The organism is Bacillus sp. 3255, assembly GCF_031456485.1.
GTDB lineage: Bacteria > Bacillota > Bacilli > Paenibacillales > NBRC-103111 > Paenibacillus_E.
The window spans coordinates 171,686-229,356 of sequence record NZ_JAVDUS010000010.1 but is presented as its reverse complement, the minus strand read 5'-3'; the positions used below and the strand labels follow the sequence as shown (position 1 = coordinate 229,356).

The window sequence follows — 57,671 nt, the reverse complement described above, 5'->3', positions numbered from 1 at the left end:
CAGAGAATAGCCGTTGTGACTGATTTTGACGGTACGCTGATGGAACAGGATGTCGGAGACGAAATTATGGATCGGCTCGCCATCACATCGCATCCTCAGGTGGTGGAAGCGTCGCGGCTTTTCCGCGAGAAGAAGGCTGGTTCCCTAGCCTGGATCGAGGCGGCTTATCCGCTTCTGGACGGCAGGCAGGAACAGGTGGACCGCATTCTGGAGAGCGTGCATTTGCGCGAGGGGGCGCGGGCTTTTGTAGATTTCTGCATAGCCAAGGGCTCGCCGGTTACCGTGCTCAGTGACGGGATGCAGTACTATATTGAGCAAATTTTGCGCCGCGAACAGCTCAGCGTCAGCACGGTCATCGCGAACCCGATTCGCTATGAATCGGACGGAAGCTTTCAGTTCGGGGTGCAGAATAAGAATGAAGCGTGCTCATGGTGCGGTTGCTGCAAAGCCAGTGTCGTGAAGCAATTGAAGGAAGATGGCTATCTGGTCATCTATATTGGAGACGGCAGCAGCGATTATTACGGTTCGGGCTTTGCCGATTGGATTTTTGCGCGGGGCAGTCTGGCCCGGTACTTGGCAGGGGAAAATACGGCGTATTATCCGTTCGAAACTTTTCACGATATTATGCAAATCATAGCACCGAATTGGGAATCCTATGTAGATGGAACAGCGGCCCGCCGTTTGCAGGGGAGGTTTCCTGCGGCTTGCGTCTTTCCTTGAATCCTGCTGATGTATGGCCAAGGGATGCAATCCTGGATGCAGTCCCTTAGCCGATTGGGTATGAAGGGTTCATTACGGGTCGTACGTTAAGGGTTAAGGGAGATGCTCTTTAAGCGTTTCGACGAGTTCATTCTGAATGCCGGCTTCGCTGTGCTGCCATATAATTTCGAAAAGCACGCCCAATCCGGGCAAAACGCGTTCCTCACCGCCGATGGAATCTTCAATAATTTCTTGAAGCTCGTCATTGGATTTATTCTGGACTCGCTGAACGATAGCCTGTCTTAACGTAATATTCATGCATGGACCTCGCTTCCGTATCGGTATCGATACTAATATGCGCAAGTTGCTCATCCTTCATCCTCTCTTGCGCGCAGGCCTTAATTTGCCACCGTGTAAGCTTATGTGGGGATAGTATGCTATAATTTATGCATAACATTGGGAATATGGAGGAAGCGTCAGCCGATGAGAAAACAATTTGCTATTATTGGAATGGGAAGATTCGGATCCAGCATTGCCAAAACCTTGTCGCAGCTTGGCTTTGAGGTCATGGCGATCGATTTCCGGGAAGAAACGGTGCAAGACATCTCCTCGATCGTTACGCACGCCGTGCAAGCGGACTCAACGGATGAGGAAGCGCTCCGTGCGCTGGGCATCCGCAATTTCGACGTTGTCGTTGTCGCCATCGGCGAGGACATCCAAGCCAGTATTTTGACAACATTAATTTTGAAAGAAATGGGCATACCTACGGTAGTTGTGAAAGCGGTCAACGATCTTCACGGCAAGGTGTTGAAGAAAATCGGCGCCGACAAGGTCGTGTATCCGGAACGGGATATGGGGCAGCGCGTCGCTCACCATCTGATCTCCTCCAATATCGTGGATTACATAGAGCTGTCCTCGGATTACAGTATCGTGGAGATTCAAGCCTCCCGCCAAATGATCGGGAAAAATTTAAAAGAACTCGATATTCGCGCCAAATACGGGTGCAACGTGATTGCAATTAAGCAAAACGATAAGCTGATCATTCCGCCAAGTGCGGATGAAACGCTCCGGGCCCAAGATATTCTGGTCATTGTGGGTAAAAATTCGAATCTTCAACATTTTGAAGTGACTTTTGCAGAGTAGGTTGTTGTGGAAATGAATCCAATAGAAATCATGTCGGTACAGAACGCCCGCGTCAAAGAATGGGCGCAGCTCCTGGAGCGCAAGGGCAGAGACAAGCAAGGGAAATATATTATTGAAGGCTACCATCTCGTTGAGGAGGCGCTGCATGCAGGGGCTTCCGTGGAAACGATTCTATACAGCGTGGACAAAGGGGCACCGGCCGGCCTAAGCGCCTTGGCGCCGGCTGCTGTGGAATGGGTCGGCGTCTCGCAGGCCGTCCTGGAGAAATGCTCGGACACGCAGACGCCGCAGGGCGTGCTGGGGATCGTCGCTCGGTCGCGGCTCGGCATGGATGAGCTGCTCGCGGGCGAGCACGATCTAGTTGTGGTCCTGGACGGCGTTCAGGACCCCGGCAATCTCGGCACCATCATCCGCAGCGCGGATGCGGTCGGTGCCCGTGCGGTTGTGCTCGGCCGGGGCACGGTCGATCTGTACAATCCCAAGACGATCCGGTCGACGATGGGATCGATGTATCATCTGCCGATCGTGGAGGCGGATCTGGCGGTGCTGCTGCCGCGCGCGCGTGAGCGCGGCGTGCGGCTCGTGACCACGAGCCTGCAGGCGCAGCGCTCGTGCTACGACACAGACCTGCGGCAGCCGGCTTGGCTGATTTTCGGCAACGAGGGCCGGGGCGTGTCGCCGGAGGTGGCTGCACAGTCGGATGTGCAGGTGATCATTCCGATGCAGGGCAAGGCCGAATCGCTGAATGTGGCGATGGCGGCGACGGTGCTGCTGTTTGAGGCTTCGCGGCAGCGGCTGGGCGCGGATGTGTAGGGGTCGATGCTTGCTAAATTGTTTAATAAACCCAAGGGCCACAACTCAAATGTTGTGGCCCTTAATGTATTGGATCCACGCCTTCGCGGATGTCGTGAAATGCACAGTTGAATGTCGTCAAAACGGTAGTGTGGATTTGCGAAGTTTGGTATGATTCAGAAACCGCAAAGAAACCGACAATAGGAAGATGGATAAGACTGTCGAGCCCCGCTCGGCAGTCTTTTAACGAAGATCAATGGGAGGGAGTCAGATTGAAGTTCCCGCATATTTCCTGGAATTCGATTCGTTTCAAGCTGGTCGTGGGGCTGCTGCTTGTGACCGTCCCGCTCATTACATTACTTCTGTACAATAACTTTTATAGTATTCGAGTCGTACACAACCAAGTGGCGTTATCCAATAAAAATTTAATTTCTTTATACATGGGGCAAATTGACACGCAGTTAAGAGATGCGGAGCGCAATCTGATTGGGTTAATGACTTCCGATTATGACATTCAATCCATGAACATCCCCAATTCCGAGGACGAATATCAGTTGGCCAAGCATCATGTATCCATTAAACTTTCAAGCGATATTCTTCTTTATAAATCGATTGACGCGTTCTTCGTCTACTCCGACTCTCGAAGCGATTTGCTGGACGTGTTCAAATTGAACATCGAATTTGCCGAACGGGATCAGGTAGAGCAAGAGCTGCATCGAATTCTGGGCAGTCATCCCAGCCTGAAGGAGAACGGAAGCCGGTGGTTCGTTAGGAAAATCGGACAAGACTTTTATGCATTGCGTGTTCTTCGATCAGGGGATCTCTATATCGGAGCTTGGGTGAATGCGAAAACTTTGCTGGTTCCGCTCAACTTGATCGATTTAGGCAAGGAAGGGAGCGCTCTGCTCGTCAGCAAAGCGGGGGAGCTCATGATCAGCACCAATACACTGCCGGACGGGCAGATCGATTTGACGAAAGGATTCGAGCATTTCTATATGTCCGGCAGCAAGAACAGTTTGCTAATCGTCGGAGAGCCTTCACAGGAAGGGAATTTTAGCCTGGCTGCAGTCATACCGGACCGGCAAATTTTGCAGAACCTGCCGAATTTATCGCGCCTAACGCTGTTTATTTCGATCATCTCCATTGCCTTATTACCACTAAGCCTGTTCCTTCTTCGTCATGTCTTACTTGTCCCTTTAAAGCGTTTGATTACAGTGATGAAGAGGATTAATGACGGCAATGTAAATGTGCGGATCGAATCCTACAAGGCTTCGGATGAAATTCAGCTGGTGAATCGGACGTTCAATCATATGATGGCGCAAATTGAGGAACTGAAGATCCATGTCTATGAAGAACGGCTGAGTAAACAGAAAGCGGAACTTCAACATTTGCAGCTTCAGATCAACCCGCATTTTTTCATGAATTCGCTAAACATTCTGTTTAACCTGGCTCAAGTGAGAAACTACGAGTTGATTCAGGAGATGACGTTATGCTTGGTTCGCTACTTCCGTTTTATGTTTCAAAGCAATTTAACGTTCGTCTCCTTGCGGGAGGAGCTTCAGCACGTGCGGAATTACGTTCGCATTCAGGAGCTCCGTTTTCCGGATAGCCTTACTTGTTCGATTGACGTACCGGATTTTCTGGAGAACATACCGATCCCTCCGCTGGTGATTCAGTCGTTTCTGGAAAACTCGATTAAGCACAGTGTAACCCTGGAAGAACCGATTCATATCTCCGTTTCGATCGATCTGAAGGAAACAGGCTTGGAGCCTTACATCGAGATTATCGTTCGCGATACGGGAAAAGGATTCTCTGAACATGTATTAGCCATGATTCGCTCAGGGAACACGGTGATAGATGAACAAGGAGAACATATCGGCATATGGAATGTCCGTAAGCGGCTGGAGCTTTTATACGGGGGAAAAGCTTCGATTTCGTGTTATAACGGTTTTCCTCAAGGTGCAGTCGTGGAAATTAAGCTGCCCTATGAAACGAAACTTTAGGAAAGGGGTTAGAGATCATGCTTCAGCTCCTCATTGTGGATGATGAAATTCATGCCGTAGAAGGAATCCGGTCTGGCGTCAATTGGGAAAAGCTTGGGATATCGTCCGTATTCTCAGCCTTTACGGTGAAACAAGCCAAGGAAGTATTCGAGAGCGAGCGGATTGATATTATGCTGTGCGATATCGAGATGCCGCAAGCGAACGGGCTCGAGCTGGCGGAGTGGGTTAGTGAGAAGTACCCGCTGACTTTGACCATTTTCCTAACCTGCCATGCGGATTTTAAATATGCCAAACTAGCTCTCCAGCTCGGGAGTATCGACTATATTCTTAAACCGATTCCATTTATTGAGCTGGAGAAGACGATCCAGAAAGCGATTGGCAAAATTCATAAGGATTCGGAATTGGCTCAGTTCAGTCAATATGGCCAATTCTGGTTCCAGCACCAGCCGATGCTGATCGAACGCTTCTGGATGGACCTTATCCATCAAGCGATTCCGCCTGCGGCGGAGGCGGTTCGGAATGCCGCCGCGGAACGGAACATTCCTTATGATGAAGCGATGACTTTTGTCCCCGTGCTCCTCAGTGTTCAAAGATGGCATAAGGGTCTGACTTTGCGTGAAGAGAAAATCATGGAGTATGCCCTTAAGAATGCCGCAGAAGAGTTGATTGTCGGGAACAAACAGAACGGACAAGTGATAGCGCTCGACGGCGGCAGGCTGCTTGCTATTCTACCGGCTGAAGGCAATGCCGATCCAGAATTGCTTCTGAAGCATAAGTGTGAAAGCTATATAACGGCATGCGGGCAGTACTTTTATTGCGATCTCTCCTGTTATATCGGCTCACCCGTGCACGGACATGACATATACAGCATGGTCAATCGCCTTCGTGATGTTGAGAAAAACAATGTTGCATACAACAATAAGGTTTTCCTGGTCTCCAGTTATCCCTTACAATCCTCCCTTCATGCGCTGCCGGATATGGGATTATGGGCCGTTATGATGAAGGAAGGAGAGTTCGATAAAGTTCTTCAAGATGCCATCGCATACGTGGAACGAATGGTGCAACAAGATCGGTTGGATGCCAAGCTGCTTCAACAATTTTATCAAGATTTTCAGCAAATGATGTATGTTGCTCTGCAAACGAAAGGCATTCAGGCTCATCAATTGTTTGGTGATAACGTTTCATTGAATTTCTCCGAAAATGCGACCCGTTCCGTAACGAATTTAGTCTCATGGATGAATCATGCCGTTGGCAGGGCCATGGAATACGCTGACACCGTCGGGCAATCCGAAAGTGTGGTTAACCGGGTCATCAGTTACATTAAACGTCATATCGCAGAGGATTTGTCGCGTGAAGATATTGCCAATCACGTGTTTCTCAATCCTGATTATTTGACCCGCATATTTAAGAAGGAGACCGGGATGGCTATCTCCGACTATCTCTTTCAAGAGAGGCTTAAGCTTGCTCAAGAGCTGCTTGTGAAGACCGATATGCCCATAAGCGCAGTCGCTTCCCATATCGGGTATGCTAATTTCTCACATTTCTCCCGCATGTTTAAGAAACACACCGATATGAATCCTAACGAGTACCGTCAACTGCATCAACAATCAGAGCTAACAGGTGGTCGGCAAATGCATAATGAAAAGTCGTGAACGGGGCAGAGCCGGGTTCGGGGTAAAGATACAATATAAATATCTTCACTGCTGGATCCGCATGATCGGAACCGGTTTCAACAGATGAAAACATTTGCAAATGGGGGAGTACAATGAAGAAGAGATTAACAGCAACAAGCACGCTCGTAATAGGGGCCATGCTCTTCTTATCCGCTTGCGGCGGTAATAACACCGGCACGGCTTCGCATGAAGGGGATACCGCTGCGAAGGCGCCGGAAAAAACGGTTGAACTGAACGTTGCCTATCCGATTTTCGGTTCGGTGCCGAAGGACTTGCCGGTTGTGCAGGTTGCCATTAATAAAATTGCTCAGCAGAAGATCAATGCTACGGTGAAATTGACACCGATCAGCTTCGGGAACTGGGAGCAGCAGGTTAACTTGATGCTTAGCAGTAACGAAAAGCTGGATCTCATGGTTGTGACAAGCAACCTGTATAGCGGCTTAGCGGCGAAGGGACAGATTGTCGCGTTGGATAAGCTGCTGGAATCCCACGGTCAAGGCATTCAAAAGTCCATGGATTCGGCCTATTTGAATGCAGCCCGAATCGGGGGTTCCACCTACGCGGTTCCTACAATTCGGGATTTTGCCGCTAGCCAAGGCTTGACGATGCGGAAGGACCTGGTTGACAAGTACCAAATTGATGTCAGCAAAATACGCTCATTGGATGACGTAGAAGCCATATTGAAATCGATGAAAGAGAAGGAACCGAATCTAACCCCGCTCGTCCCGGGAAATATCGGCCGAACGATGCTTGATTCGTATCGTTGGTTCGATACCCTTGGCGACTCGATTGGCGTTCTGCCGAATTACGACAATAACCTGAAAGTCGTGAATCTATACGAAAGCCAAGAATACGCAGATTTTCTCAAAAAAATGCGCAGCTGGTACTCATCCGGGCTGATTCTGAAAGACGCTGCGACGAATAAAACGTCCCAATTCGATTTGTTGAAGTCGAACCGCGGCTTCGCCTACTTCTCGAATATGAAGCCGGGCTTCGAGCAGCAGGAATCGAAGAGCAGCGGTGTACAGGTCGTGACAGCAAATTTAGTTCAACCGGTTTCTACAACAACGAACGTCACCAATATCATGTGGAGCGTTCCAATTAACTCCAAGACACCGGAGAAAGCTATGGACTTCCTTAATTTGATGTATACCGATAAAGAGATCGTCAATCTGTTCGATTGGGGCGTGGAGGGCAAGCATTACGTTGTTAAATCGGATCATGTGATCGATTATCCGCAAGGCGTAGATGCGAAAACCTCGGGCTACAGCTTGAATATGGGCTACCTGTTCGGTAATCAGTTCCTCTCTAACGTGTTTAACGGCGAGGACCCGAAGATCTGGGAGAAGATGGACCAGTTCAACAAATCGGCGATTAAATCAAAAGCTCTTGGCTTTACATTCGATGCAACAGCCGTGAAGGCCGAGTATGCGGCAGTGTCCAATGTGATTACGCAGTATAAGCTTCCGCTTGAAACAGGCAGCGTTGACCCGGAGAAGACGCTTCCGGAGTTCATCTCCAAGCTGAAATCCGCCGGAATCGATAAAATTATTGCGGAGAAGCAAAAACAGCTGGATGCCTGGGCCAAAAGCAGTAAATAAGGAACTGGCTGCACCGATGCCCGCCAACCCGCAGGTTGAGCGGGCATTGCTACGCGCAAACCTACTCTAAAGAAAAGAGGATATACCGATGCTGCATACGATTCCGTTAAATGATGGCTGGATGTTCACCAAAGCAAACGATCCGTCTTACGCGAGCGAGTACATGAAGGAATGGCAAGGGGTTACGCTGCCGCATACTTGGAACGATAGGGATGGTCAAGGCGGGAACGAGCCGTATGACCGAGGGGCTTACTGGTACCAAAGAAAGCTGGAGATTGCCGCGGAGGATATTGGCAAACGTCACTATTTGGAAATTGGGGCTGCCGGCAATATCGGCCATGTGTATGTCAACGGTCATCTCGCGGCGGAGAGCCGCTGCGGCTATGCGATGTTCCGCGTACCCTTGGATCCTTATTCGAGAGTGGGGGACAACCTGATTTCGATTCAGGTAGACAACAGTTACGACAATGAAGTGTACCCGCTCTTAGCGGATTTTACGTTCTTCGGCGGCCTTTATCGAGAAGTGAAGCTGCTGGTTATGGACGATATTCACTTTGACGTGATGGACAAAGGACGCGACGGCGTCTATCTGACTCAGAGCCCTCAGGGTGACGGGAGCTTTCAATTGGACGTCCAGGGTCGTGTTGTGAATGAATCCTCCAGTACTGCACAGGGCTATGTGGAGGTCCGGCTTACGGACCAAGAGGGAAGCGCAATATGGGAGGACAACATGGAGCTAGCTCTGACGGGCGAAGCCGGGTTTGCGTTCAAAGGGCGGATCAGCAGTCCGGTACTCTGGGACGGCGTTGAGCAGCCTTATTTATACACAGCCATGATTACCGTGAGTGTGCAAGGACAAATCCTGGATTCGCGTCAAATTCCGATCGGATTTCGAACGGTTGAGCTTTCTTCCGATCGAGGTGTGATTTTGAACGGTAAGCCCATTCCCATCAACGGTGTGTGCCGGCATCAGGATTTCGGAGGCGTAGGCAATGCCATTACGAAGGAACATATGGACCTGGACATGGACATCATCAGGGAGGTAGGCGCCAACAGCATCCGGCTCGCGCACTATCAGCATGACGATTATTTCTACAGCCTCTGCGACCGGTACGGGCTCTTGGTATGGGCCGAAATCCCGTACATTAGCATACCGTCCACGAAGGATCCGGAAAGCCGCAACGCCTTCGAGCAACTCGAGCGCCTGATCAAACAAGCGTATAATCACAGCTCCATCTATTGCTGGGGCGTTCAAAACGAAATCACAATCGCCGTGGAGACGGAGAATACGTACCGAACGATCCAAAGGCTGGTCGATGCTGCAAGGCAGTTGGATCGCAGCCGATTCGTTGCTCAGGCGAATATTAACGGAGTGGCGGATGACAGTGTCATTAACGGCTTTACCGATCTAGTCGGCTATAATCTGTACTATGGCTGGTATTATGGCGAGATCAAAGATCTTGGAACGAGACTCGACGAGTTTCACCAGGCAAGACCGGATGTTCCTGTGCTGGTATCGGAATACGGAGTCGACACGAACCCGAACTATCACTCATACACCCCGAAAGTCCAGGATTACACAGAAGAATATCAGTTGATGTTTCATCATAACGCGCTGGAAACGTTCCGGGAACGGCCTTTTGTGCTCGGCGGCTATGTGTGGAACATGTTTGATTTCGGAAGCGCGAACCGCAATGAAGGCGGGGAGAAAGGGAAGAATCTGAAAGGGCTTGTGACCATCGATCGAACCTTGCGAAAGGATTCCTTCTATCTGTGCAAGGCTTATTGGTCCAAGGAGCCTTTCGTACACCTGGCAGGACGCCGCTTCGTCCACAGACACCAGGAACGGAACGACATTGTTATTTTATCAAATATGGACCATATTCGTGTTTATCACAATGATGTGCTGCTTGCGGACATGAGCGGCAGTCAACGCGTGTTCCAAGTGAAAGACGTTGCGTTGGTACAAGGAATTAATCGTATTCGTGTCGAGGCTATGCAAGAAGATGGCATGGTTCATACGGATGAAATGCTTTTAACCTTTGTTGCGGAAGCGGATCAGAGCTATATCCATGTGAAAGAAGAGAAAACAAAGCATGTCGTCAATTGGTTTGAGAACTTCGACCTGTCCGGGGGCGGGCAGATCGAACTGAAGGATGGATACTACTCCATCTATGATACCATCGAAGACCTCTACAGCCATGCGGATGCGAAAGCGGTATTTCTCAAATATTTTGGGCATACGACAAACAATCCGTTCTTTGAAGTGACCAAAGGGGTCATGTCCATTGAGAAAATGTCCCAGCTCGCTTTTTACGAAATCCCTGCGGAATTATTGCCGGTTATACAAAAGGAATTGAACATCATCCCGAAATAACGATGATATGGCCTCGCCCGGTCCACTTGACCGGCGGGGCTTTTTGACTGTCAATCATCCGATAGTCGGCAAAGTGCAATTCGGAAGTCGTGGGAACGGTAGTGAGGGGATCGGGCGATCGATTACTATGAGATTACGAAAAGAAACCTACATCTAGCCGAAACTGAAAGGGGAATTCAGGAATGAAAAAGAGCACGCAGAGCCTGGCGGCGAAGAGAATATGGAAATACAGCCCGCTCTATCTCATGATGCTGCCCGGCATTGCTTATTTGTTAATCAATAACTATTTGCCAATGTTCGGACTCGTCATTGCCTTCAAAGACATTAACTTCGCGAAGGGCATATGGGGGAGTGACTGGGTCGGATTTCAGAACTTTAAGTTCCTGTTCCAAACGTCGGATGCGTATGTGATTACGCGAAATACGATTTTATACAATGCGGCCTTTATCGTAATCGGTCTTGTCGTTGCCGTAGCTTTCGCGATTCTGCTGAACGAAATTAAAAGCAAGTTCGCATCGCGAATGTATCAAAGCCTTATTATTTTACCGTTTTTGATTTCCATGGTTTTGGTTAGTTATTTGGTATTTTCCATGCTTAGCATAGAGAGCGGATTTATGAACAAGACGGTCTTGCCGCTGTTTGGCATTGACCCGGTATCCTGGTACAACGAACCGAAATATTGGCCGGTCATTCTGACACTTGTCCATACCTGGAAAGGAGCCGGTTACGCCTGTATTATCTATCTCGCGGCAATCATCGGCATTGACCCGGAATATTACGAAGCCGCAACCCTGGACGGGGCATCCAAATGGCATCAGATACGTCTGATCACCATTCCGCTGATCACTCCCGTCATCATCATGCTGACGCTCCTGCAGATCGGCCGTATTTTCTACTCCGATTTCGGTCTCTTCTATCAAGTGCCGATGAACGCAGGCGCCTTATTCGATACGACGAACGTGATTGACACGTACGTATTCCGGGGCCTGCTGCAGCTGGGCAATATCGGGATGTCATCGGCGGCAGGCTTCTACCAGTCACTCGTCGGATTCGTGTTGGTGATTGTGTCCAACTATGTTGTACGAAAAATTAATAAAGAAAACGCTTTGTTCTAAGGGGGATCACCATGAATCAAGAAAATAAAGCTTGGCAGTGGGCAGCCCACACAGTGATGATCTTATTTTCGCTAACGTGCTTGCTTCCGTTTGTACTGCTCGTCATGTCCTCGATCACGGACGAGACAACGATCCTGCAAACCGGCTATTCCTTTTTTCCCAAACAGTTCAGTTTATCTGCCTATGCATACTTGTGGGAGCAATCGTCGCTTATTTTTAACGCATATGGCATTACCATTCTCATCACGGTTGTCGGAACCGTTGCCAGCTTAGCCATCACGTCGATGCTTGCTTATCCGTTGTCGCGCCGGGATTTGCCGGGGGGGACGTTCTTCGCTTTCGTCTTGTTCTTCACCTTGTTATTTAATGGGGGTCTTGTTCCGACCTACTTGGTCTATACCCAGCTGCTGGATATGAAAAATACGCTCTGGGCGCTCATCGTTCCCGGACTGCTCATGAACGGCTTCAATGTCCTGTTGATGCGGACCTTCTTCATGACCACGATCCCCGTGCCGGTTCTCGAATCGGCTAGTATCGACGGGGCAACGGAATTCAAGATGTATTATAAAATCGTACTGCCCTTGTCGCTGCCGATTCTGGCTACGGTCGGTTTATTTCAAGGGCTGGCATATTGGAACGATTGGAATAACGGATTGATCTATGTAACGGATCCGAAGCTGTTCAGCCTGCAAAATGTGCTCAATCGCATTATGAGCGATATTCAGTTCCTAGCCAGCAATGGCGATCTAAGTGCGAGCGCAGGGGAAAAGGTCGCCCAATTGCCAAGTGAAACGTTCCGTATGGCGATCGCGGTCATTGCCGTAATCCCGATCCTCATGGCTTACCCGTTTTTCCAAAAGTATTTCGTGAAGGGCATGACGATCGGAGCTGTGAAAGGCTAACAAGATGAAGTGGATTACAGAGAGGAGAATGACGATGAAACGCGATTTGAAACGTATCATCTCGGAAATGACATTAGAAGAGAAGGCCGGACTTTGCTCCGGTCTGGACTTCTGGAACACCAAAGGAATGGAGAGACTGGGCATTCCCTCGGTCATGATGACGGATGGGCCGCACGGGCTGCGCAAGCAGCGCGCCTCGGCCGACCATCTGGGTCTCTTCGACAGTGTGCCGGCCACTTGCTTCCCATCTGCAGCGGGGCTGGCGACTTCCTGGGACAGAGAATTATTGCGCAAAGTAGGCGTTGCGCTCGGAGAGGAATGTCAGGCAGAGGAAGTCGCCGTACTGCTCGGTCCCGGCGCCAACATCAAAAGATCGCCGCTATGCGGGCGAAACTTTGAATATTTCTCGGAGGATCCGTACTTGTCCTCCGAGATGGCGGCGGCGCACATCCAAGGCGTTCAAAGCCAAGGCGTGGGGACGTCCTTGAAGCATTTTGCCGCGAATAATCAAGAACACCGCCGAATGTCAACCAACGCGGTTGTCGATGAACGAACGCTCCGGGAGATCTATTTGGCAAGCTTCGAGGGAGCCGTCAAACAAGGACAGCCTTGGACTGTGATGTGCGCCTATAACAAGCTTAACGGGGAGTTCTGCGCGGAGAACGAACGGCTGCTGACCGATATTCTGAAGGAGGAGTGGGGCCACGAGGGCTTCGTCGTATCCGACTGGGGCGCGGTGAACGAGAGGGCTGACGGCCTTGGGGCCGGACTTGAGCTGGAGATGCCCTCCTCCGCGGGTGCGGGCGACCGGAAGATTGTGGAGGCAGTCAGGAGCGGGCGGCTTTCCGAAGATAAGCTGAACGCTGCGGTAGAGCGATTATTAAGCGTGATCTTTAAAGCGGTTGATCATAAGAAACCGGATGCGGCCTATGATGCCGAAGAGCATCACCGTCTGGCCCGGGAGGTGGCCCGGGAGAGTATGGTCTTGCTGAAGAACGAGCACAACGTTCTCCCGCTAAGCCAGGAGGGCCGCATCGCCGTTGTTGGAGCTTTGGCCGGTCAACCGCGATACCAAGGCGGTGGCAGCTCGCACATCAAGCCGACGAGGCTGGATGATATTGTTGAAGAGATATCGAAGTCGGCGGGGAGCCGGGCAACGGTCACTTATGCCAAGGGATACGATCTGGACAGTGACGCTTCCGATACGGCGCTATGGGATGAGGCGATCCGGACGGCTAGGGAGGCTGATGTAACGGTTGTTTTTGCCGGATTACCCGAGCGTTATGAGTCGGAAGGCTTTGACCGCACGCATATGTGTCTTCCCGACAATCAAGTCAAGCTGATTGAAGCGATAGCTGCCGTTCAGAAGAAGGTAGTGGTCGTGCTTAGCAACGGGGCTCCGATCGAGATGCCTTGGCTTGACGGCGTGAGTGGAGTGCTGGAGGCCTACTTGGGCGGTCAGGCGATGGGCGGAGCGATTGCGGACCTGTTGTTTGGCGCTGCCAACCCTTGCGGCAAATTGGCCGAGACATTCCCCGTACAGCTCAGCGATAATCCGTCTTATTTATTTTTCCCGGGAGATGGAGATAGGGTTGCGTATAGCGAAGGGATTTATGTCGGATATCGTTATTACGATACGAAGAAGCTGCGCCCTCTGTTTCCTTTCGGGTATGGCTTAAGCTACACGAGCTTTGAGTATTCCGATTTGACTGTCGATCGAGCACAAATCCAGGATAATGAACAAGTGGTCGTTTCCGCCAAGGTAAGAAACAGCGGACACCGGGCAGGGAAAGAAATTGTTCAATTGTATGTTCGTGACGTTACAAGCAGCATATCCCGTCCGGACAAAGAGTTGAAAGGCTTCGTTAAAGTCAGTCTGGAGCCCGGTGAGCAACAGACCGTGACGTTTACTTTGGATAAAAGAGCGTTCGCGTATTACCACGTTGGCCTGCAGGATTGGTATGTCGAGACAGGTGACTTTGAGCTGCTGATCGGCAAATCTTCAGCGGACATCGGATTGAAGGCCTCCGTTCATGTGACGTCTACTTCAGTAATAAAGACTACATTTACGCGGAATTCAACGATTGGGGATGTCATGGAGCATCCGGAATTGGCGCCAGTCGTCATGGAGCTTGTGAAGCATTCTCCGTTCGCTTCTGCTGCAGATGGTGAAGGAGACAGCTTAACCTCCGACATGATGGCGGCGTTCCTCAAGTATTTGCCGCTTCGGGGGCTGGCAGCATTCAGCGGAGGCGCATTAACTGAAGACATGTTGGATGCGGCTATCGTCAAGCTGAATCGATAGCTTACTTGTGGACTTAATCCCGATGTGGCGCAGAACCGCGGTACATCAGGATAATCATATTTAATCTATCGGATTAAGAAAGATGGTAGACAAAAAGGTAGAAAGGAGATACCATTAGTTCATAATTTAATAATGTACTAAATAGAGGTGCAAGTATTCAGGTATGGGTGCTTGCTTAAAAGGGAAGCTCGGTACGAAGCCGACGCGGTCCCAACCACTGTAATTGCTGAGCGACTCTTCATTGATGCCACTGTCTTGCTTGCGAGATTGGGAAGGCGAAGAGAAGCAATGACGCATAAGCCAGGAGACCTGCCTTTATTTATGGCGTTTCTAATTCTTTGGGGGTGAGAAGAGGGAACACGTTGGAATGCACTGATAAGGCTTATTTGGTAATGCCTGTGTACAGGCAATCTGCTCAATATTAAACACGGTTAGGCCACCCTTTGGGAAGGGTGGCTTTTTTGCGCTTATTTTTGAGTAATTAAGAGTAGAAAAGAGGAAGGTCAACAATGAGGTTTCAACATCGTTTACGTTTCAAGTCATTAACCGCATTCATGATGTCGCTGGTTCTTTTATTTTCTCTGATCGGTTCGCTTCTGGTACCGGGTCAACAAGCGGCAGCGGCGGCAGGTACGGGGCCGAGCTCCATCCGGGAGTGGCTTCCTGCGCCTGGACAGTTCGTCAATGAGGCAGGCTGGGGCGGGGCCGGCGACATCAATTCGAAGTGGACGAACACGCCGGGGGCTGCCGGTGTATCGCTGGGGTCTTTCGGCGGCGGCATCGTCTTCCAATTCAATGAGCCGATTCAGAACAATCCGAAGAATCCGTATGGCGTCGACTTTACGGTTTTCGGCAACGCATTTCCAGGGAATGAAGAACCTGCAGGCGTTGCCGTAGCGCAGGATGATGGCACCGGCAATCCTGGTCCTTGGTATTTCATTGCGGGCTCGGAGCATTACGAGGATAGCACGATTTGGGATTACCGGGTCACGTATACGAACCCCGAGCCGGACTTTACAAGTCCGAATGGGGTTAATGTGCCATGGACGGATAATCATAGCGGCAGCGGAGAGGTGAAAACCAATGGCTCTCACCTGCATGCGTATTATCCGATTCCTGCCAATTATAAGGATGCGCCGGCTGATTTCAACAATCAATCGTATACTTATAGCGGCGTGAAAATTGCTGTCCGGAGTAATGCCTTCGGCTATCCGGATTCGCATGGCAACGGCAGTGCGCCATACAATGAACCTGCCAATCCTTATGTAACGTCGCCGACCAAAGGCGACCCGATCGACATTAGCTGGGCCGTGGATAGCGCAGGTCAGCCTGTAAGCTTAGCGAATGTCAGCTTCGTCAAGGTATACAACGCGGTTCAAATGGATGGCGGTGTCGTTGGCGAGATCGGCTCAGAGGTTACATCCATTGAGAAAGTTACGCCGAATGACACGGTTGGCGAAACCGCCGATTTATCCAGCATTGTCCTGACAGGGACAGGCGCGGATGCGGCTGTAAGCAAGACGGTCACGGTTACGTCGGGCGTCTATTCGTATGCAAACATCCGAATTAACGCGGATACCGTCAAGCTCACGGCGAACGGCGCGGCGACGACGGTGTTCGTTAATAATACAAGCGGCACAACCGGCGTGCCGGTTGATAAAGAGATCACGCTTAGCGAAACTACGCCCAAAATTGTTCGCGTAATTGCGCAGAACGGCATCAACACGCCGAAGATCTACTATCTCAGCATTCAAAAGGGGACGGACGTTGTTGCCCCGCAACCGGTTCCGGTCTCTGTCGTTATAAGCGGCTATAGCGCCACAGCGGGGAAATCCTTCGTATTGAACGGAGCGACGACGGTCGAAGAGGGGCAAACGGCCGCTCAAGCGATCACGAAGGTCCTGAACCAGAACGACATTGCGTTCGTGAATCCAAGCGGCAATTACATCACCAGCATCGGCGGCCTGGCATCGTTCGACGGCGGCCCGAAGAGCGGCTGGATGTACTTGATCAACGGACAGTTCGCAATGGTTGGCATTGCCGATCTCGTTCTTCACAGCAACGATGTCATCACCTTGGTGTACTCCGATGACTATGAGCAAGATGTCACGTTGCTTGCGAACAAGACGCAGCTGAATGCCGCAATTGCAGAAGCCGAGGCGCTGCAGTCCGGCAGCTACACCGAAGCCAGCTGGCAAGCGCTGCAAGCGAGCTTGACGCTCGCGAATGCGGTTGCTGCCAGTTCCGGTGCGATTCAGTATCATGCGGATACGGCGCTGGAGAAGCTGACGGCTGCGCGTCAAGGGTTGGTGCCGAAGTCTGGTCAGCTTCAGGATGCAATTGCCGGTGCCATTAGCTATTCCACATCCCCGGTAGGCGGGGTCAGCTCGGTTTGGAGTGCGATCGGCATCGCCCGAGCGGGGGAGAAGCTGCCGGGAACGTATCTTCAGAAGTTAATCAGCAACGTGACCGATGATAACGCGAATTTCGATAGAGTGACTGAGCTGGAAAAAACCATTCTGGGCATTACAGCCGCTGGCGGCGATGCAACGAATGTTGCGGGCTATAACTTGATTGATAAATTGGCAAACAGCGAATTGATGACCAAGCAAGGGATCAATGGTTTGCAATTTGCCCTGCTCGCCCTGGATTCCAAATTGTATCAGGTGTCATCCGATGCGCTTTGGACCAGAGACAAGATCATTCATGAGATCGTTTCGCGTCAGAATGCGGACGGCGGCTTCGTATTAAGCAGCGGTGCGAGCGATCCCGACGTTACGGCAATGACATTAACTGCTTTGGCGCCATATCATAATCATCCGGCGGTCGTAACTGCCGATACGATTGCTAAAGCTGGCAGCTGGTTGTCTACCCATCAGGGAACTGACGGAGGCTATACGGTTGTCTATAGCGGGTCATGGGGGTCATCGGAATCCAACAGCAGCGAGAGCGTATCCCAAGCGATCATTGCTTTAACCGCGAACGGGATGGATCCGACTAGCAGCGCTTATACGAAGAACGGTATTACGCTGCTGGATAAACTGTTCTCATTCCGACAAACCGACGGCGGCTTCTCGCATATGCAAGGCTCAGGTTCCGACGGTATGGCGACGGAGCAAGCGCTCCAGGCGCTGGTTGCGTACAAGATTTATAAGAGTGGCAGCGGTGAGAGACTGTATGATTTGACCAAGCTTTCTCATGCTGCTCCTGTCGAGGTGCCTCTGCCAAGCGGCGATACGCCGAAGATCGAGATCCCTCTGGACGAGCAGGATTATCTCATTCCGATTGCGGAAACAGATGCGAATAAAGAAGTTACAATTGAAATCCCGAATAACTCTTCATCCACAATCAGCGTGAGTTTACCGTCCGGCATCGGCCTGCCTCAGATTACGGCGCTCAAAGGCAATGTCTCGATGATCATTCCTAAGGGGACGCAGACGACAAGCGGCGATGCATCGGCGCTGGAACTGATTACATCCCAAGATGCCGCAGATGCGGCGCTGAAGGGTAAGGTGAGCACTCTCGTTCCGGCAGGGCGCAAGCTGGATTCGGTGGATCAGGCCGTTACGTTCGGCGGCGGCAGTTCGCGGGTCCAATTTAATCAATTCGTTACCTTGACTTTCACCGGAATGAAGGGGAAGGAAGCCGCTTATATTGAAAATGGCGTCCCGCATGCCATCCGGAAGTATGATAACGATGCGGCAGGCCTTGCCAGCGGCAATATGGAGTATGCCTATGACAGCGGCAATGCATTGATTATCAAAACGAAACATTTTACGGATTTCATCGCTTATGCTTCCAGTACAACGTCTAGCGGAGGCGGGACGAACCCGGCTCCGAAGCCTACTGTCACCCTATCCGTTGACAAACTTACCCTTAATAAAGGATATGTAATTCCTTCTTTGAGCGTAGAGCTGCAAAGCGGAGATACGGCATGGAGCATTTTGAAGAGAACGTTGGATACCAAAGGAATTAATTACAGGTTCAAATGGTACGACACATATGGCAGTGCCTACTTGCAATCCATTGACGGGGACGGCGAGTTCGATCATGGCAGCGGCAGCGGCTGGATGTACAGTGTCAACGGATCCTACCCAGGGAATGGGGCAAGCTCGTACGTGCTTAAGAATGGCGATAGCGTGCAATGGCGCTACACGACGAATTTAGGCAAAGATTTGGGTCAACCGACCGTTACGACGCCAGGCGGGATTGGCGGGGGCGGCGCGATCCTGTCGGATAAAAAGTCGGTCTTTGACGTCCCGGCAACTATTACGCAAGACTATAAGTTGAACATTACCAAAGAGCTTAAAGACAAAGAGCAAATCACTGTGAACATCCCGAACGTGAAGCCCAAAGTGATTCTGAATGTAACGGATGTTCAAGACAGCATCCCGTCGATCACCGTGGTGAAGGGTGAGATCTCTCTCTCGATTGACAAGGGAACCGCACTGAAATCGGGAGATCCGAACATTGAAGTGCTCACAACACTTGATACCGGGGATTCGAATCTGCAGCGTCTCGTGCTGGGCGGCTTGGCGGATGACATCAAGCAGGCAGCGAAGCTGAAGCACGCTTTTGCTATGGGGAATGGCAATCAATCGGTTATATTCGATAAGCCGCTTACTTTCGTCATTAAGGGAGCAAAAGCACAGCGTGCCGGGTTTATCGAAGGGAACGCGTTCACCCCGATTGAAGTTTATGAAACGGAAGAGAAAGCTGTAGAAGCGACGAAAGGCCAGGATAAGGTTGCTTACGCCTTTGTCAAAGATACGGATTTGATCATCAAAACGAATCATTTTACCGATTTTGTTACATTCACAACAGCAGCGGAAACGGAACAAGCCTTTGATCTGACGAAGCTGTATTCGGATGCTGCGCTGATCTCCACATGGGCGATTGATGCCGTCAGCGAGGCTTCTCAGAAAGCTTTTGTTGAAGGCGGCTACGGCACATTTAACCCGCAAGCTACGGTTACGCGAGCAGAGTTTACGAAAATGCTGGCCAACGTGCTTGGTCTGGATGTGAAGACTAGCAAGCAAACGAGTTTCCAGGATGTCTCTCAAGACGATTGGTTCTATCCGTATGTGAATGCGGCTTATCAGGCCGGATTCATCTCCGGATATGACAACGATCATTTCTATCCGAACGAGAAGCTGACGCGGGAACAGATGGCGGTTATTATGGTCAAAGCGCTAAGTCTTCCAGCAGCAGGTCAAATGACGGAGCTCGAAGATATGAATCAAGTATCCGATTGGGCCAAGTCCGGCGTTCAGTCGGTTGTGGCCAGCGGGCTAATGACAGGTTGGAATAACCGCTTCCAGCCAAGTGAAGAAGTAACAAGAGAAATGGCGATCGTCGTTGCCATGAGAGCTTACCAGAAGAAATAATACCGGATTCCGAAATGAATTCATGGAGAAGGAGCAGAACACATTCTGCTCCTTCTCCGATCTTTTATAGGAAAGAGCGGGAGGAAGAACTAATGAGACGTATGAAGAGGTTTACAGCGCTACTGCTTATTCTCTGCCTTTGTTTAGGCGGTTCGGCACAGGTTCTTGCAGCGAGTCAAACCGATGTATCCGCAGCCGTTTCCGACACAGCGGCTTATTTGGTAAAGACCGTTTCAGAACCGCAGGTAGGCTCTATAGGCGGCGAATGGGTAATCCTAGGGCTTGCCCGGTCAGGATATTCCGTACCGTCAAACTATTATGGAAATTATTACAAGGTTGTAGAAGAGTATGTCAAGGAGCATGACGGCGTTCTGGATGATAAGAAATATACGGAATATTCGAGAGTGATTCTAGCTTTAACCGCGATCGGCGAAGATCCGACCGACGTAGCGGGCTATAACCTGATTGAGCCATTAGGGGATTATGAAAGAACCTTGTGGCAGGGCATTAACGGTCCGATTTTTGCCTTACTTGCTTTGGATTCCGGGAATTATGCCATACCTGCGAATAAGAACGCGAAGACGCAGGCGACCAGAGAGATGTATATCAACGAAATTTTGGCCAGACAGCTGGCCGACGGGGGCTTTGCTTTGTCGGGTACGCATGCCGACCCTGATGTGACCGGAATGGCGCTGCAGGCGCTGGCCAAGTATCAGAAGCTTGAGAAGGTCCAAGCAGCAACCGGCAGAGCCATTGAAGCACTGTCCGACATGCAGAATAACGCAGGGGGCTACTCGAGTATGGACGTAGGCAATTCAGAAAGCACGGCACAAGTGCTCATGGCCTTATGCGAGCTTGGCATCGACCCGGAAGACGGCAGATTCGTTAAGCAAGGCCGCAGCCTTGTCGACAACCTGTTAAGTTATTATCGGGAAGGTCGCGGCTTCTTGCATTCGGCTGACGGCAGCGGTGAGAATCTGATGTCGACGGAGCAGGCATTTTACGCCTTGGTCAATGTACAAAGAGGAAGTGCGGGACAGACAACCCTGTACAACATGGCAGATGTAACCCAAGGTTCCCAGACGGATCCGGACCAAGCAAGCGCCAAGCCGGAGGGCGGAGGATTACCCCATAAACATAAAGATGTTACGCCGAGCGTCATCGTCAGTCCCGGCAGGACATTCTCTGATATTCAGGGCCATGCCAATCAGACATCCATCGAGGCGATGGCAGCCAGAAATATCATTAATGGCCTCTCTGACCGGCTATTTGCACCTGATCGGACGATGACAAGGGCTGAATTTGCCGCCATAGTAACGAGAAGCTTAGGCCTTACGCCTAAGGCTGAGCATGTGTTTCAAGATGTCCCCGAAGATAGCTGGTATGCACCGTATGTAGCCACTGCGTATACGTACGGTATTATTCAGGGGATATCGGAGGATACGTTTGCTCCTGAACGAACGATTACCCGGCAGGAAGCGGCGGTTATGGCAGCCAATGCCGCCAAGTTATGCGGAATGGATACGGATTTACAGGGCGCCGAAATAAGGGATATGCTCGCGCCGTTTACGGACTACACGACGACGGCGGAATGGGCGAGAGCAAGCCTGGCGTTTGCTTACCGCGAACATCTTCTATCGCAAGAGATGATAGAAATAGAACCTGAAGCGGCTGTAACACGCAGCGAAGTGTCAGAGATGCTGTACCGTTTGCTAAAGGCATCCAAACTTTTGTGAAACGGGTGATGGCATGAAAATAACGAAAACAACACTATTTTCGGCAATCGTCATCGTACTCGTGCTTGTGGCCAGCTACCTGTTTATGGGGCCGCCGCAGCCGAATCATTCCGGGAGTTTGCCTGCACATACAACGGAGGCTCCCGTACAGCCGGAGAGCCGGATATCGCCACAGGGAGCGGGAAGCGGCAGCCCGGCAGTCCCGGACCGATCGGGCGTACAGCCGGAAGCTTCTACTGCCGCAGCTTCGGCAGCCCAACCGGCAACGGAACAGCCGATGAGTACGGTTAAGCCGGCGGAGACGGCTCCTGCGCATACGCCGGTACCGGATCAGGGCACAGCGGCTGAAAATACCGGTATCGAATCGCCCAAAGAGACGCCCGCGCCTGCTGCAAGTCAATCTGCCGCCAGTCAGCCTGCTGCCAAGCAAGAGCAAGTCATCGATCCCAAGTCAGGTAAAGATCAATACCTGACAGAGCCCGTTCCTTCTGGCAAGCCGCTGCCTGTCGAACCTCAGAACGTGACAATGACAGACAAGGCTATGACGGCAACCCTATCCGTTACCTGCTTGACGATTCTGAATAACATGAAGCTGCTGGATAAGGAAAAGGTGGAGCTGGTACCGAAGGATGGGATTATCTTCCCAGCCACCAAGGTTACTTTCTACGAAGGCGAATCCGTGTTTAATGTGCTGCAAAGGGAAATGAAGAAGAATAAGATTCATATGGAGTTTGTGAATACGCCCATCTACAACTCCGCTTATATCGAGGGGATTAACAATCTGTATGAATTTGATGCCGGAGAGCTCTCGGGTTGGATGTATAAAGTGAACGGATGGTTTCCCAATTACGGAAGCAGCCGCTATTCGCTGAAAGAGGGGGATGTCATTGAATGGGTCTATACATGTGACTTGGGGCGCGACGTTGGCGACACCAACAATGCTATGGGAGCAACGAAACAATGAAAGATGCCTTCTCCAGCTACCATCCTCTCGTTAACTTTCTTTATTTTGCTATGGTCCTTGCTTGTTCGATGTTTTTTTTGCATCCGGCATGCCTGCTGATTTCTCTCTTTTTATCTTTGGCCTACGCGATCTATTTGAACGGCCGCAGGGCGATTCGGTTTCATTTGCTCGTGATGCTGCCCATGTTAATTGTCACAGCACTCATGAACCCGGCGTTTAATCACGAAGGCGTTACGATTCTGACCTATTTGGATAACGGGAACCCGCTTACGTTGGAATCCATTGCGTATGGGGCGGCTTCGGCTGCAATGCTGATCACGGTTATCAGTTGGTTTTCCTGTTACAATGCTGTGATGACTTCGGATAAGTTCATCTATCTGTTCGGCAAGCTCCTCCCTGCCATGTCATTAATTTTCTCAATGGTGCTGCGCTTCGTTCCCTCATTCAAGGCTCAGTTCCAAAGGGTGTCGGATGCGCAGAAATGCATTGGCAGAGATATGTCGAACGGCGGTGTGATTGCACGAATCCGGCATGGGGTCCGAATCCTGTCGATCATGACCACCTGGATGTTAGAGAATGCGATTGAAACGTCGGATTCGATGAGGAGCCGTGGATACGGACTGAAGGGAAGAACGGCATATTCCAATTATACGTTCGACCGCCGTGACCGACGGGCTCTGTGTGCCTTGGGTGTTTGCGGCGGGTATTGCATCTTAAATGCGATGCGCGGAACCTTGTATTTCCGGTATTTCCCGTCGATGAAAGGTCATGACATGTCCCTTCTCACCGTTAGTACATTATTCTCATATGCGCTGATGTGTGCAATTCCTTTGATTATGAACTTGTGGGAGGATAGGAAATGGAAGCTGCTTATGCAATCGAAAATTTAACCTTTTCTTATCCGAACAGCGGTAAGCTTGTGCTCGATCATATTTCTTTGAAGATTCAACAAGGCGAGTTTATTACGATATGCGGGAAGTCCGGCTGCGGGAAGTCGACCTTGCTGCGCCATTTCAAAACCGTGTTAACCCCTCATGGCCGAAGGAGCGGCACGCTGTTCTTTGAAGGCAGAGAGCTCGAGACCATCGACGCAAGGACGCAGGCATCCCGAATCGGATATGTCCTTCAGTCGCCCGACAATCAAATTGTGACGGATAAAGTTTGGCATGAGCTGGCCTTCGGGCTGGAAAGCCTGGGTTACAGCACCTCTGCGATTAGGCTGAAGGTGGCCGAGATGGCTAACTTCTTCGGGATACAGACCTGGTTTCACCAATCAGTTCTCGAGCTTTCGGGGGGGCAGAAGCAGCTGTTGAATTTGGCATCGGTAATGGCCATGCAGCCTTCCGTTTTAATTTTGGACGAACCGACGAGTCAACTCGATCCAATAGCCGCAGCAGATTTCCTGAATACGCTGGTGAAGATTAACCGGGAATTAGGAACAACCATCATCCTTTCCGAGCATCGCTTGGAAGAAGTATTGCCTGTTTCCGATAAGATTGCCGTTATGGACAGCGGTAAAATCATTGCCTTCGATACGCCAAGGAACGTTGGCAGAGCCTTGAAGGAAAGCATGGATGCGATGTTCTTCGCGATGCCTGCGCCTATGCGTATTTATGCGCATGTCGCTAACGAAATGGAATGCCCGCTTACGGTTCGGGAAGGACGTCAATGGTTGAATGCACTGGCTCCTATGATTCGAAAGCGGGCAGATGTGCCGGATACACCACGGAATCTAATGGGTGAAGCGGCTGTTGAGCTGAAAGAGACTTGGTTCAGATATGAGAAAGAATCCTCCGATATTGTGAAAGGGTTGACTTTCTCGGTTATGCCGGGTGACATATACGCCATTCTAGGGGGGAACGGGGCCGGCAAGACGACGGCGTTAAGCTTGATCTCCGGCCTGAAGAAGCCGTACAGAGGCGAGATCAAGATAGCCGGCCGAAACATTCAAGATCTAACCGACCATGAGAAATACGGCGGCCTGCTCGGAGTTCTGCCGCAGAATCCGCAAACCCTTTTCGTGAGTAAAACAGTTGAAGCGGATCTTAGAGACATGTTCTCGGGCTTAACGATCGACAAAGAGGAGCAGCAACGAAGAATCGCACAAGTCACTGACCTGTGCGAGCTAGGCGATTTATTAGGAAGACATCCCTACGACCTTTCCGGCGGTGAACAGCAGAGAGCCGCACTTGCGAAGATCTTGTTGACGGAGCCTGACATTCTGCTGCTGGATGAGCCTACGAAGGGATTGGACAATGAATATAAACGTAAGCTTGGCGAAATGTTGAAGAGCCTCAAGCACGCAGGAACGACCATCATTATGGTGAGTCACGATGTGGAGTTCTGTGCCTCCTATGCGGATACATGCGCGATGTTTTTTGACGGCAAGGTGGTATCCGAAGGCACGCCAAAGGAATTTTTCACAGGCAACAGCTTCTACACGACGGCGGCAAGCCGAATGGCCAGACACCTGATTCCAAGTGCGGTAACGGTGGAAGATGTGATTAACGCCTTGGGCGGGACCGTTCCGGATCCCCCTAATCGTATGAAGGAAATGAAGAAGAAATCAGGGTCAGGCAAGAGATCTGCGGCTGAGGGGGATAAGGGCATAGATGAACCGTTTCAAACGCCTGTAGGCCAAAGGAAGCTATCCCAGAGAACAGTGGTTGCGTCCTTTCTCATTCTACTTATCATCCCGCTGACCATTTGGTTCGGTATCTATTACTTAAACGACCGGAAGTATTATTTTATCAGCCTGCTTGTTATTCTGGAAACTTTGCTGCCATTTGTCATGATCTTTGAAGCCCGGAAACCCCAGGCGAGAGAACTGATCCTCATAGCCGTCCTGTGCGCCATTGCGGTAGCCGGAAGAGCGGCATTTTTCATGGTTCCGCAGTTCAAACCGGTTGTGGCCATGGTCATTATTGCAGGGGTCTGCTTCGGCGGAGAAGCCGGGTTTCTCGTCGGGGTGGTCACAGGATTCGTTTCTAATTTCTTTTTCGGTCAAGGCCCTTGGACTCCGTGGCAAATGTTTGCCTTCGGGATTATCGGCTTTTTGGCCGGCGTGCTGTTCAAGAAAGGTATTCTGAGCAGAAATAAGGCGGCCCTCTGCACATTCGGCGGGTTAGCGACATTCTTCATCTATGGAGGGCTGATGAATCCGGCAGCTGTTCTGATGTCGTCGGCCCGTCCTACGAAGGAAATGCTGCTCCTTGCCTACCTGCAAGGGATTCCATTTGATTTGATCCATGCTGTTTCTACGGTGATTTTCTTATATTTGATCGCTAAACCTATGCTTTCCAAGCTGGATCGAATAAAGGAGAAGTACGGGCTGATGGAGAGATGATGTTCAGGCAGCTGGACCGGTCGCCTCTCACAATCATAACTTGGCATACCGCAAGATTCTGCGATACATCGTTTTATCTTTCAGCGTGTTAAAAATGCTCATATCCGGTCCCGTATTAATTTCCAGTATCCAGGGCTTCATCGTTGAATCAATGGCTATATCAACACCGAAGGCTTTTTTTCCTCGGTAACTTTCCCTTAGGACCATACTTGCTTCTCTGCCCAGAGATTCGATTTTTTTGATAAAGTCTATGCGCTCATCTCCGCTTAGGTGGGATTGGAGTAAAGTTTCAATGGGAAGCGGCGTGCCCCCGCTGTGAAAATTGGTCACAACCTTGCCCGGTTTGGCCAGGCGTCCGATGATGCCGGTCGTAACGAGCTGGCGGCTTCTATTTCTTTGGACCATCACTCTTATATCAAAAGAACGGCCGTTATGTTTGGCTAGGTCGATCCCTTGTTGAACAACATACTTGGTTTTATAGATGAAATTTTGAAGGGAACGATACAAATCATCGAATGAGGCGAAGCTCCTTGAGGCTGTCCCCCCTCTTAGTAGGAAGCCGTGATCCGTTTTCGTTATTTTATAAATGCCATGGCCTCCGGTGCCCTCATCCGGCTTCAAGTAAAGGGAATCATACTTCCGTATCATCCGCAAAATATTGGATTTAGTCGCTGCTGCCGTATCCGGCAGTAATGGAGCGATGTGGCTATATTTTTTCATGAAATTGTGTTTGCCTAATTTTCCCATCTTGTATTTCACCTTTTTTACACTCATACTCATACGATCAACCTCCCGCACATTCGTATCGTGGTAGTATATGCAGCAGGTTGATGGGGGGTACAGGCTTGAGCAGACTGTGGCGGCCCTGATAGTACAAGTAGGTGTAACTGGAATTTCTCCTTTTAAAATATCGAAATCGCCCTCGCGCTGCAGTGACAACTGGAAATTCTCCCGCTAATTTCACAAAAAGTGCCGCATAAGGGCAGCTAGTGCTGATTTTAACTGGAGGGATTCCCGTTATTCCTTCTGTAAGTGAATTAGGTGGCGGAATAACGGGAGTTTTTCCAGTTATCGCCCAGCGGAGATGAAACGTCCAGCATATTGCCTGGCGGGAGGTTCAGCATAACGCCCGGTGGGGATGAGACATCCAGCATATCTCATGGTGGGGATGAGCCGTGGGAGGATCAGCCAAACAACCGCGGCTTCGGAGCTGCGAAATCCCCTTCTTGTAGAGCACGTCCAGGTTCGGGGCTTCAGGATACTCGGAGAGGCGATCCATCACTCGGACCATCCGACCCGTAACAGGAATTTCTCCTTTTAAAATATCGAAATTCCCGTCGCGGTGCCGTGACAACTGGAAATTCTCCCGCTAATTTCGCAAAAAATGCCGCATAAGAGCAGCTAGTGCTGATTTTAACTGGAGGGATTCCCGTTATTCCTTCTGTAAGTGAATTAGGTGGCGGAATAACGGGAGTTTTTCCCGTTATCGCCCAGCGGGGATGAGACGATGGGAAGGTTCAGCATAACGCCCGGCGGGGGAGGTAAGTCAGCGAAGGGTGGCATCCAAGCGATTTCAGAGCGCTTGGCACGCATAGCACCCAAACAACCCATAGCCCTGAGACTTATGTCTCGGGGCTTTTTCATCTCCTATGGAACTCGAAACGTAAAATAATGAAACGATTCGCAAAGATATCAAACAAGCGGCATACGGGGGGAGGGATATAATGAGTGCATGATAGGAGCAAAGGAGCACCATACAGCGCCTTATCGGCAGACTCTCGAAAGGAAAGGGAAAAGGACCATGAACAACCAACAAGCGACCAAGCAGCAAGCCTCTATGCAACTGGGTTCGAATAGCCTCCTGTCACTCCAACGCAAGCTGGCAAGATATAAGTATATTTATTTATTACTGCTGCCCGGATTGATATATTTTACGGTTTTCAAGTATGTTCCGATGCTGGGTATTCTGGTTGCATTTAAAGACTATAACTTAGCATTAGGTTTCTGGGACAGTCCCTGGGTTGGCTTGCACCACTTCGAGAAGTTTATACATGGCGTTTATTTCTATGACATTATAGGCAATACCATCCTGATTTCGTTTTACAAGCTGCTTTTTGGGTTTTCCGCCCCGATTATTTTAGCGCTGCTTCTCAATGAGGTAAGCGTATCTTGGTTCAAAAATACCGTTCAAACGCTAACGTATTTACCGCACTTTATATCTTGGGTCATTGTTTATGGCCTCATGGTGGCCTTGTTAGCTCCGGGAGAGGGATTTGTTAACTTAATTATGAAGGAACTGGGAATGGCTCCAATTGCTTTTCTAACAGAGCCTTCATGGATCAGACCGCTGATAGTCACCTCCGATATCTGGAAAGAGATCGGCTGGGGAGCCATTCTTTATTTGGCGGCACTAGCCGGCATTGATCCAAGCTTATACGAAGCAGCCAAAATCGACGGCGCTTCCAAGTGGAGACAGCTATGGCACGTTACTTTGCCGGGAATACGCAACGTCATAATTTTACTGTTAATCATTAGGCTCAGTCATATTCTGGATGCCGGGTTTGACCAGATCTTTATGATGTCTAACATGTTCAATCAGGAAAATGCCGATATCATCGATACGTGGGTATACCGAGAAGGTATTGAACGCATGCAAATAGGGCTTGCTACCGCTGTAGGTTTGTTTAAATCCGTCATTGGATTGATTCTGGTTATTTCCGCAAACCAATTGGCCAAAAAATTCGACGGACAAATCTGGTAAGGGGGACTGACGATGTATACATCCAAATCGCAACTGGGAATAGGCGTTGTATATTTGTTACTGGCGGTTATTGCACTGCTCTGTGTATTCCCCTTTATTTATGTGGTCAGCGTTTCTTTAACGTCGGAAGAAGAAGTGATGCGAAGAGGAATTGTCCTGATTCCCGAGACCTTTACTTGGACGGCGTACAAAACTGTGTTTGATTCTTTTGGTATTGGCCAGGCTTACAAAATTACGTTGTTTCGGACCTTCGTAGGAACAGCTTTCAATCTTTTCTTTACCGTCATCACGGCTTACGCGCTCTCTAAGAAGCTTTTACCCGGAAGAAGCGTGTTCTTACTGTATGTCGTGTTTACCATGTTGTTCGGCGGCGGATTAATACCAAGCTATATTTTGGTGAAATCGCTAGGCTTAATTAATAATATTTGGGTGCTGATTATTCCTGGTTTAATAAGTGCGTTTAATCTGGTTATTGTGAAAGGCTTCTTCGAGCAAATGCCTGTTGAGATCGAAGAGTCAGCCAAGGTGGATGGTGCCGGGGAAATGACTTTGTTATGGAAAATCATTCTGCCTCTTTCTCTTCCCATCTTGGCGACGATTGGCCTGTACTATGCAGTAAGCCACTGGAATAGCTATTTCGATGCGGTCATGTACTTGAATGACAATAAACTGATGCCGCTTCAGGTTGTTTTGCGCAGCATCCTGCTGAACCTTCAGGCTGCACAAAATGATCCTTTGTCTACGGATCTGCCTGTCAGCATGGTAGCCGTTCAGATGGCTGCCGTCGTCGTATCCACGGTGCCGATTCTTTGTGTATATCCGTTTATTCAAAGGCATTTCACAAAGGGAGTGCTGCTCGGCTCAATCAAAGGCTAATCGGACGAGATCGTAAAATCACGGAGAGATGTCATAATAATTTGAACAACCGGATGATATGGAATAAATATGATGGATGTATTCAAAGCGAATGCTTCGATAATTTATCATTTAAGGGGAAGATGCTATGAAACAGACAAAAAATGCCGTTAAACTGTTGTGCGGAATTGTTGCGCTCGGCCTGCTTTTATCGGCTTGCAGTTCCGGCCAAACCCTCACGCCTTCGCCATCTCCCGGTGCAGGGAGCCCGGCGCCGAATGACAATCGTTTCGCCAAACAAATGAAACTTACCGTTTTCAACTCCGGAGCGTTCAACCCCGGCGCAGCCATGCCCCCGCGCGAAGAAGACCCGATTCGCCAAATGCTCGAGAAGGCCGTGAATATCGATTTGCAGTATATGATTGTTCCAGGGGATCAGAGTGCGGCCAAACTGAATACCTTAATTTCATCCGGCGACATCCCTGATTTAATGTTTATGTCCAATCGGCAGGATGCCATTCAGTATTACAATCAAGGCATTGCACTGGATATGGACGAGCCTTTGAAGGCGTATCCTGAATTGCGAAACCGATTTTCTGCTACCCAATGGGATGCTGTGAAAAATAAAGGGAAAACATTTGGGATACCGGCTTATGATGTAGCAAGCGGATTTCAGGCTTGGTGGATTCGCAATGACTGGCTCAAGAAGCTGGGTCTCAAACAGCCGACAAACCCGGATGAATTGCTTGAGGTCATGAAGGCCTTTACTTTCAAAGATCCTGATGGCAATGGCAAGGATGATACGTATGGGTTTATTGGAGGCGTCGGGAAAGACGGCAGCATCGGGAACCAAGGCTGGGATTCCATCATGCTCATGTTCGGCATCACACCAAGCGACACTCAATATTCGGATGGCAAACTTATTATTGGCAGCGAAGATCCAAGACTTAAGGAAGCATTGACATTTATTAATAAAATCATAGAAGCCAAAGTCGTTGATCCGGACTGGGTATCTATGAATGAATCGGCTTCGCGGGATGCCAAAATGTTCAAAGGCAAGGGCGGAATCGTTCTAAACGACCTGCGTCGTATGGAGCCTAGCGGTCAAGCAAAGATGAAGGAAGTAGGCGGCGAAGTGCCGGAGTGGACAGTGATGGCTCCTCCGAAAGGTCCGAGGGGGGATCAAACGGCCGGATATGAAGCCTTCCAAAATAATTCCTGGCTGATTTCCAAAGTGGCTGCGAAAGATCCAGCGAAGTTAACGCGCATTCTGGATTTTCTGAACTACTGGTACACGGATAAAGAACTGTATCCTTATGTCGCCTACGGACTGAAAGGGACCCAATGGGATCTGGTGGATGGCAAAGCAAAGAGGCTTAATGTAAGTCCGGATGTTACCAACAAAACATTATGGATCACCAACTATTTCATGCCTCGTCGGGTGGATGACCCGATATTTTTCAACTTTTTGAATCCGCAAACGGCAGAGTTTCGGCAAAATAATTTGAAGTATATCCAACCAAACAAAATTACACCGTATGTCGTAGCAGACCCGGCAGATCCTTTATACAATGACCGCAAAAAATATGTAAATGAAATGGTATTGAAGTTTATGACCGGTAAAGAACCGTTAAGCAATTGGGATTCTTATGTCAACACATTGAATTCGAAATTTGAGCTTGGCAAGTTCAAGGAGCTTACGACCAAGCAGCTCCAAGAAGCAGGAATTATTAAGTAACATAGCGATGGCAGTTGAAAAAAGACCTGAACACCCGGGTCTTTTTTCAACTGCCATCGCCTACCCATATAGCCACTTAGCTTTTATGATAACCTTAAATTAAGCGTAGGAGGGGGAGGCTTTATCTTTCGGTATAGCAGCATGACGGTCAAGTTGTTCCTCCTTTGTTTTATTTTTGTTCTGGGCAGCGTGTTGCTCATCAGTCAACTCTCTTATCAATTTATTAAGAATCAAATTCGAGATAACGATTATTATTACATTAGTCAAATGCTGTCCAAGGTTGATCAGTACGTATCCCTGACTTCCGCAACGTTGAATACCATTCTGTTCTCCGTAAGCTCTTCCAATCCGAATGAAATGGATATGGAATCGCTCGAATCGCGGGTTAGTCAGCTTTATGAAATCAATAGCAACTATGTGTCCGATGTATACGTGATCAAAGAAGATATGTCGATTGTGGGAGGCAATATCCCTTCCAAAGTGCTCAAGGAGCTGCCACCGGACAGGAACCGCATCTATGAATTGGCGGCGCAGTCCCCCTATAGCATGATTGTAATAGGTCCGTATCACTCCTCGTTCTCAGGTTGGACGATCACGATGGCCAAATATATACCGAATAGCAGACCTTCTATCGTGGCAGCACTGGATATCGATCTGAGTTCATTTGAACAAACCCTATTGAAAATAAATCGCGAAGAGTCCATCAATATCGTTATTCTGGATGAGAAGGGCAAGATCATAGCCGGCAAGCCGGGTCATGGAGGCATCTTGCAGCCTGAAACCAGTTCGTTCCATTTCGGGGGGCTCACCTCGGAGGAAATCGCGCAATCGAATGAAAGCACGATTGTCGTCCGCAATTCATCGGAACATCCGATCACCATGATCAAAAGACTGACCTCGCGATTTAATTGGACCATCGTGTCGATTAACTCTGAACAATTCCTGACTCGATCATTGAAGAAAATTACGGATTATCTGTACGTTCTGATTGCGATTGGGTTTATCCTTAGTTTGATGATTGCTTTAGTCATTACCAGATATATCCGAAAGCCAATGAGTCAGCTGCTGAACAAAATCAATCTAATCAAGCATGGCAATTTGCAGGAAAGAGTTAACATGAACAGGAAGGACGAATTCGGCATTTTGTCTGGCTCCTTCGATCAAATGGTCGATCAAATTTCCGACTTGATTGAGAATTTGAAGGAAAATAAGGAGCTTCAACGATTGCTTGAGATTCAAATGCTGCAATCCCAGATTAATCCGCACTTCCTGTACAATACATTAGGTTCGATTAGCAATGCGGTCAGCTTGGGGCGTTATGAGAAGGTAGACCCTGTTATACGCTCGTTGATCGCCATCTTGGAGTACGGTGTTGCTGACGCGGCGGTTCAGGTTACTTTAAGAGAGGAACTCAACAACATTCGAGATTATATTGAAATTCAGAATGTGCGGAATAACCAATATTTCGAACTTGTCGAGCAGATTGAGGAGCCTCTGATGGATCAGCTTGTTTTCCGTATGCTGCTGCAGCCGATCGTCGAGAACAGCCTCTTTCATGGCTACCAGGGAGGCCGAATCGCCGGTGAAGTCATCATTCAAGCTTACCGAGAGGAGAACGTTGCCGTGATCGAAGTGATCGATCATGGTGTCGGTATGACGGAGGAGCAGACAAGCAGCCTCTTGCATGCAGGCGTTAGCCGAGGCGGCGATAGACGCAAACGGATTGGACTATTAAACATCCACCAGCGAATTCAGCTTCATCACGGATCAGCCTATGGATTAACGATAAGCAGCGCCCCGAACAAAGGAACCTGCGTCAGAGCTGTTTTCCCATACTTGACGAGAGAAAGGGAAGATCATTTATGAGAAAAATCCGATGCATCATTGTGGAAGACGAAGAGTTGATTGTGGAGCGGCTGAAGTTGTTTTTCACCAAACATGACGACCGTTTCGATCTGATCGGACATGCCTATTCGGGGCAAGAAGGCATACAGCTCGCTTTGCAGCTGCAACCGGATATCGTCGTAACGGATATCGTCATGCCAGGCATGGACGGCATCATGATGATTCAATCGTTGAAAGAGAGGCTGCCTTCGACGTTCTATATCATTCTGACGGCATACGCCAAATTCGAATATGCAAGAAGCGCTCTCCATCTTGAAGTGCAAGAGTACGTGAACAAGGTCCCGATGGATGAAGAGGCGATCCTCAAGGCGCTCGAGAAAACGTCATACCGCATCGTGGAGTTTGAAATGAAGCGAAGGCTGCAGCAGACCCATAGGGAGCATATGTACCGTATTAGGAAACAAATTCTTAAGGAGATTATCGGGGGGGAGTTACATCCATCCCGCATGGTGGTTTTGGCGAAGGACCTGCAATTTCATTTCATACCGAGTTTCTACAATGGTTTTGTGATTGAACTGGATTCGATTGAACATGTTTCACATTTGAGCCAAGCGGATAAGAGCCTGATCAGATTCGCGATGATGAACATTGCCGAGGAAACGATTCAGAGTCATACCCAAGGGTTTTGTAGCGAGATTGCGGAAGATCGCCTGTTCGGTATTCTTACATGGCCTCATATGTACAGCGATAGTGAAAATAACCAGCGCTGCTTGACGTTAGGCAATGAGCTTATTGCCAATATGCGCAATTATTTAAAGTTCTCCGTTTCAATCGGCTTTAGCGGCATTGCCAAGGGGTGGGAGCAGCTGCCCAAAGTCTACAAAGAAGCAGCGGACATTTTTGAAGATGTTTATTATAAGGATAAAGGAGCTATCTTAACGCCACTCCACCGGATTCGCTACGAGGCACGAAATGTAGATGAGCTGCACGTTAAAATTCAGGATTTTATGCAGCATCTGCAATCGGGATCTCAACATGAGCTTTTATTGACTAGGCTGCGTGATATGAAAAGCTGGGTTGATCATCACAAAATTCCGAGAACACAGATGATTCCGATCGTTCTCCATCTGCTGGAATCGATTCGGCGAAGACTGCAAGATCAACATAGAACCGCTCCGCTGATTCAGGTTGACACGATAAAATCACAGAGCTTCAACAAACAGTGGGAGTTTCTATTGGGCTATCTGGAGAATGGTTTTGCCGCAGCCGCTAAACATTCGAGAAAGCCTGAAATTGTGAAGGCGAAAGAGTTCATTGCCCTCCATATCACGGAACGTATTTCATTGGGCGAGGTTGCCGAGCATGTGAACTTGACTCCCGCTTACTTCAGCGGACTTTTCAAAAAAGAAGAGTCCGTAAGCTTAGTTGACTATATTAATCAACGCAAGGTTGAACTCGCTGCGGAGATGCTGAAGAAGAGGGATTATTCCAATCAGGAGCTGGGAGATGCCATTGGCATTTATAATGAGCGTTATTTTATAACGTTATTTAAACAGTTCATAGGAGAGTCTCCGCAGAAGTATAGGAAACGATGGTTTACTTAACCTCAAACGGTTGAAATGCAAGGCCCATGAACGTATTCATGGGTCTTCTTTGTTTTCGAAAAATTTTAAATCAATGCCCATAAATCTCGAACAAGCTCATCGGCCTGCGGCTATACAATAAGGCTGGGAATGTCAGACAAGACGATTCAATTTTCTTAAATCAGAAGGAAGCAGGGAAGAAGAAAGGGGCACCTATTCATGGACATTTATTCCAAAGTGAAGCAAGTTCCGCACGCGGCAAAAATGATGGATGATGAGTACTATATCTGGTGTACAAGTGTAGTAGAAGGCCATGACGGGAAGTATCATATGCTTTATTCGCGGTGGCCGAAGAGCTTAGGCCATTATGCTTGGGTTACGGATTCAGAGGTTGCTTATGCCGTAGCCGATCATGCGTTAGGGCCGTATGAGTTCCAAAGTGTGGCCTTACTGCGAAGAGGAGCAAGTTATTGGGACGGCGTCTGCACGCATAACCCTACAATAACGAGAATTGGAGATTTATATTATCTCTATTATACAGGTACGACTGGTAAAGCGAAGGTTCGGCAGCCTGCTTCGATGTCCGATCCGGAATGGTGGGAATATCGCAATAACCAGAGAATCGGTGTCGCCGTGGCTGAGCACCCGGCTGGTCCATGGCAGCGTTTCGATCGTCCTGCGATCGATATTAGTGATGAAGCAACTGCGTTTGATTCCTTGGCGGTTACCAATCCCAGCGCGACAACGCGTCCGGATGGGGGCGTGCTTGTAATCTACAAGGGGATAACTCGCTGCGATCGCTTGCAAGGCGGACAAGTGCTTTATGGAGCAGCTATTGCCGATAAACCGGAAGGGCCTTATGTCAAACAAGAAGGACATGTTTTTGAACATGCAGGTACAGGTGATCATTGGATGGTTGCGGAGGATCCGTTTATTTGGCATGATCTTGACCGTTATTACGCCTTAACGCGGGATGTCGTAGGGATCTTCACAGGTGAGAACGGCGGAATTGCATTATTCGAATCTTATGACGGGTTGAATTGGCAAGCGGCAGCTCAACCGAAAGCTTTGGGGAACGAGTTTCAATGGGAGGATGGCACTTTCAGTGGAACCAAGCTGGAGAGGCCGCAGTTATTGATTAAAGACGGCGTCCCGCAAGTGTTGTTCGGGGCCGTAGATGTGAACATGCCGGACCGTCGGTCGCATTCGTTCAGTGTGTTTATTCCGCTCGTTTAGCCATTTGAAGAAGAGAACTGAATGGCCAAAAGAAAAGCAGGCAGCCACTGATGAAAATTACGAGGCTCGAACTCTTCAAGGTGCCGCCAAGAGGGTGGTACGGCAGCGGAATGGTAATCGGCAGGCTATTCGTGTGGCCTGCCCGTAACATGAAAGCCCGAATAAGGCCCTGCGAAGTGAAGCATTTCGCAAGGCTTTATTCGGGCTATAATAGTTAGGCTTCGATGCGGAAGCGGTAGAGCGCGCTTTGGAAGTCGCCGCGCTGACGAGGAAGAGGCAGTCCCGCATACATTAACTCGTCGCCGCCGTATACGTCGTTGCTGCTCAGGTCGCGGTAATTACGCTGCGGATCGAGCCCTTTCAGCTTAAGGCGCTTGAACGGATCGTTAGGCTCAGCCAGTATGTTGAAGTAGCATGCCAACACATCCCGGCCGTCCTCGGATACGAACATCCAAGCGGCATCCAAGCCCTCGAACGGGCTCAAGAGACGGTAGAAGCGGCCGAATTGCACGAATTCCCTCAGCTCTTTGTACTGGGCGACTTGCTGCTTGGCAAGCTCGCGCTCTTCATCCGTAAACGTCGTCAGATCCAGCTCGTAGCCGAAGTTGCCCGACATCGCGACATCTCCGCGCATGGCCAGCGTTGTCATCCGGTGCACCTGGTGATTCGGCACAGCGGAGACGTGGGCGCCCATCGAGGAGATCGGGTAGACGAGGCTTGTGCCGTACTGGATCTTCAAGCGCACGACCGCATCGGTATTGTCGCTGGTCCATGTTTGCGGCATATAGTGCAGAATGCCCGGATCGAACCGGCCGCCGCCGCCGGAGCAGCTCTCGAAGAGCACATTCGGGAAGGCGGATGTGATCCGTTCCATAACGGCATACAAGCCCAGCATGTAACGGTGAGCAGTCTCTCTCTGACGTTCCGGCGGCAATGCGGCGGAGCCGATCTCCGTCATATGCCGGTTCATGTCCCATTTCACATAGGTAATGGGTGCACTAGCCAGCACGCCGGAAACCGTATTGACGATATAGTCGCACACCTCGGGGCGGGTTAAGTCGAGAATGAGCTGGCTCCGTCCTTCCGACCGGGTGCGGTTCGGCACGTGCAGGCACCAGTCGGGGTGGGCCCGGTACAGCTCGCTGTCGCGGGAAATCATCTCGGGCTCGAACCAGAGACCGAACTGCAAGCCCAAGCGGTTGACGCGAACGGCTAGATCCTCCAAGCCATCCGTCAGCTTGGCCTCATTGACGAACCAATCGCCCAGCGAGGTCGTGTCGTCGTTCCGCTTGCCGAACCAGCCGTCATCCAGCACGAACAGCTCGCTGCCAAGCTCTTGGCCGGCCTTTGCGATTTGTTCGATTTTCTCAGCGTTAAAGTCGAAATACGTTGCTTCCCAGTTATTAATAAGCACGGGACGCGGCTTGTCGCGAAATGCTCCACGGCACAGGCGTGTCCGGTACAGCTCGTGGAACGTCTGGGACATGCTGGTAAGGCCCTTGTTCGAGTACACCATGATCGCTTCCGGCGTTTGGAACGACTCGCCAGGCTCCAGCAGCCAGGAGAAATCGAACGGATTGATCCCCATGGCAATGCGCGTCGTATACATTTGGTCAACCTCGACGGATGCCAGGAAATTGCCGCTGTATACGAGGTTGAAGCCGTATACGCTGCCGCTGTCCTCGGTCGCACCGTGCGCAAGCAGGGCCAGGAACGGATTATGCTGATGGCTGCTCGCACCACGGCGGCTCTCGATGGATTGCGTGCCCGGCTTAAGCGCTCTCCGCTCGATGTAGCGTTCTCTTGCCCAAGCTCCGGAGAGGTGCAGCATGTCGAATTTGTCATGCGGGAAATCCACATTGAGGCTGAGTGCTCTCAGCAGCCGGAGCGGCTCTTGGCCTAGATTCACGAACCGGACGCTGCGGGCGATGGCTTCATGCCGGGCAAAGGCGGTGTAGCTCAGAATCGCCTGAAGCCCGATGAGCTTGTCCTCCAGCACAATCTCCAGCGTTTGCGCCTCAGCGTCATCTTCCGTATAGGTGGCAGGCAGTCCAGTCAGCGGGGCTTTGCCCTGGGTAATCGTATGAGAGACATACTTCAAATCGGTCACCGTCGTCCCGTTAGCCAGCTGCACTTGATAGGCCGGCGCACGGAAGTCGGAGTTGCCGTAGCCGGGGTACTCGAGCGGAAGCATGTCCAAGGAGTAGGATCTGTCGGGCGGCTCGGGATTCGGAGAGAATGCGCGGTCCGTCGTGCGGATCAGACGATCCGGCTTCGCGTCACGGACGGGATCTCCCCAGTACAGATGGGCCAAATGACCCGATTTATAAATGTGCAGCACATAGCTGGAACGGCCGGCTTGCAAATGAAATAAGCGCTGCTGAGCATCAAACAGGATGGACATAAGAAGAAACACCTCATACTTTCTATCATTCATTCTAGTTAGAATATCCATCCATAATAATCACAATCACCGTAAATTCCTATGGAGAAAAGGAGGATGAATATGTAGGGATGTAGACTATCCCCAAATTCATGCGGCATATGTTACAATGAGACCACGAATATGGACTGATTTTGGAGGAATTTATGCCTTCGCGTTACTCATTTCTGATCAAACTCATCGTGACGACGTCGCTCATCAGCGCTCTGCCTTTGCTATGCTTAGGTGTATACGCTTTCTTTCAGTCGACCTCCACCGTTCAAGCCAAGGTGAACGAAGCGAATGTATTTATTTTGCAGCAATCGCAGAGCCGGGTCGAGCAGATTCTCAAAGTCGTCGACCAAGTCTCGGGCCGCTATGCGGAGACGCCTTTCGTCGTGAATGCCGTCGGCAGGCGAATGGAAATTGAAGATTTTCAAGATATCGAGCTGTTGGTCAAAGGTCTGCTTGGCGTCCAGACGTATGAACTTGGCGTCAAATCCGTGGAGCTGCACAGCTTGCAGTACCGTTGGTACATCAAAGACGGGGGCTTCTATTTCGGCACGGATACGACCAAAACGGTTAATGATTTAAATTCCGTCTATACGTCCCGGTGGATGCCCGATCAGGATGCCTCTTTCGCCGGAATTAAACTGGTGAAGACGATCCCGGCACTGGCTGCAGAGCCGAAGGGTTATCTATTCGTCCGGATGTCGAATACGGAATTGGCCAAGCTGCTGACAGGCGGCTTCTCGACAAGGGAAACGATGGTTGTGGATGACAAGATGAACATTATCATCCACAGCGATCCGGCCAGAATCGGGCAAAATGTGCTTGCCGAGCCATGGGCCAAGGAGTTGAAGCAGCCCGGTCATACGCAGGGATACATCAACAGCACGGTGTCCGGCAAGCCGTACAGCATCATCTACAATCAATCCCGGTACAATAATTGGACTTATGTATCGGTCATTCCGTTGGAAGAGGCGAAGAAGGAATCCGCAGCGATCGGATGGGCTACGCTTACAGCTTGCATCGTGCTGCTGCTGCTTGCTGCGCTGCTCTCCTATTGGGCGTCCAAGCGCATGTATTTTCCGGTGCGCAGCCTCATGGAGTTCACGATGCGCCATAGCAAGCAGCAAGGCGGGGGCTCAGCCGTGAAGGACGAGCTCCAGTGGATCGGCCATCAGGTCGCTTCGCTGCATCAATCCAAGGAACAATTGGAAGGCCAAATGAAAATCCAGGCCGGTCAGCTCGTCGATTACTTCATGCTGAAGCTGTTTCAGGGCGAGCTGCACCGCAGCGAGATGGAGGAGCAAGCGCTGCGGTTCCAGCTGCCGGCGTGGAGGCGCTATGCCGTTATGGTGCTGCAGATCGATACGCTCGATCAGACACGGTACCGCTCGAGTGAGCAGGATCTCCTACTATTCGCCATTAACAATATGGCTGCGGAATTGATCCCAATGCCGAAGCGCATCCATGCCATGCCGATCGGCAATTACCAAGCGATCCTAGTGGGCAGCGATACGGAGGACCGCATGGACCTGCTCGGCGAGTGGAGCGCACTGGCCATGTCGGTGCAAAGCGCAGCGGACGAGTATCTCGGCCTCAAGGTCAGCATTGGCATCTCCCGGCCCTATGACCACTTGTTCGGGACGGCCGGAGCCTTCCTTGAAGCCAAGGAAGCGCTGCAGTACCGCATTCGACTAGGGGAGAAAGCGATTCTTCATCTCGACGATCTGAAGCCGAAGCAGGCGCCCAGTCATTATTATCCGCACCATCTGGTGTCGGAATTGACGCAGGCGATCGCTTTTCTGGATAAAGACAAGGCGGGCGAACTGCTTCAGCAGTTTATTATGGAGGTGCTGCGCGTAGAGACCGATCCGAACGTGTACCGGATGTCCTTCGCCATGCTGCTGACGGACCTCCTCCGGGTCTTGTACGATGCCGGAGAGGTGCTGTCGCACGATCAGCGCAACGCCTATGAACAGATGCTCCGGCTGAAGACTCCGCAGGAGATCGAAGCCTGGTTCAAGGTGCAAATGATCGATCCGATGATGGAGCTGACCCGCAAGCGGCACGAAACGTCGGGCAAAAGCATCTCACGCTCGGTCATGGATCTCATTCACGCCCACTACGACAGCGAGTTGACGCTGGAGCAGTGCGCGCTGCAATTAAATTACAGCACACACTACATCCGCCGGATGTTCCGCAAAGAAACCGGCATGAATTTCAGCGATTACTTATCCGGTTACCGGCATGACATGGCCAAGAGCTGGCTCAGCGGGACCGAGATGAAAATTACCGAAATCGCCGAAAGGCTGCAGTACACGAATGCCCAGAATTTCATCCGTCAATTTCGCAAGCTCGAAGGCATGACGCCCGGCCAGTACAGGGAGCAGATTCGCAAATCGAGTTGACGATTTATTCAAGAGCCACCCATACGGGTGGCTTTTTGGCGTCGTTCAATGATTATTCCGAGGGCCGCTGATGATTATACAGATGATGATGCAGCTTGAAATAGCGGGTTTCACCAGGTATTCAAGCAGATGGAGCGCTGCTGATTATTGCAAGCAATTTGCCGCCTCGATATGCTAACGCTGTCACATCAAACGAGGAGGACGAGGCGAAGGTGGAACTGACTTCCAAACCGTTACAAGCGGATACGGGTGCCAAAAGCAAGGCTCGCCGGAGGCTGGGCCGTTTGCTGAAAAACAAATGGCTGTACGCGATGGCGCTACCCGGCATGCTCTATTTCATTATTTTTCGTTATTTGCCCATGTGGGGGCTGTTGATTTCCTTTCAAGACTACCAGCCGGCTTTAGGGATGCTGCACAGCAAGTGGGTGGGACTGAAACATTTCGAGAGATTCTTTTTTGACGCGTCGTTCGGTATGCTGTTCAAAAATACGATTATCCTCGCCGTGTACAATCTCGTCTTTTTCTTCCCGCTGCCGATTATTCTGGCGCTCCTTCTTAACGAAGTGCGCAGGGAAGTGTTCAAGCGCAGCATCCAGACGATTGTGTACATTCCCCATTTCGTATCTTGGGTGGTCGTCGTCGGGATCTCTTACATTTTCTTTACGACTGAAGGCGGGATTGTCAACGATCTGCTGGTCTCATTGGGTCTGCCGAAAGTGGAGTTTCTGATCTCCAGCGAGTGGTTCCGGACGATGATCGTTTCGCAAGTGGTATGGAAGGAAACGGGCTGGGGGACGATTATTTTCCTTGCGGCGCTGGCCGGCGTGGATCCGCAGCTGTATGAGGCGGCCCGAATCGACGGGGCCAACCGGTTCCGCCAATTATGGCATATTACGCTTCCGGCGATTCGCAGTGTCATTGTCATTCTGTTCATTCTGCGGCTCGGATCGTTCCTGGATACGGGTTTCGAACAAATCTTCCTGATGCTGAACGCCATGAACCGCGAGGTAGGCGAAGTATTCGATACGTACGTTTACAATGTCGGCATTCAGCAAGGCCAATTCAGTTATAGTACGGCCGTCGGATTGTTCAAGTCGATCGTCGGTCTGGTGCTGGTGGTCGGCGCCAACCGGTTGGCCAAAAAATTCGGCGAAAGCGGCCTGTATTAAAGAAGGGATTGGTGATCCATGATCAACAGAAGTTTGGGCAGCCGTATGTTTGACGGCTTCAATTACACATTTCTCAGTATATTCGCCCTTGTCACACTACTGCCGTTCATTTACATTATTTCGGTTTCTTTTGCAGAGCCGGAGGAAGTGCTGAGGCGCGGATTCATCCTGTTCCCGACGACGTTCTCGCTGGAAGGGTACCGTTATATTTTCTCGACGCAAACCATTGTCAACAGCTTATTCGTCACGATCGGCATTACGGTGGCCGGAACCTTCATTAACTTATTGTTCACGTCGCTGCTCGCCTATCCGCTATCACGGGCGGATTTTGCCGGGCGCAAGCTGTTCATGATGATGATCGTCTTCACGATGCTGTTTCACGGCGGCATTCTGCCGACGTTCCTCGTCGTCAAAGCGTTGGGCATGCTGAACAGCTATTGGTCGCTGCTCATACCGAATGCGATCAGCGCGTTCAATCTCATCGTGGTCGTGAGCTTTTTCCGCGAGCTGCCGGAAGGGCTGGAAGAGGCAGCCAAAATCGACGGCTGCAGCGATGTCGGACTGCTTTTCCGGATCGTGCTGCCGCTCTCGGCGCCGGTGCTGGCCACCTTTGCCCTGTTTTATGCCGTGGGGCATTGGAACACCTTTTTCAACGCGATCATGTATATCAACGATTCGAAAATGTGGCCGATTCAAGTGTGGCTGAGGCAGATCGTCATTTTATCCCAAGGCGGGATCGGAGACTCCACCCAGTTCGACCAGAACTACATCGCTCCGCCGTCAACCATCATCAAGATGGCCGTTATCGTCATCTCGACGGTACCTATTCTGATCGTGTACCCGTTCCTGCAAAAGCATTTCGCGAAAGGCGTTCTGCTCGGATCGGTGAAAGGGTAACAGCCGGTAACAGGCCCGAAAACTATTGTGATCGGGCAGCATTCATATAGAATAAGACTATGGGGAGGCATTGCCACAATGAAGAAACATGCGGGAATGAGAAAAACGGGACTGGCTGCAATGGGAGTTATGGTAGGCGCAGCTGCGCTGCTTGCCGGCTGCGGGAACGAAACGAATCCGGCTGCGGGAGGAAGCGCAGGTTCAAGCAGTGCGCCGGCTGCCAGCCAGGAGCCTTTGAAGCTGAGCGTCATGACGCTCATGTATGCAGAGCCGCCTAAAGCGGACAGCGAAGTTCAGAAGCAGATCGAAGCTTATACGAACACGAAATTGGACATTTCCTGGGTACCGAACTCCTCCTACAAGGAAAAAGTCAATGTCACCATCGCATCAGGCGAGCTTCCTAAGGCGCTGCTCGTGCAGAACAACAAGGATTCCAACATTTTGAGCGCGGTTCGTGCCGGCGTATTCTGGGAAATCGGCCCTTATCTAAAGGATTACCCGAACTTGTCCAAAATGAATCCGGCGGTGTTCGACAACATTAAGGTCGATGGCAAAATATACGGCTTGTTCCGGGCGCGCGATCTGTCCACCTACGGCATCCTGTTCCGCAGCGACTGGCTGAAAAACGTCGGCTTAAGCGCACCGAAGACGCTAGATGATTTGTATAACGTTCTAAAAGCGTTTACGCTTAACGATCCGGACAAGAACGGCAAGGCCGATACAGTAGGCTTGACGGAGGAGAAAACGATGGACGGCTTCGGCGTCGTGGCTTCCATCTTGGGCGCACCGAACTCATGGGAAGTGAAGGACGGCAAGTTAAGTCCGGATTTCCTTACACCTGAATATTTCGAAGCGATGAAATTCTATAAGAAGCTGTATGATGAGAAGCTGATCAAGCAGGATTTCCCTGTTCTGAACAATCAGCAGAAGAAAGATGATATCAACCAAGGCAAAGCTGGCGCCGTTATTTCAAATATGATTGATGGAGCGGGCTACCAAGCCACGCTTGCCAAATCGTTCCCGGGCGCGGATATCGACGTCGTCTCCCGGATCCAAGGGCCCAAAGGCGAAAGGTTGCCTGGCGGGGTAGGTTACAACAGCGTGTTCATGTTCCCCAAATCCAGCGTGAAAACAGAAGCGGAACTGAAGCGAATTCTCGGCTTCTACGATAAGCTGTCCGATCAGAAGATGCTGGATTTACTGGGCTGGGGAATTGAAGGGAAACATTACAAGATGGAGGACGGCAAGCCGGTATTTATCGATCAGAAGCTTCAGGATACCGAGGTCGGCTCCAGCTATTTGCAGCTCCAGATTGCCAAGTATACGGCCAAAACGACAGGCAAAGAGACCCCGCTTATGGAGAAGTACGGTAAAATGATCAAAGAAAACGAAGCAATTGCGGTGAACAATCCGACGAATCCGCTCGTTTCCGAAACGCAAACGACCAAAGGCAGCGAGTTGAAGCCGATTATTGACGACGCCCGGACGAAATACATCCTAGGCAAAATCGATGAGGCGGGCTGGAAGCAGGCGATCGAGCAGTGGAGAAAAGCCGGCGGAGACAAAGTGATTGAGGAGTTCAGCGCGCAGTACGCGAAGAATGGGAAATAAATGCAAGAGGCTGTTGCCGGCTATCAGCCGGGGACAGCTTTTTTTCAAAATAGCCCACGATTTTTCTCATTGACACATCGGCCGCTCGTTCTATTTAATAGAAGCATACATAATAGAATTGAGGCTGATCCGTGAATCGCAAACCAACGCTCTGGACACTAATTGCAACGCAAATTTTCTATCTTTTATTTATCCTGGTATGGATGTTTATTGCCGGTATGTCGGTTATGATGTTCGATAGCCCTGATGCGGCAAGCAAGGCCACAACCTGGCTCATCTTCGCAGCCATCTTATTGTACCCTGCGGGCGTGCTGACAGCGCTCATTGCCGGGTGGCTCATGTTCTCCCGCCGGAGATACAGAGCCGCACTTCTTTGGAACTGTATTCCCCTCATCTGGATTTTGCCGCTGGGCGGTTTTTTTGCCTACGCCAACCTGAGCTAAGCTTGTTTCCTTCAAGTACCTATAGGCAGGAGAACGGCCATGCAGTATCATCTTACATAGGGTGATCTCACATGTTCATTGCTCCTATGCTTCTGCAAGACGCCAAAGATAACAGACCTTATAACAGTAAACATCATATAGCTGAAGTGAAATTAGACGGCCTTAGATGTATTGTTTCTCATATGGATAAACTCTATGTATATACGCAAGACGGTCAATCGGTTACGCACAAATTTCCGGAACTGTTCGACTGTCCGCTGCCGGAAGGAACGATTCTTGACGGAGAATTGATCATGATGGATGATCAAGGCAGGCCTGATTTCGAGGCGATGTCCGCGAGATTTTTGTCTCCGACGGACCGAACGCCCGTTATTTTTGTCGCCTTTGATATTTTGCGGCATAAGGGCATTGACATTACAGGCTTGCCTTTGCTTAAGCGCAAAGAACTGCTCGATCAAGCGTTTGTCGAGAATGGCCATTATCGTAAGATCAAGATTCATGAAGGTAAAGCGGTCGATTATTTCGAAACAATCCGAGAGCGGGGGCTTGAAGGCATCGTTCTGAAGTCCAAGAAGGATCATTTCAAATACGAGAGCAACAAACGCTCCAGACAGTGGCAGAAGGTCATCAATTGGACGTATGCGGATGTCTATATTTCCGGTTACCGCAAGCACAATTTTGCCCTGTTGGCATCGATCGACTCGGCGAATGGCGCCAAGCTTCCGGCCGGCGTCATTGAGACAGGACTTACCCCTCTGCAGCAGAATCTGTTTGACGGAGTCAGGCAGCGTCTGGTTTTGAAAGAAGACCAACATTTTGTCTACATGGAACCTCTCCTCATGGCAAGAATCAAGACACGGAACTGGACCAAGAACGGCAAGCTGCGATCTCCTGTTTTCATGGAATTTGTCAGGGCATAAACAAAAAAGACTGGAACACCAAGGAGGAAGTGGTGGTACAGTCTTTTTGTTTATTAGGCGGAGTTTAGCGTCTGAATGCCGCCCCGCTTAGTTGTTGTTCGGCGATTTGCACAAGTCTTCTTGTAATGTGTCCGCCGATCGCGCCGGTATCGCGCGTTGCCATGAACCCGTAATATCCGTCTTGCGGAATCTGAATACCGAGCTCTTGCGCGACCTCGTATTTCATTTGGTCAAGAGCTGCTCTTGCTTGCTGGACAACTAAGGAATTGCTGTTTCTGTTGCTAGCCATGGGGTTCACTCCTTTATTTGGTGTACGAGTAGTTTGTGGAAGTTTTGGTTATTTATGCATGCGTATTGAAAAAAAATACTTGTTCAAAAACGTGACAATAGAGTTTGAATGCGTTTGCAATCTACTGGTGGAAAATTTTGTGCCATGTTTTCGCGATATCCGCGTGTTACAATCGGAAAGATCCGTTATGGATCTAAAACCTAGAAGGCCGAAGCTTCTCCGGAAGCACGGGGGACCCAATCTTTGGGGTGAAGCCGCAGAACAGCGGCCGGGTGATTCCTCTTTGACCCGAATCCGACAGCTAACCTCGCAGGCCGTAAGAAGGAGAGAATAGCAGCATGAAACGTTATACCAAATTCATCGTAACAAGCGCATTGACCCTGAGCGTTCTGATGGGAGGAACTGCGGCGATGGCCGCGACGGCTACGCATACGGTGGCGGACAACGATACGATGTGGCTTATTTCCAAGAAATATGGCGTCAGCCTCACATCGCTTATTCAGGCTAATCCGCAAGTGGCGAATCCGAATGTCATCTGGTCCGGCATGAAGCTGAACATTCCCGGAGCTGCTCAGGCAGGAGGCTCTCAAACGCAAACACCAGCGGAGACGGCGCCCGCACAATCTGCTTTCGCCAGCCAGGTTGTCACACTAGTGAACAAGGAACGGGCCAAAGCAGGTCTTGGAGCTTTGACGAGCGACACCGTGCTGACCGGCATGGCGCTGGACAAAGCAAAGGATATGTACAATAACGGTTACTTCGATCATACTTCACCGACATACGGTTCCCCATTCGATATGATGAGCTCTTATGGCATTCGTTATTCTTATGCAGGCGAGAATATTGCCAAAGGACAGCAAACGCCTGAAGCTGTGATGACCGCATGGATGAACAGCACAGGACATCGCCAAAACATTTTAAGCCCTAATTTCAATAAAATCGGCGTCGCTTATTACAACGGTGTATGGGTGCAGGAATTCATCCAAAACTAATCGAAACGAACAGCCCTTGGACTCTCCCGGCGAGAGAACCAAGGGCTTTATTTATGCCGATTTTGCCGCCAATGGGCTAGTCCCCACATCAGCAATGGCAGGCTGACCGAATAGAGCGGGAAAAAGAACGGGATGGCAATTTTCTGCGGGAAGATGACCGAGCTTTCGATGAAGTCCCGCGGGATCACGGCGATAAGGACCGCGGCCGGAGCGACTACCCCCATCAGGCGTCGCCACTTTTGAACGCCGAGGCCTAGGGCGGTGCCGTAGGTGCAGATGAAGAAATACAGGGACACTTTGGTGAACACGCTCATAATCCAGATCGCAACCACGAAGGAGTCCAGGTTTTGAAAGAAATCGTAATAGCTGATATAGTGTACCAGATTGAAATAAGGATACGTCTGGCCGGAGGCGGTACGCTCACCGAAAACGGATACGATCAGGAACGTTGAAATGCTCGTAACCAGTCCCGTTATCGCTACGCCGAGCAGAGCGGGTCTTACGCCTGACGTCGGTTTGGACACGAAGGCCAGCAGAATTAACAGCATCATGCAGTCGCCCAGGAAGGTCGAGGTCGGCAGCGCCCCTTGAAGAATTACCTTCACACCGGTGTCGGCATAGATGGGGAGGATGTTGTCGAGATGAATGTTTTTCATACTCAGCAGGACCGGGATCGCAATGCCTAGCAGCGTAATGGGCCCCAGCATCTCGCAGCATCGGGCAAGCGCCTCTATGCCGGAGTAAGTTACATAAACGGCTACGAGCAGCATGCCGAGGATGGGAACGAGGATAGGCGTTCTGGGCAAAATGGTTGCGACAATGAACTCCGCATATTGCCGTAGGATAACCGCAAGCACACTGTACCAGTAAATAAAATACAGCCAAGCAACCCCCTGCCCAAGATAACGGCCAAATATGCTCTTGGCGTAGGACATAAGCGTCTGCCCAGGGAACACCAGGCTCACGCGGGTGCAGACATAAGCGATTCCGACCCCGATGCCGGTTGCGCAAAGCGTTGAAATCCACGCATCCTGCTTGGCCATTCGTATAGACGGGTTAATGGTCAGCAGGACTGTCATGCCGATTTGCATGGTCATCATCATCCAGAATAGTTGTTTCCCGCTGATTCGCATGTCCATATAAGCTCCTTAATGTTCCAGAAGTTGGCCTAGCGGGTGAAAGAGGTAGTTGACAAGTTGACTCGGGCCGGGCAACCTGGGATTTATCACCAGTGATATAGCGAGAATCCAGCACAAGGCTAGAATCGAGAGGTAGGCCGCCCGTTCTTTCTTAGGTGCGTGTCTCAGCCGGTAAAACCATTGGATTACCGTAATGAGCAAGCTCACGAGCATGAATGCCGGAATATCCTTAGGCGTCATTTCGATGTTTCCTCTCCTTCATCTAACTTTCTTACGCTTGATAACCCTGGACGCAGCATGTTGGCGTCGGAATGAACGGTGACTTCGACTTGCGGGAAAATGTCATCCCAACGTTTTTTGTTTTCCCGCCATTCCTTCGGATAAGCACGGTGAAACTCTCCGGAGAAATCCAAAATGTCCGTCTTCATCTCCTGCTGCAATTTCCGTAATGCAAGTCCGACGCGGTTCTCAATATCTCGGTTCATAGCGGCTTCTACGGCTTTGACGGCTGCGGGGTTGGTGACCAAGTCCAGTTTCGTCGTGTTCTGTATGGCGTCGTCTTCCGTATGAATCCAGACGTTCATTTGCCATTTGCCATTCTCGATGAGGGGCTCCAGCTTTGTTTTGCTTTTGAGCAGCCGCAGAGAAACAGTCCCGCTCACGCCTTCCGGTGTCACGGTGATGACCGCGGTTTTCATTTCATTCCGCAGCCATAATAGACCGCGCGTTGTAACGTCATCGATGCTGCCGACCATTTTATCGTCCTTAAACACGGCGGAAGCATTCACGAAGCTTTCCGATCGATCCGGATTGCTAGGCGACTTCGGGGAGAGGATTTCGAGGAGCGGCAACGCTGCTGAACCGGATTGATTCGCCAGCATTTGCGCCAAATCGGCCATCGTGACACTAAGAATAATTTTACTTTTGCCGATCTCCCTCATGACTTCGGACGTATTCCGCTCAAGCCTCGTATTCATTTCAAGAATCTGCCGCGCATTTCCCTTACACACATAGACATAAGCACGCTCTCTCGGCTGCGGGGCTCTCATCAAATAATCGATATCATCACGAATGCCGCCGCGCGCCAGGGCTTCGCCGAAAATAATAATCTCCGTATGTCCCCAGAAAATTTTACGAGGCAGCTTCTCCTGCAGCTTGGACAGGGCGTCGGCAATATTCACGCCGACCGCCGATCGAACGAAGGAGGTTTGGCTGCCGCCTCCTTTGCTGCTGATTTCCATCCCGCCCCCGGCATTTGAGCTGCGCGGGACGAAAATCTGAATCGTGACTTCGATGAGTTTATCGTCGTAATTATCAATAGCCGCTCCGGTGACGAGCGCTAGATCGTTAACCTCTGTACGGTCCCAGCAGCCTGTCGCTACCACCGAGAAGAGGCAGGATAGAACGGCAAGCTTCCCCAAGCGGATCATCCTTGCCGCCCCCTTCTGAAGCTGGCGGCAAGCAGCAGAGCGCACGGGATACCGAGCTGCGTGAGCATGCCCAGGAACGGGATGGTTGTTCCAAGCGTACGCTTGAGCTCTTCGAAATTTGGCGACACCCAGAAGCTGAAAAGGATGATAAGGATACCTACCGGAACGATGAGCGCCTTATAATCGGGCAGCCCCAGCCACTGGGCCGTACCGAGGACGGTGGCATAGTAGATTAACGAAATTTTGACGAACATGCCGATAATCCAGATGGCCATCAACAGCGATTCCGCATGCTCCATGAAGTCGGCGATGGAAATGTACCGAACCGCCACGAGGAACGCGTAGTTAAATTGAACGGTAAGCGGACCGAATAAGAGCAGTATCGTCAGATTAATCACTAGCAGTGTGAACATCACGGATCCTACACTAATGAAGCACCAAGTCAGTATATGTTCCTTACGGTTGATCAAAGGGAAGAGAAAGGTCAAGATATAAAACTGTGTAAACCAAGAGGCTGGGACCAACGAGCCGACCAGCAGCGGAAGCGGGCCGTTTCCCATAATGGGAAACATCTCTTTCGGATGAAGATCGGGAATGAGCAGAACGACCATGAAGAAAATGATGAGCACAGCCGCAGGGACCAGAATCTGCGAGCTTCTGGCCAGCACCTCGATTCCTTCATACAAGACATAGGCGCATACCGCGACCATGCCAAAAATGACGACGGCCATCGGGGTTTCCTGAAGAAAACTGCCGATGACGAATTCCCCGTATTCGCGCAGGACGAGCCCGTTCGTGAACAAGAAGGAGAACAGGAAGAAGGCGGAGAGGGTTTTGCCTGCATATGTGCCTAGAATCGATTCGGTATACTGAATGAACGTAAGCTCGGGAAACTTCAAAAACAAGCGGTACATGACATATACCGTAATGATCCCCGCAATCGCCGCAAGGATAGGCGTCATCCACATATCGATGCCGGCGGTTCTCATCGTGATGGACGGAACCGAAAGCGCCGCCGTAGCGGCGATAGTCGGATGCAGGAGAATGGCGACTTGGAGCGGAGAGATGCGGCCATTATCGATCATGGGTATCATCCCCTTCGGACGGTACTGGTTGCTGCCCCTTCGGCTGCCGGATCCGGTTTGCTCTTCCTGTGAATTTGGGACGGGTGCGCATCGCCCAGATGGGGGCTCGGGCGAGCACATCTTTCATCTCCGACCTTTTCACCGGTGCGAGCGGCTGCAGGTACGGCACGCCGAGCGAACGCAGCGAGGACAGATGAATGACGATCGCGATGAATCCGAGCATGAGACCGAGCAGGCCCAGCAGGCCCGACAGGAACATGATGGGAAAGCGAAGCATCCGTAAAGCGATCCCCGTCGTGTACTGCGGCATCATAAAGGAGGCAATCCCGGTAATAGCGACGACCATGACCATGGGGGCCGATACGAGGCCGGCGGACGTTGCCGCCTGACCGATGACCAGCGCCCCGACGATGCTAACCGCAGCGCCAACCTGTTTGGGCAGCCGCACCCCGGCTTCGCGCAGCGCTTCGAAAGAAACTTCCATCAGCAGCGCTTCCACCAATGCGGGGAATGGGATGTCCTCCCGGGATTTGGCGACGCTGAGCAGCAGGGACGTAGGCACCATCTCTTGATGGAAGGTCAGAATCGCGACATAGAGCGAAGGGAGCAGCAGCGTGATGAAGAAAAATAAATAACGCAGCCACCGGATGAAGGTTCCGATAATGAACCTTTGGTAATAGTCCTCAGGCGACTGCAGGAGCGAGAATAGTGTTGCCGGAGCGATTAGGGCGAATGGCGTTCCATCCACCAGAATCGACGTTCGGCCCTCCAGCAACGCGGCACATACGACATCGGGACGTTCCGTCACTTGAATTTGCGGAAACGGAGACAGCGGATTATCTTCGATCATGCCCTCGATATAGCCGCTTTCCAGGATGCCGTCGATGTCGATGTCGGCAATCCGCTGTTCCACCTCTTCGATCAGCGACGGGTTGGCGATGCCCTCCATGTAGACGATAACTACCTCCGTGCGCGTATGCCGCCCCACTTGGTAGGCCATCATCTTGAGCGCAGGGCTCTTGATCTTCCGGCGCAGCATCGCGGTGTTCACCATCATCGTCTCGGTGAAGCCCTCGCGCGGTCCGCGAATGATGGACTCGGCGGACGGTTCTTCGATGCTTCTCTTCTCCCAATAGGCGATGCCGAGCGAGTAACCGGCCGCTATGCCATCGATGAGAAGGACGGCACTCCCGCTGGATATATTCGCGACAATATCGGCAAACTTCGCTACTTCCTTGACGTCCGATATGGAAATAATAGATGAGAGCTCTTTCTCCGTTTCATTCCATTCTTCGACCGATTCGTCCAGTAAGCGGGTCAGGACGTTCCTGTCCAATAAATCCAGGTTGACCATTCCCTCGATATACACGACTAACGCCCGGGTCGTACCTCCTATGATGAAATTGTGATAATTGACATCCTTGCATCTATAATAAATAACCTTCAGCGTACGAAGGTTATCGTCCAGTGAAGAAACGACAGTGTCTAATGAATTCGACAAACTAGCATCCATAAGAACACTCCTTAGATGTGATAATAATCTGTTTGTCCAATAAAGGAGTTTGCTAAACCAACCATCAGCTTCGTTTGAATCCTAAAATACGCCACAAAATGACACGCTTCGATTCCCAGAATTTGAAAACGACTTTCGTTTCGATTACACTGAAATTGTAGCGCTATTGTGGATAAATTTGTGCCAGATAGCCAAAATCTGTCATCTGACGAATAGGTGGTGCCGAAAATGAGTACATTTAAATCTTGGTTTACCAGTGCCAAAACAGGCTTGACCGACCAGGTCAAAAAATTTCAAAACAAGGATTTTCTTGATGCCGTTGTAGCCGGCTGTGCAGTCGTTGCCGCTGCGGACGGAAGTATCGGCAATCAAGAAAAGGAGAAAATGATCGGATATATTTCCCGCAGCGAAGAGCTCAAAGTATTCGATGTCAGCAATGTGATTGCGCGCTTTAACCATTATGCAAGTAACTTCGAATTCTCCGGATTGGTCGGGAAGCAAGAAGCCATGAAGGCGATAGGCAAATTCAGCAATAAGCCGGAAGTCGGCCGCATTATCATCGCTGTTTGCTGTGCGATCGGGGCTGCCGACGGCGATTTCGACGATAGCGAGAAGCGTGTCGTCCGTGACATTTGTGCCACGCTAAGCCTCAATCCTGCCGAATTCAGTCTGTGAGCGTCGAATTCACAAAAATTTAATCGAAACTTATGAAACGCGATGGGCACTCATCCGTATCAAATAGTGAGCAAACGATAAAACACACTGTTGAGGGAGGTGACCGCGTTGGCTATCAATTTGGTCAAAGGTCAGAAAATCGATTTAACAAAAGGTAATGCTGGTCTCTCTAAGGTAGTTGTAGGTTTGGGCTGGGACCCTGCGGTAATTGAGAAGAAGGGCTTTTTCGGATCGAAAAAAACAGCCGTTGAGATTGACTGCGATGCTTCCGTAATTTTGTTGGACGAGAACGGCAAATTGACAAAAGAGAAGAACGTCGTGTTCTTCGCCAATTTGCAAAGCCCTGACGGCTCTGTCGTTCACTCCGGCGATAACCGGACAGGCGAAGGCGATGGCGATGACGAGCAAATTACTGTGAATTTGAATCAAGTGCCTGCGGACGTCAGCAAAATCATTTTCGTGGTTAATATCTACGATTGTGTCAATAGAAAACAAGACTTCGGTCTGGTTCAATCCGCGTACATTCGTATTCTGAATGCTGCCAACCAACAAGAACTCGTCAAATTCAGTTTGACGGACAGCTATGCCGGCAGAACTTCCCTGATTGTCGGTGAAATCTACCGTCATAGCGGCGAGTGGAAATTCAACGCCATCGGCGAAGGCAGCACGGACACGACAATCGGACAACTTGTCAAACGCTATATGTAAGATCAAATAAACTAATATAAGAAGCGAGGTTATTATCCATGGCAATTTCATTATCTAAAGGTCAAAAAGTCGATTTGACAAAAACAAACCCGGGTTTAACGAAAGTAATCGTAGGTCTTGGCTGGGACACGAACAAATATGACGGAGGCAAGGATTTCGATTTGGACGCTTCCGTTTTCTGCGCGAACGCATCCGGCAAAGTAAGCAACGAATCCGACTTCATCTTCTATAACAACCCGAAAAATGCAAACGGATCCGTTGTGCACAACGGTGACAACCGTACGGGCGCAGGAGACGGCGATGACGAGCAAGTTAGCGTTGATCTTACAGCGATTCCAGCAGAAACAGAGAAGATTGCGTTCTGCATCACGATCCACGAAGCCGACACAAGAGGCCAAAACTTCGGACAAGTATCCAACGCTTATGTTCGTATTTTGAACGAAGGCACAGGCGCAGAATTGATTCGTTATGATCTTGGCGAGGACTTCTCCATTGAGACAGGCGTTGTTATCGGCGAATTGTACCGTCACAGCGGAGAGTGGAAATTCAGCGCGATCGGCAGCGGCTACAAAGACGGTCTGGCCGGTCTGGCACGCGACTACGGTCTGCAAACTTCCTAAGAAGTACACTCAGGTTAAGGAGTTGTTGTCAACATGACGATTAGCTTGTCCAAAGGACAAAGAATCGACCTGACCAAGACGAACCCCGGTTTAACGAAAGCGATCATCGGCTTAGGCTGGGACACGAACAAATACAGCGGCGGTCATTCTTTCGATTTAGACGCTTCGGCCTTCCTGCTTCATGCGGATAACAAAGCCAAAGGCATAGAGGACTTCGTCTTTTATAACAACTTGGTTGGCGCGGGCGGTGCGGTTCAGCATACGGGGGATAACCGGACAGGTGACGGAGACGGCGATGACGAGCAGATCAAAGTCGATTTTTCCAAAATTCCGGCTCACATCCATCGTGTAGGCATCGCTGTAACAATCCATGAAGGCACGAGCCGTAACCAGAATTTCGGACAAGTTTCCAATGCGTTCGTACGGCTCATGGACGAAGTGACAGGGCGAGAAATTCTACGCTATGATTTGGGTGAAGATTTCTCCATCGAAACTGCGGTTGTCATTTGTGAATTGTACAGGGACAGCCAAGGCCAAGAGTGGAAGTTCCAAGCTGTTGGCAGCGGTTTCCAAGGGGGACTTCAAGCGCTTTGCAAAAATTACGGTCTAGATGCGCAATAAGCCGTAGACCAGACGGGGTGGTGCATGCAAGGCATCACCCCTTCAATTATGAATGACGGAAGGGACAGGGACTGCCCCATGCATATTTCAGTTGTCAAAGGTCAGAAAGCGGATGTGACCAAAACAAACCCAGGACTTACGAAGATTGGAATCGGGATCGGATGGAACGCTCCGGCGAGCCATGATCTGGATACTTCCGCGTTTCTGTTAGGTGCAAGCGGAAAAGTAGACAATGACGAACAGCTTGTGTTCTATAACAATCCGACCAAGAACGGTGTTAGTTTCATCGACAACCCGAATCAAGGCGGAGATAGAAAGCAGTTCTCCATTCAATTGACGGGTGTGCCGGCCAATGTAGAGAAGGTTGCTTTCACACTCACCATTCATGACGGTGAGAAGCTTAAGCAGCAATTCAGCCAAGTGACCCAGGCTTATATTCGGATTTTTCATCCAGAAACTGGGCAAGATATGTTGCGATATGAACTGGGAAATCATTTCTCCGTCGAAACAGCTATTGTCGTAGGGGAATTATATAGATACGGCGCAGAGTGGAAGTTCAGTGCGATTGGATCCGGTTTCTCGGGCGGTCTTAAAGCGCTGTGCGGCAATTTCGGCATTGAGGTCAAGGACGAGCCTTCCGCTCCTGTACCGGGGCCGGCGCCTGTCCAGCAGACGCCTCCCCCTAGTCCTCCGCCGGTTACCCCGCCAACTCCGGTTAATCTGACCAAGATTGAACTGAAGAAGAAAGGTGACCGCATCTCACTAGAGAAGAAGCCACCGGGCCGACTCGGGGAAATTCTCATTAATTTGAACTGGAATCAGAAGAAATCGACAGGCTTTTTCGGTAAAAGCAAAGGCATTGATTTGGATTTGGCCTGTTTATATGAACTGAAAAACGGTGAAAAAGGCGTTATTCAAGCGCTCGGTAATCGTTTCGGATCTCTGACAAGAGAGCCTTACATAGCACTGGACGGCGACGATCGGACAGGCTCTGTGAAAACGGGCGAGAACATCCGAATTAACGGCAACAAGCTTGCGGAATTTGAACGAATTCTAGTCTTTACCTTTATCTACGAAGGTGCAACCACCTGGTCTGAAGCCGACGGTGTCGTCTCCATTAAGCAGGACGGCGGACCCGACATTGAAGTGAAACTGAACGAGCACGACAATCGCCAAGGCATGTGCGCCATTGCACTCATTCGTAATCAGAATAACGAGACTTTCAGCATCGAACGGCTCGTACAATACTTCTCCGGCCATAAACAGTTGGATGAAGCGTTTGGCTGGGGGATGCGATGGGTCGCAGGCAGTAAATAACAAGGGAAAATTCAGGAGGGTCGAGGCATGGCAGATTTTTTTCATAGTTTTATCAATAACTTCCTAAACTTTTTTAGTTGGGAAGTGCTGTCCCAGACATTGACAGATCCCGTGAGTTGGGGGATTATCGGTACGCTAGTTATCTTGGAGGGCTTGCTGTCCGCGGATAATGCGTTGGTACTTGCCGTCATGGTAAGGCATTTGCCGAAGGAACAACAGAAGAAAGCTTTGTTCTACGGACTTGTAGGTGCCTACATTTTTAGATTTGTTGCCATCGGTGTCGGTACGTTCTTAGTCAAAATCACATGGATCAAGGTACTCGGCGGTGCGTATCTCCTATGGATCGCCATCAGCAATCTTTTCTTCAAGAAGCATGAAACCGATGAAAATGGCGAAGTGAAAAGCAAAGGCATGTCCTTCTGGCGTACGGTTCTTGCGGTAGAAGTCATGGACATCGCATTTAGCGTGGACAGTGTGCTTGCTGCTTTTGGTGTCAGTGAAGAAGTATGGGTATTGTTCCTCGGAGGTATCTTGGGCGTACTCATGATGAGGGGGGTTGCTCAAGTCTTCTTGAAGCTCATTGACAAAATTCCAGAACTGGAGAAAACGGCGTTCATTCTCATTATCGTGATCGGTCTGAAGATGATTGCCGGTGCATTTGGGTTCCATATTTCCCACGTAGTCTTCTTCTCCGTCATTATCGCATTGTTCGGCGGTACGATTATCTTCAGTCTGCTGCGCAACAAAGGCAAAGAGAAATCCGCCAGCTAACATACAACGGAACTAACACAATCCCTCCCCTAATGGAGGGATTGTTGTTTCAATCCAAAAGAGGGAGGAATTGTATGAGATACTTTAACTACTTAACGCCGGATGAACAAAAAGCTTTATTTTATTTGCCTCCCACCTCTTTTGACAATCATTCGAGCAAAGAAGTTCTAGCTTCGTCCATTGGAGCCGCGCTATACATGCCGGCAACACGTCCTACCATCGCTGAAAATATCGCCTTCGGCAAAGTGGAAGGTCTCGTCTCGGCCATTCTGGATTTGGAAGATGCGGTCGGCGAGAATGAGGTGCATGCGGCGGAAGAGTCGCTCATTCATCAAATGAGCAAGCTTGCGACCTTCATCGAGCTGGGGATCTTGAATAAGGAGAACATGCCGCTGCTGTTCGTTCGAGTCCGAAGCGCCAATCAGTTGAACTATTTGATCGAAAGATTGGAGGATGACGTTGCGCTTCTAACGGGCTTCGTTTTCCCGAAATTTACAGCGGATAACGGAGAAACGTATTTCCGAATTCTTGAGAATTACAACGACGAGAAGTCTGCGTCATCCCCCGCCCT

43 protein-coding genes and 2 riboswitches (2 of these 45 running past the window's edge) are annotated in these 57,671 nt (G+C 50.2%); of the genes, 35 read left to right on the top strand and 8 right to left on the bottom strand.

The window, feature by feature from the left end; translation table 11 throughout:
* On the top strand, positions 1–720 hold the 3' portion of the coding sequence (locus J2X61_RS17075) for an MtnX-like HAD-IB family phosphatase (RefSeq protein WP_310189366.1). It extends 3 nt beyond the left edge of the window; only the last 720 of its 723 coding nucleotides appear in the window; its start codon lies beyond the left edge, outside the window; the stop codon is at positions 718–720.
* Positions 721–813: 93 nt separating this feature from the next.
* Here J2X61_RS17075 and sspI read toward each other — a convergent pair whose 3' ends face one another.
* Positions 814–1,017, bottom strand: coding sequence for a small acid-soluble spore protein SspI (gene sspI, locus J2X61_RS17070; protein ID WP_274472324.1), 204 nt, complete (start codon positions 1,015–1,017; stop codon positions 814–816).
* Between the two features lie 165 nt (positions 1,018–1,182).
* On the opposite strand from sspI, the gene J2X61_RS17065 reads away from it, so the two are divergent.
* The 14 genes from J2X61_RS17065 (at position 1,183) to J2X61_RS17000 (ending at position 26,043) form a co-directional block, all read left to right on the top strand.
* A complete protein-coding gene (locus tag J2X61_RS17065; protein ID WP_274472325.1) occupies positions 1,183–1,842 on the top strand; it encodes a potassium channel family protein in 660 nt (219 codons plus the stop codon).
* Between the two features lie 21 nt (positions 1,843–1,863).
* Positions 1,864–2,655 (top strand): TrmH family RNA methyltransferase, encoded by a 792-nt coding sequence (locus J2X61_RS17060; RefSeq protein ID WP_310189424.1) that lies wholly within the window; start codon positions 1,864–1,866, stop codon positions 2,653–2,655.
* Between the two features lie 251 nt (positions 2,656–2,906).
* Entirely contained in the window at positions 2,907–4,637 is a 1,731-nt protein-coding gene (locus J2X61_RS17055; protein WP_310189363.1) for a sensor histidine kinase, read from the top strand.
* A gap of 17 nt (positions 4,638–4,654) precedes the next feature.
* Complete coding sequence (locus J2X61_RS17050) at positions 4,655–6,289, top strand: response regulator transcription factor (protein ID WP_310189360.1); 1,635 nt, start codon at positions 4,655–4,657, stop codon at positions 6,287–6,289.
* 113 nt (positions 6,290–6,402) lie between these two features.
* A complete protein-coding gene (locus tag J2X61_RS17045; RefSeq protein WP_310189357.1) occupies positions 6,403–7,911 on the top strand; it encodes an ABC transporter substrate-binding protein in 1,509 nt (502 codons plus the stop codon).
* Between the two features lie 88 nt (positions 7,912–7,999).
* Entirely contained in the window at positions 8,000–10,288 is a 2,289-nt protein-coding gene (locus tag J2X61_RS17040; RefSeq protein ID WP_310189354.1) for a glycoside hydrolase family 2 protein, read from the top strand.
* Positions 10,289–10,470: 182 nt separating this feature from the next.
* The gene (locus tag J2X61_RS17035; RefSeq protein WP_274472330.1) at positions 10,471–11,403 is read left to right on the top strand and encodes an ABC transporter permease; all 933 of its coding nucleotides are present in this window, start codon (positions 10,471–10,473) and stop codon (positions 11,401–11,403) included.
* Positions 11,404–11,414: 11 nt separating this feature from the next.
* Positions 11,415–12,305 carry a carbohydrate ABC transporter permease gene (locus tag J2X61_RS17030; RefSeq protein ID WP_310189351.1) on the top strand — a complete coding sequence of 297 codons (891 nt, stop codon included), beginning with the start codon at positions 11,415–11,417 and terminating at the stop codon, positions 12,303–12,305.
* Positions 12,306–12,339: 34 nt separating this feature from the next.
* Positions 12,340–14,610 (top strand): beta-glucosidase family protein, encoded by a 2,271-nt coding sequence (locus tag J2X61_RS17025; protein WP_310189348.1) that lies wholly within the window; start codon positions 12,340–12,342, stop codon positions 14,608–14,610.
* A 128-nt stretch (positions 14,611–14,738) separates the two neighbouring features.
* A riboswitch (cobalamin riboswitch) is annotated at positions 14,739–14,941 on the top strand.
* Positions 14,942–15,119: 178 nt separating this feature from the next.
* Positions 15,120–19,997: an S-layer homology domain-containing protein gene (locus tag J2X61_RS17020; protein ID WP_310189346.1), complete on the top strand. Its 4,878-nt coding sequence runs from the start codon at positions 15,120–15,122 to the stop codon at positions 19,995–19,997.
* Between the two features lie 92 nt (positions 19,998–20,089).
* On the top strand, positions 20,090–21,733 hold the full coding sequence (locus J2X61_RS17015) for an S-layer homology domain-containing protein (RefSeq protein WP_310189343.1): 1,644 nt from the start codon (positions 20,090–20,092) through the stop codon (positions 21,731–21,733).
* Between the two features lie 13 nt (positions 21,734–21,746).
* Positions 21,747–22,697: a DUF4430 domain-containing protein gene (locus tag J2X61_RS17010; protein ID WP_310189340.1), complete on the top strand. Its 951-nt coding sequence runs from the start codon at positions 21,747–21,749 to the stop codon at positions 22,695–22,697.
* Complete coding sequence (locus J2X61_RS17005) at positions 22,694–23,587, top strand: energy-coupling factor transporter transmembrane component T (protein ID WP_274472336.1); 894 nt, start codon at positions 22,694–22,696, stop codon at positions 23,585–23,587. The genes J2X61_RS17010 and J2X61_RS17005 overlap by 4 nt, the downstream gene beginning before the upstream one ends.
* A complete protein-coding gene (locus J2X61_RS17000) occupies positions 23,557–26,043 on the top strand; it encodes an ATP-binding cassette domain-containing protein (RefSeq protein WP_310189337.1) in 2,487 nt (828 codons plus the stop codon). The genes J2X61_RS17005 and J2X61_RS17000 overlap by 31 nt, the downstream gene beginning before the upstream one ends.
* A gap of 33 nt (positions 26,044–26,076) precedes the next feature.
* On the opposite strand, the gene J2X61_RS16995 is transcribed toward J2X61_RS17000, so the two are convergent.
* Positions 26,077–26,823 (bottom strand): YheC/YheD family protein, encoded by a 747-nt coding sequence (locus J2X61_RS16995; protein ID WP_310189334.1) that lies wholly within the window; start codon positions 26,821–26,823, stop codon positions 26,077–26,079.
* A 1,057-nt stretch (positions 26,824–27,880) separates the two neighbouring features.
* On the opposite strand from J2X61_RS16995, the gene J2X61_RS16990 reads away from it, so the two are divergent.
* From J2X61_RS16990 to J2X61_RS16965, 6 genes are all read left to right on the top strand, one after another.
* Positions 27,881–28,804 carry an ABC transporter permease gene (locus J2X61_RS16990; RefSeq protein ID WP_379240991.1) on the top strand — a complete coding sequence of 308 codons (924 nt, stop codon included), beginning with the start codon at positions 27,881–27,883 and terminating at the stop codon, positions 28,802–28,804.
* A gap of 12 nt (positions 28,805–28,816) precedes the next feature.
* Positions 28,817–29,680 carry a carbohydrate ABC transporter permease gene (locus J2X61_RS16985; RefSeq protein ID WP_274472340.1) on the top strand — a complete coding sequence of 288 codons (864 nt, stop codon included), beginning with the start codon at positions 28,817–28,819 and terminating at the stop codon, positions 29,678–29,680.
* 127 nt (positions 29,681–29,807) lie between these two features.
* The gene (locus tag J2X61_RS16980; protein ID WP_274472341.1) at positions 29,808–31,397 is read left to right on the top strand and encodes an extracellular solute-binding protein; all 1,590 of its coding nucleotides are present in this window, start codon (positions 29,808–29,810) and stop codon (positions 31,395–31,397) included.
* 141 nt (positions 31,398–31,538) lie between these two features.
* Positions 31,539–33,263: a cache domain-containing sensor histidine kinase gene (locus tag J2X61_RS16975; RefSeq protein WP_274472342.1), complete on the top strand. Its 1,725-nt coding sequence runs from the start codon at positions 31,539–31,541 to the stop codon at positions 33,261–33,263.
* Positions 33,260–34,846: a response regulator transcription factor gene (locus tag J2X61_RS16970; protein ID WP_310189327.1), complete on the top strand. Its 1,587-nt coding sequence runs from the start codon at positions 33,260–33,262 to the stop codon at positions 34,844–34,846. The genes J2X61_RS16975 and J2X61_RS16970 overlap by 4 nt, the downstream gene beginning before the upstream one ends.
* A gap of 198 nt (positions 34,847–35,044) precedes the next feature.
* Positions 35,045–36,061: a glycoside hydrolase family protein gene (locus tag J2X61_RS16965; protein ID WP_310189324.1), complete on the top strand. Its 1,017-nt coding sequence runs from the start codon at positions 35,045–35,047 to the stop codon at positions 36,059–36,061.
* 214 nt (positions 36,062–36,275) lie between these two features.
* Here J2X61_RS16965 and J2X61_RS16960 read toward each other — a convergent pair whose 3' ends face one another.
* Positions 36,276–38,465: an alpha-galactosidase gene (locus J2X61_RS16960; RefSeq protein WP_310189422.1), complete on the bottom strand. Its 2,190-nt coding sequence runs from the start codon at positions 38,463–38,465 to the stop codon at positions 36,276–36,278.
* A gap of 185 nt (positions 38,466–38,650) precedes the next feature.
* On the opposite strand from J2X61_RS16960, the gene J2X61_RS16955 reads away from it, so the two are divergent.
* The 6 genes from J2X61_RS16955 (at position 38,651) to J2X61_RS16930 (ending at position 45,940) form a co-directional block, all read left to right on the top strand.
* Positions 38,651–40,900 (top strand): helix-turn-helix domain-containing protein, encoded by a 2,250-nt coding sequence (locus tag J2X61_RS16955; RefSeq protein WP_310189322.1) that lies wholly within the window; start codon positions 38,651–38,653, stop codon positions 40,898–40,900.
* A 311-nt stretch (positions 40,901–41,211) separates the two neighbouring features.
* Positions 41,212–42,069, top strand: a complete 858-nt coding sequence (locus J2X61_RS16950) for an ABC transporter permease (protein WP_379240993.1) — start codon at positions 41,212–41,214, stop codon at positions 42,067–42,069.
* An 18-nt stretch (positions 42,070–42,087) separates the two neighbouring features.
* Positions 42,088–42,966 carry a carbohydrate ABC transporter permease gene (locus J2X61_RS16945; protein ID WP_310189320.1) on the top strand — a complete coding sequence of 293 codons (879 nt, stop codon included), beginning with the start codon at positions 42,088–42,090 and terminating at the stop codon, positions 42,964–42,966.
* 78 nt (positions 42,967–43,044) lie between these two features.
* Positions 43,045–44,577 (top strand): extracellular solute-binding protein, encoded by a 1,533-nt coding sequence (locus J2X61_RS16940; RefSeq protein ID WP_274472348.1) that lies wholly within the window; start codon positions 43,045–43,047, stop codon positions 44,575–44,577.
* Between the two features lie 131 nt (positions 44,578–44,708).
* Entirely contained in the window at positions 44,709–45,020 is a 312-nt protein-coding gene (locus J2X61_RS16935; protein WP_310189315.1) for a hypothetical protein, read from the top strand.
* 71 nt (positions 45,021–45,091) lie between these two features.
* Positions 45,092–45,940, top strand: a complete 849-nt coding sequence (locus tag J2X61_RS16930) for an ATP-dependent DNA ligase (protein WP_310189313.1) — start codon at positions 45,092–45,094, stop codon at positions 45,938–45,940.
* 64 nt (positions 45,941–46,004) lie between these two features.
* Here J2X61_RS16930 and J2X61_RS16925 read toward each other — a convergent pair whose 3' ends face one another.
* Positions 46,005–46,229: an alpha/beta-type small acid-soluble spore protein gene (locus J2X61_RS16925; protein ID WP_274472351.1), complete on the bottom strand. Its 225-nt coding sequence runs from the start codon at positions 46,227–46,229 to the stop codon at positions 46,005–46,007.
* A gap of 196 nt (positions 46,230–46,425) precedes the next feature.
* Positions 46,426–46,560, top strand: a riboswitch (cyclic di-AMP (ydaO/yuaA leader).
* A gap of 7 nt (positions 46,561–46,567) precedes the next feature.
* On the opposite strand from J2X61_RS16925, the gene J2X61_RS16920 reads away from it, so the two are divergent.
* Positions 46,568–47,221 carry a CAP domain-containing protein gene (locus J2X61_RS16920; RefSeq protein WP_310189311.1) on the top strand — a complete coding sequence of 218 codons (654 nt, stop codon included), beginning with the start codon at positions 46,568–46,570 and terminating at the stop codon, positions 47,219–47,221.
* A gap of 47 nt (positions 47,222–47,268) precedes the next feature.
* On the opposite strand, the gene J2X61_RS16915 is transcribed toward J2X61_RS16920, so the two are convergent.
* The 4 genes from J2X61_RS16915 to J2X61_RS16900 all read right to left on the bottom strand — a co-directional run bounded on the left by J2X61_RS16915 (position 47,269) and on the right by J2X61_RS16900 (position 52,388).
* Complete coding sequence (locus J2X61_RS16915; RefSeq protein ID WP_310189309.1) at positions 47,269–48,354, bottom strand: GerAB/ArcD/ProY family transporter; 1,086 nt, start codon at positions 48,352–48,354, stop codon at positions 47,269–47,271.
* Between the two features lie 242 nt (positions 48,355–48,596).
* The gene (locus tag J2X61_RS16910; RefSeq protein WP_274472354.1) at positions 48,597–49,790 is read right to left on the bottom strand and encodes a Ger(x)C family spore germination protein; all 1,194 of its coding nucleotides are present in this window, start codon (positions 49,788–49,790) and stop codon (positions 48,597–48,599) included.
* On the bottom strand, positions 49,787–50,875 hold the full coding sequence (locus J2X61_RS16905; RefSeq protein ID WP_310189305.1) for a GerAB/ArcD/ProY family transporter: 1,089 nt from the start codon (positions 50,873–50,875) through the stop codon (positions 49,787–49,789). Before J2X61_RS16905 ends, J2X61_RS16910 begins: the two co-directional genes overlap by 4 nt.
* A complete protein-coding gene (locus tag J2X61_RS16900) occupies positions 50,865–52,388 on the bottom strand; it encodes a spore germination protein (protein WP_274472356.1) in 1,524 nt (507 codons plus the stop codon). Before J2X61_RS16900 ends, J2X61_RS16905 begins: the two co-directional genes overlap by 11 nt.
* A 228-nt stretch (positions 52,389–52,616) precedes the next feature.
* On the opposite strand from J2X61_RS16900, the gene J2X61_RS16895 reads away from it, so the two are divergent.
* The 7 genes from J2X61_RS16895 to J2X61_RS16865 form a co-directional block, all read left to right on the top strand.
* A complete protein-coding gene (locus J2X61_RS16895) occupies positions 52,617–53,063 on the top strand; it encodes a tellurite resistance TerB family protein (RefSeq protein WP_274472357.1) in 447 nt (148 codons plus the stop codon).
* Between the two features lie 108 nt (positions 53,064–53,171).
* Positions 53,172–53,771, top strand: a complete 600-nt coding sequence (locus J2X61_RS16890; protein WP_274472358.1) for a TerD family protein — start codon at positions 53,172–53,174, stop codon at positions 53,769–53,771.
* A 38-nt stretch (positions 53,772–53,809) separates the two neighbouring features.
* Complete coding sequence (locus tag J2X61_RS16885; protein WP_274472359.1) at positions 53,810–54,391, top strand: TerD family protein; 582 nt, start codon at positions 53,810–53,812, stop codon at positions 54,389–54,391.
* 33 nt (positions 54,392–54,424) lie between these two features.
* Positions 54,425–55,012, top strand: coding sequence for a TerD family protein (locus J2X61_RS16880; protein ID WP_274472360.1), 588 nt, complete (start codon positions 54,425–54,427; stop codon positions 55,010–55,012).
* Positions 55,013–55,090: 78 nt separating this feature from the next.
* Entirely contained in the window at positions 55,091–56,329 is a 1,239-nt protein-coding gene (locus J2X61_RS16875) for a TerD family protein (RefSeq protein ID WP_274472361.1), read from the top strand.
* Positions 56,330–56,356: 27 nt separating this feature from the next.
* The gene (locus J2X61_RS16870) at positions 56,357–57,100 is read left to right on the top strand and encodes a TerC family protein (protein ID WP_274472362.1); all 744 of its coding nucleotides are present in this window, start codon (positions 56,357–56,359) and stop codon (positions 57,098–57,100) included.
* A 74-nt stretch (positions 57,101–57,174) separates the two neighbouring features.
* Positions 57,175–57,671 carry the 5' end (the start) of an HpcH/HpaI aldolase/citrate lyase family protein gene (locus J2X61_RS16865; RefSeq protein WP_274472363.1) on the top strand. 604 nt of this gene lie beyond the right edge of the window, so 497 of the gene's 1,101 nt are visible here — the first part of the coding sequence; its start codon is at positions 57,175–57,177; the stop codon falls past the right edge of the window.

What these genes read in the sequence shown, in the direction of transcription:
- sspI (WP_274472324.1), bottom strand. Translation starts at nt 1,017, where the DNA reads ATGAATATTACGTTAAGACAGGCTATCGTTCAGCGAGTCCAGAATAAA.
- J2X61_RS17065 (WP_274472325.1), top strand. Translation starts at nt 1,183, where the DNA reads ATGAGAAAACAATTTGCTATTATTGGAATGGGAAGATTCGGATCCAGC.
- J2X61_RS17050 (WP_310189360.1), top strand. Translation starts at nt 4,655, where the DNA reads ATGCTTCAGCTCCTCATTGTGGATGATGAAATTCATGCCGTAGAAGGA.
- J2X61_RS17045 (WP_310189357.1), top strand. Translation starts at nt 6,403, where the DNA reads ATGAAGAAGAGATTAACAGCAACAAGCACGCTCGTAATAGGGGCCATG.
- J2X61_RS17040 (WP_310189354.1), top strand. Translation starts at nt 8,000, where the DNA reads ATGCTGCATACGATTCCGTTAAATGATGGCTGGATGTTCACCAAAGCA.
- J2X61_RS17035 (WP_274472330.1), top strand. Translation starts at nt 10,471, where the DNA reads ATGAAAAAGAGCACGCAGAGCCTGGCGGCGAAGAGAATATGGAAATAC.
- J2X61_RS17030 (WP_310189351.1), top strand. Translation starts at nt 11,415, where the DNA reads ATGAATCAAGAAAATAAAGCTTGGCAGTGGGCAGCCCACACAGTGATG.
- J2X61_RS17025 (WP_310189348.1), top strand. Translation starts at nt 12,340, where the DNA reads ATGAAACGCGATTTGAAACGTATCATCTCGGAAATGACATTAGAAGAG.
- J2X61_RS17020 (WP_310189346.1), top strand. Translation starts at nt 15,120, where the DNA reads ATGAGGTTTCAACATCGTTTACGTTTCAAGTCATTAACCGCATTCATG.
- J2X61_RS17015 (WP_310189343.1), top strand. Translation starts at nt 20,090, where the DNA reads ATGAGACGTATGAAGAGGTTTACAGCGCTACTGCTTATTCTCTGCCTT.
- J2X61_RS17010 (WP_310189340.1), top strand. Translation starts at nt 21,747, where the DNA reads ATGAAAATAACGAAAACAACACTATTTTCGGCAATCGTCATCGTACTC.
- J2X61_RS17005 (WP_274472336.1), top strand. Translation starts at nt 22,694, where the DNA reads ATGAAAGATGCCTTCTCCAGCTACCATCCTCTCGTTAACTTTCTTTAT.
- J2X61_RS17000 (WP_310189337.1), top strand. Translation starts at nt 23,557, where the DNA reads ATGGAAGCTGCTTATGCAATCGAAAATTTAACCTTTTCTTATCCGAAC.
- J2X61_RS16995 (WP_310189334.1), bottom strand. Translation starts at nt 26,823, where the DNA reads ATGAGTATGAGTGTAAAAAAGGTGAAATACAAGATGGGAAAATTAGGC.
- J2X61_RS16990 (WP_379240991.1), top strand. Translation starts at nt 27,881, where the DNA reads ATGCAACTGGGTTCGAATAGCCTCCTGTCACTCCAACGCAAGCTGGCA.
- J2X61_RS16985 (WP_274472340.1), top strand. Translation starts at nt 28,817, where the DNA reads ATGTATACATCCAAATCGCAACTGGGAATAGGCGTTGTATATTTGTTA.
- J2X61_RS16980 (WP_274472341.1), top strand. Translation starts at nt 29,808, where the DNA reads ATGAAACAGACAAAAAATGCCGTTAAACTGTTGTGCGGAATTGTTGCG.
- J2X61_RS16975 (WP_274472342.1), top strand. Translation starts at nt 31,539, where the DNA reads ATGACGGTCAAGTTGTTCCTCCTTTGTTTTATTTTTGTTCTGGGCAGC.
- J2X61_RS16970 (WP_310189327.1), top strand. Translation starts at nt 33,260, where the DNA reads ATGAGAAAAATCCGATGCATCATTGTGGAAGACGAAGAGTTGATTGTG.
- J2X61_RS16965 (WP_310189324.1), top strand. Translation starts at nt 35,045, where the DNA reads ATGGACATTTATTCCAAAGTGAAGCAAGTTCCGCACGCGGCAAAAATG.
- J2X61_RS16960 (WP_310189422.1), bottom strand. Translation starts at nt 38,465, where the DNA reads ATGTCCATCCTGTTTGATGCTCAGCAGCGCTTATTTCATTTGCAAGCC.
- J2X61_RS16955 (WP_310189322.1), top strand. Translation starts at nt 38,651, where the DNA reads ATGCCTTCGCGTTACTCATTTCTGATCAAACTCATCGTGACGACGTCG.
- J2X61_RS16950 (WP_379240993.1), top strand. Translation starts at nt 41,212, where the DNA reads ATGGCGCTACCCGGCATGCTCTATTTCATTATTTTTCGTTATTTGCCC.
- J2X61_RS16945 (WP_310189320.1), top strand. Translation starts at nt 42,088, where the DNA reads ATGATCAACAGAAGTTTGGGCAGCCGTATGTTTGACGGCTTCAATTAC.
- J2X61_RS16940 (WP_274472348.1), top strand. Translation starts at nt 43,045, where the DNA reads ATGAAGAAACATGCGGGAATGAGAAAAACGGGACTGGCTGCAATGGGA.
- J2X61_RS16930 (WP_310189313.1), top strand. Translation starts at nt 45,092, where the DNA reads ATGTTCATTGCTCCTATGCTTCTGCAAGACGCCAAAGATAACAGACCT.
- J2X61_RS16925 (WP_274472351.1), bottom strand. Translation starts at nt 46,229, where the DNA reads ATGGCTAGCAACAGAAACAGCAATTCCTTAGTTGTCCAGCAAGCAAGA.
- J2X61_RS16920 (WP_310189311.1), top strand. Translation starts at nt 46,568, where the DNA reads ATGAAACGTTATACCAAATTCATCGTAACAAGCGCATTGACCCTGAGC.
- J2X61_RS16915 (WP_310189309.1), bottom strand. Translation starts at nt 48,354, where the DNA reads ATGCGAATCAGCGGGAAACAACTATTCTGGATGATGATGACCATGCAA.
- J2X61_RS16910 (WP_274472354.1), bottom strand. Translation starts at nt 49,790, where the DNA reads ATGATCCGCTTGGGGAAGCTTGCCGTTCTATCCTGCCTCTTCTCGGTG.
- J2X61_RS16905 (WP_310189305.1), bottom strand. Translation starts at nt 50,875, where the DNA reads ATGATCGATAATGGCCGCATCTCTCCGCTCCAAGTCGCCATTCTCCTG.
- J2X61_RS16900 (WP_274472356.1), bottom strand. Translation starts at nt 52,388, where the DNA reads ATGGATGCTAGTTTGTCGAATTCATTAGACACTGTCGTTTCTTCACTG.
- J2X61_RS16895 (WP_274472357.1), top strand. Translation starts at nt 52,617, where the DNA reads ATGAGTACATTTAAATCTTGGTTTACCAGTGCCAAAACAGGCTTGACC.
- J2X61_RS16885 (WP_274472359.1), top strand. Translation starts at nt 53,810, where the DNA reads ATGGCAATTTCATTATCTAAAGGTCAAAAAGTCGATTTGACAAAAACA.
- J2X61_RS16880 (WP_274472360.1), top strand. Translation starts at nt 54,425, where the DNA reads ATGACGATTAGCTTGTCCAAAGGACAAAGAATCGACCTGACCAAGACG.
- J2X61_RS16875 (WP_274472361.1), top strand. Translation starts at nt 55,091, where the DNA reads ATGCATATTTCAGTTGTCAAAGGTCAGAAAGCGGATGTGACCAAAACA.
- J2X61_RS16870 (WP_274472362.1), top strand. Translation starts at nt 56,357, where the DNA reads ATGGCAGATTTTTTTCATAGTTTTATCAATAACTTCCTAAACTTTTTT.